This is a genomic window from Paenibacillus sp. SAFN-117 (genome assembly GCF_051966115.1).
In the GTDB taxonomy this organism is placed as follows: Bacteria; Bacillota; Bacilli; order Paenibacillales; family NBRC-103111; genus Paenibacillus_L; species Paenibacillus_L residui.
Genome location: NZ_JBQCLK010000004.1, coordinates 57,672 through 114,982, shown reverse-complemented (window position 1 = coordinate 114,982; position 57,311 = coordinate 57,672). Strand labels below are relative to the sequence as shown.

The 57,311-nt window shown below is 50.2% G+C and carries 61 protein-coding genes (1 of these 61 only partly in view); 52 read left to right on the top strand and 9 right to left on the bottom strand.

Annotated elements, in window-relative coordinates; genetic code table 11:
* The first annotated feature begins 19 nt into the window (after positions 1-19).
* The 31 genes from mtrB (at position 20) to ACTHRH_RS04155 (ending at position 26,822) form a co-directional block, all read left to right on the top strand.
* Complete coding sequence (mtrB, locus tag ACTHRH_RS04305) at positions 20-247, top strand: trp RNA-binding attenuation protein MtrB (RefSeq protein ID WP_186328195.1); 228 nt, start codon at positions 20-22, stop codon at positions 245-247.
* Between the two features lie 118 nt (positions 248-365).
* Positions 366-902, top strand: a complete 537-nt coding sequence (locus ACTHRH_RS04300; protein WP_144933322.1) for a hypothetical protein — start codon at positions 366-368, stop codon at positions 900-902.
* A gap of 227 nt (positions 903-1,129) precedes the next feature.
* The gene (locus tag ACTHRH_RS04295; protein WP_144933321.1) at positions 1,130-1,993 is read left to right on the top strand and encodes a heptaprenyl diphosphate synthase component 1; all 864 of its coding nucleotides are present in this window, start codon (positions 1,130-1,132) and stop codon (positions 1,991-1,993) included.
* A gap of 11 nt (positions 1,994-2,004) precedes the next feature.
* Complete coding sequence (locus tag ACTHRH_RS04290; RefSeq protein ID WP_150959808.1) at positions 2,005-2,718, top strand: demethylmenaquinone methyltransferase; 714 nt, start codon at positions 2,005-2,007, stop codon at positions 2,716-2,718.
* A 7-nt stretch (positions 2,719-2,725) separates the two neighbouring features.
* Positions 2,726-3,592 carry a UbiA-like polyprenyltransferase gene (locus tag ACTHRH_RS04285; RefSeq protein WP_150959809.1) on the top strand — a complete coding sequence of 289 codons (867 nt, stop codon included), beginning with the start codon at positions 2,726-2,728 and terminating at the stop codon, positions 3,590-3,592.
* Between the two features lies 1 nt (position 3,593).
* Entirely contained in the window at positions 3,594-4,232 is a 639-nt protein-coding gene (locus ACTHRH_RS04280) for a UbiX family flavin prenyltransferase (RefSeq protein WP_144933318.1), read from the top strand.
* The gene (locus tag ACTHRH_RS04275) at positions 4,192-5,055 is read left to right on the top strand and encodes a menaquinone biosynthetic enzyme MqnA/MqnD family protein (RefSeq protein ID WP_379285581.1); all 864 of its coding nucleotides are present in this window, start codon (positions 4,192-4,194) and stop codon (positions 5,053-5,055) included. The genes ACTHRH_RS04280 and ACTHRH_RS04275 overlap by 41 nt, the downstream gene beginning before the upstream one ends.
* A complete protein-coding gene (locus ACTHRH_RS04270) occupies positions 5,052-6,026 on the top strand; it encodes a polyprenyl synthetase family protein (protein WP_144933316.1) in 975 nt (324 codons plus the stop codon). Before ACTHRH_RS04275 ends, ACTHRH_RS04270 begins: the two co-directional genes overlap by 4 nt.
* 32 nt (positions 6,027-6,058) lie before the next feature.
* Positions 6,059-6,502, top strand: coding sequence for a nucleoside-diphosphate kinase (gene ndk, locus ACTHRH_RS04265; protein ID WP_144933315.1), 444 nt, complete (start codon positions 6,059-6,061; stop codon positions 6,500-6,502).
* A gap of 46 nt (positions 6,503-6,548) precedes the next feature.
* On the top strand, positions 6,549-7,328 hold the full coding sequence (locus tag ACTHRH_RS04260) for a CheR family methyltransferase (protein ID WP_440414270.1): 780 nt from the start codon (positions 6,549-6,551) through the stop codon (positions 7,326-7,328).
* Between the two features lie 244 nt (positions 7,329-7,572).
* Complete coding sequence (locus ACTHRH_RS04255; protein WP_191964341.1) at positions 7,573-7,737, top strand: hypothetical protein; 165 nt, start codon at positions 7,573-7,575, stop codon at positions 7,735-7,737.
* A 304-nt stretch (positions 7,738-8,041) separates the two neighbouring features.
* Positions 8,042-9,136: a 3-dehydroquinate synthase gene (aroB, locus tag ACTHRH_RS04250; protein WP_150959812.1), complete on the top strand. Its 1,095-nt coding sequence runs from the start codon at positions 8,042-8,044 to the stop codon at positions 9,134-9,136.
* Positions 9,137-9,143: 7 nt separating this feature from the next.
* Complete coding sequence (gene aroH / locus ACTHRH_RS04245; RefSeq protein ID WP_144933394.1) at positions 9,144-9,515, top strand: chorismate mutase; 372 nt, start codon at positions 9,144-9,146, stop codon at positions 9,513-9,515.
* Positions 9,516-9,867: 352 nt separating this feature from the next.
* Positions 9,868-11,433 (top strand): anthranilate synthase component I, encoded by a 1,566-nt coding sequence (gene trpE / locus ACTHRH_RS04240; protein WP_144933312.1) that lies wholly within the window; start codon positions 9,868-9,870, stop codon positions 11,431-11,433.
* 26 nt (positions 11,434-11,459) lie between these two features.
* Positions 11,460-12,500 (top strand): anthranilate phosphoribosyltransferase, encoded by a 1,041-nt coding sequence (trpD, locus tag ACTHRH_RS04235; protein ID WP_144933311.1) that lies wholly within the window; start codon positions 11,460-11,462, stop codon positions 12,498-12,500.
* A complete protein-coding gene (gene trpC / locus ACTHRH_RS04230; protein WP_440414267.1) occupies positions 12,490-13,296 on the top strand; it encodes an indole-3-glycerol phosphate synthase TrpC in 807 nt (268 codons plus the stop codon). The genes trpD and trpC overlap by 11 nt, the downstream gene beginning before the upstream one ends.
* Complete coding sequence (locus ACTHRH_RS04225) at positions 13,293-13,967, top strand: phosphoribosylanthranilate isomerase (protein ID WP_440414265.1); 675 nt, start codon at positions 13,293-13,295, stop codon at positions 13,965-13,967. The genes trpC and ACTHRH_RS04225 overlap by 4 nt, the downstream gene beginning before the upstream one ends.
* On the top strand, positions 13,964-15,160 hold the full coding sequence (gene trpB, locus ACTHRH_RS04220; protein WP_150959816.1) for a tryptophan synthase subunit beta: 1,197 nt from the start codon (positions 13,964-13,966) through the stop codon (positions 15,158-15,160). The genes ACTHRH_RS04225 and trpB overlap by 4 nt, the downstream gene beginning before the upstream one ends.
* Positions 15,157-15,963: a tryptophan synthase subunit alpha gene (gene trpA, locus ACTHRH_RS04215; RefSeq protein WP_150959817.1), complete on the top strand. Its 807-nt coding sequence runs from the start codon at positions 15,157-15,159 to the stop codon at positions 15,961-15,963. Before trpB ends, trpA begins: the two co-directional genes overlap by 4 nt.
* Before the next feature lie 28 nt (positions 15,964-15,991).
* Entirely contained in the window at positions 15,992-17,092 is a 1,101-nt protein-coding gene (gene hisC, locus ACTHRH_RS04210; protein WP_440414262.1) for a histidinol-phosphate transaminase, read from the top strand.
* Positions 17,093-18,202 (top strand): prephenate dehydrogenase, encoded by a 1,110-nt coding sequence (locus ACTHRH_RS04205; protein ID WP_225312662.1) that lies wholly within the window; start codon positions 17,093-17,095, stop codon positions 18,200-18,202.
* Positions 18,203-18,813: 611 nt separating this feature from the next.
* Positions 18,814-19,404 carry an RNA polymerase sigma factor gene (locus tag ACTHRH_RS04200; protein WP_144933392.1) on the top strand — a complete coding sequence of 197 codons (591 nt, stop codon included), beginning with the start codon at positions 18,814-18,816 and terminating at the stop codon, positions 19,402-19,404.
* Complete coding sequence (locus ACTHRH_RS04195) at positions 19,404-20,030, top strand: anti-sigma factor family protein (RefSeq protein ID WP_144933305.1); 627 nt, start codon at positions 19,404-19,406, stop codon at positions 20,028-20,030. Before ACTHRH_RS04200 ends, ACTHRH_RS04195 begins: the two co-directional genes overlap by 1 nt.
* A gap of 285 nt (positions 20,031-20,315) precedes the next feature.
* Positions 20,316-21,443 carry a hypothetical protein gene (locus tag ACTHRH_RS04190; RefSeq protein WP_440414259.1) on the top strand — a complete coding sequence of 376 codons (1,128 nt, stop codon included), beginning with the start codon at positions 20,316-20,318 and terminating at the stop codon, positions 21,441-21,443.
* 64 nt (positions 21,444-21,507) lie between these two features.
* On the top strand, positions 21,508-22,032 hold the full coding sequence (locus tag ACTHRH_RS04185; RefSeq protein WP_144933303.1) for a gamma carbonic anhydrase family protein: 525 nt from the start codon (positions 21,508-21,510) through the stop codon (positions 22,030-22,032).
* Complete coding sequence (locus ACTHRH_RS04180) at positions 22,022-22,450, top strand: DUF2487 family protein (protein ID WP_144933302.1); 429 nt, start codon at positions 22,022-22,024, stop codon at positions 22,448-22,450. Before ACTHRH_RS04185 ends, ACTHRH_RS04180 begins: the two co-directional genes overlap by 11 nt.
* 416 nt (positions 22,451-22,866) lie before the next feature.
* On the top strand, positions 22,867-23,412 hold the full coding sequence (locus ACTHRH_RS04175; RefSeq protein WP_144933301.1) for a ubiquinol-cytochrome c reductase iron-sulfur subunit: 546 nt from the start codon (positions 22,867-22,869) through the stop codon (positions 23,410-23,412).
* Between the two features lie 16 nt (positions 23,413-23,428).
* Positions 23,429-24,100 carry a menaquinol-cytochrome c reductase cytochrome b subunit gene (gene qcrB, locus ACTHRH_RS04170; RefSeq protein ID WP_144933300.1) on the top strand — a complete coding sequence of 224 codons (672 nt, stop codon included), beginning with the start codon at positions 23,429-23,431 and terminating at the stop codon, positions 24,098-24,100.
* A 75-nt stretch (positions 24,101-24,175) separates the two neighbouring features.
* Positions 24,176-25,054, top strand: a complete 879-nt coding sequence (locus tag ACTHRH_RS04165; protein WP_379285597.1) for a menaquinol-cytochrome c reductase cytochrome b/c subunit — start codon at positions 24,176-24,178, stop codon at positions 25,052-25,054.
* Between the two features lie 211 nt (positions 25,055-25,265).
* Positions 25,266-25,919 carry a DUF1405 domain-containing protein gene (locus ACTHRH_RS04160; RefSeq protein ID WP_186328188.1) on the top strand — a complete coding sequence of 218 codons (654 nt, stop codon included), beginning with the start codon at positions 25,266-25,268 and terminating at the stop codon, positions 25,917-25,919.
* 45 nt (positions 25,920-25,964) lie between these two features.
* A complete protein-coding gene (locus ACTHRH_RS04155; protein WP_379285599.1) occupies positions 25,965-26,822 on the top strand; it encodes a sporulation protein YpjB in 858 nt (285 codons plus the stop codon).
* Positions 26,823-26,876: 54 nt separating this feature from the next.
* Here the strand turns inward: ACTHRH_RS04155 and ACTHRH_RS04150 are convergent, their stop codons facing one another.
* Complete coding sequence (locus ACTHRH_RS04150; RefSeq protein ID WP_379285601.1) at positions 26,877-27,740, bottom strand: YitT family protein; 864 nt, start codon at positions 27,738-27,740, stop codon at positions 26,877-26,879.
* A 489-nt stretch (positions 27,741-28,229) separates the two neighbouring features.
* Here ACTHRH_RS04150 and ACTHRH_RS04145 point away from each other — a divergent pair, with 489 nt between their 5' ends.
* The 14 genes from ACTHRH_RS04145 to ACTHRH_RS04080 all read left to right on the top strand — a co-directional run bounded on the left by ACTHRH_RS04145 (position 28,230) and on the right by ACTHRH_RS04080 (position 41,850).
* On the top strand, positions 28,230-28,568 hold the full coding sequence (locus ACTHRH_RS04145; RefSeq protein ID WP_144933296.1) for a nucleotide pyrophosphohydrolase: 339 nt from the start codon (positions 28,230-28,232) through the stop codon (positions 28,566-28,568).
* 57 nt (positions 28,569-28,625) lie between these two features.
* Complete coding sequence (locus ACTHRH_RS04140) at positions 28,626-29,171, top strand: tetratricopeptide repeat protein (protein ID WP_379285603.1); 546 nt, start codon at positions 28,626-28,628, stop codon at positions 29,169-29,171.
* 1 nt (position 29,172) lies between these two features.
* Positions 29,173-29,976, top strand: a complete 804-nt coding sequence (dapB, locus tag ACTHRH_RS04135) for a 4-hydroxy-tetrahydrodipicolinate reductase (RefSeq protein WP_144933294.1) — start codon at positions 29,173-29,175, stop codon at positions 29,974-29,976.
* A 70-nt stretch (positions 29,977-30,046) separates the two neighbouring features.
* Positions 30,047-30,472, top strand: coding sequence for a methylglyoxal synthase (gene mgsA / locus ACTHRH_RS04130; RefSeq protein WP_144933293.1), 426 nt, complete (start codon positions 30,047-30,049; stop codon positions 30,470-30,472).
* Positions 30,469-31,167 (top strand): bacillithiol biosynthesis deacetylase BshB1, encoded by a 699-nt coding sequence (gene bshB1 / locus ACTHRH_RS04125; protein ID WP_440414254.1) that lies wholly within the window; start codon positions 30,469-30,471, stop codon positions 31,165-31,167. The genes mgsA and bshB1 overlap by 4 nt, the downstream gene beginning before the upstream one ends.
* A 56-nt stretch (positions 31,168-31,223) precedes the next feature.
* On the top strand, positions 31,224-32,402 hold the full coding sequence (gene bshA, locus ACTHRH_RS04120; protein WP_144933291.1) for an N-acetyl-alpha-D-glucosaminyl L-malate synthase BshA: 1,179 nt from the start codon (positions 31,224-31,226) through the stop codon (positions 32,400-32,402).
* Positions 32,403-32,407: 5 nt separating this feature from the next.
* Positions 32,408-33,697, top strand: a complete 1,290-nt coding sequence (locus tag ACTHRH_RS04115; protein WP_191964342.1) for a CCA tRNA nucleotidyltransferase — start codon at positions 32,408-32,410, stop codon at positions 33,695-33,697.
* A 6-nt stretch (positions 33,698-33,703) separates the two neighbouring features.
* Positions 33,704-34,669 (top strand): biotin--[acetyl-CoA-carboxylase] ligase, encoded by a 966-nt coding sequence (locus ACTHRH_RS04110; protein WP_144933289.1) that lies wholly within the window; start codon positions 33,704-33,706, stop codon positions 34,667-34,669.
* Positions 34,670-35,167: 498 nt separating this feature from the next.
* A complete protein-coding gene (gene panB, locus ACTHRH_RS04105; protein ID WP_379285611.1) occupies positions 35,168-36,022 on the top strand; it encodes a 3-methyl-2-oxobutanoate hydroxymethyltransferase in 855 nt (284 codons plus the stop codon).
* Positions 36,023-36,061: 39 nt separating this feature from the next.
* A complete protein-coding gene (gene panC, locus ACTHRH_RS04100) occupies positions 36,062-36,985 on the top strand; it encodes a pantoate--beta-alanine ligase (protein ID WP_144933287.1) in 924 nt (307 codons plus the stop codon).
* Positions 36,978-37,361 carry an aspartate 1-decarboxylase gene (gene panD / locus ACTHRH_RS04095; RefSeq protein WP_144933286.1) on the top strand — a complete coding sequence of 128 codons (384 nt, stop codon included), beginning with the start codon at positions 36,978-36,980 and terminating at the stop codon, positions 37,359-37,361. Before panC ends, panD begins: the two co-directional genes overlap by 8 nt.
* A 275-nt stretch (positions 37,362-37,636) precedes the next feature.
* Positions 37,637-38,260: a tetratricopeptide repeat protein gene (locus tag ACTHRH_RS04090; protein ID WP_144933285.1), complete on the top strand. Its 624-nt coding sequence runs from the start codon at positions 37,637-37,639 to the stop codon at positions 38,258-38,260.
* Between the two features lie 102 nt (positions 38,261-38,362).
* Positions 38,363-41,218 carry an ATP-dependent DNA helicase DinG gene (dinG, locus tag ACTHRH_RS04085; RefSeq protein ID WP_144933284.1) on the top strand — a complete coding sequence of 952 codons (2,856 nt, stop codon included), beginning with the start codon at positions 38,363-38,365 and terminating at the stop codon, positions 41,216-41,218.
* Entirely contained in the window at positions 41,215-41,850 is a 636-nt protein-coding gene (locus ACTHRH_RS04080) for a redox-sensing transcriptional repressor Rex (protein WP_144933283.1), read from the top strand. Before dinG ends, ACTHRH_RS04080 begins: the two co-directional genes overlap by 4 nt.
* 131 nt (positions 41,851-41,981) lie before the next feature.
* Here ACTHRH_RS04080 and ACTHRH_RS04075 read toward each other — a convergent pair whose 3' ends face one another.
* On the bottom strand, positions 41,982-42,602 hold the full coding sequence (locus ACTHRH_RS04075) for a DUF47 domain-containing protein (protein WP_144933282.1): 621 nt from the start codon (positions 42,600-42,602) through the stop codon (positions 41,982-41,984).
* Between the two features lie 279 nt (positions 42,603-42,881).
* Here ACTHRH_RS04075 and ACTHRH_RS04070 point away from each other — a divergent pair, with 279 nt between their 5' ends.
* From ACTHRH_RS04070 to ACTHRH_RS04050, 5 genes are all read left to right on the top strand, one after another.
* On the top strand, positions 42,882-44,177 hold the full coding sequence (locus ACTHRH_RS04070; RefSeq protein WP_150959846.1) for an amidohydrolase: 1,296 nt from the start codon (positions 42,882-42,884) through the stop codon (positions 44,175-44,177).
* A gap of 42 nt (positions 44,178-44,219) precedes the next feature.
* On the top strand, positions 44,220-44,711 hold the full coding sequence (locus ACTHRH_RS04065; protein ID WP_150959828.1) for a cell wall elongation regulator TseB-like domain-containing protein: 492 nt from the start codon (positions 44,220-44,222) through the stop codon (positions 44,709-44,711).
* A gap of 186 nt (positions 44,712-44,897) precedes the next feature.
* Complete coding sequence (locus ACTHRH_RS04060; RefSeq protein WP_144933280.1) at positions 44,898-45,440, top strand: hypothetical protein; 543 nt, start codon at positions 44,898-44,900, stop codon at positions 45,438-45,440.
* Positions 45,424-46,923 (top strand): AAA family ATPase, encoded by a 1,500-nt coding sequence (locus ACTHRH_RS04055; RefSeq protein WP_144933279.1) that lies wholly within the window; start codon positions 45,424-45,426, stop codon positions 46,921-46,923. The genes ACTHRH_RS04060 and ACTHRH_RS04055 overlap by 17 nt, the downstream gene beginning before the upstream one ends.
* Before the next feature lie 121 nt (positions 46,924-47,044).
* Positions 47,045-47,713, top strand: coding sequence for a DnaD domain protein (locus ACTHRH_RS04050; RefSeq protein WP_144933278.1), 669 nt, complete (start codon positions 47,045-47,047; stop codon positions 47,711-47,713).
* A 206-nt stretch (positions 47,714-47,919) separates the two neighbouring features.
* Here the strand turns inward: ACTHRH_RS04050 and mtnB are convergent, their stop codons facing one another.
* The 7 genes from mtnB to ACTHRH_RS04015 form a co-directional block, all read right to left on the bottom strand.
* Entirely contained in the window at positions 47,920-48,573 is a 654-nt protein-coding gene (mtnB, locus tag ACTHRH_RS04045) for a methylthioribulose 1-phosphate dehydratase (RefSeq protein WP_144933277.1), read from the bottom strand.
* Position 48,574: 1 nt separating this feature from the next.
* The gene (locus ACTHRH_RS04040; protein ID WP_144933276.1) at positions 48,575-49,252 is read right to left on the bottom strand and encodes a 2-hydroxy-3-keto-5-methylthiopentenyl-1-phosphate phosphatase; all 678 of its coding nucleotides are present in this window, start codon (positions 49,250-49,252) and stop codon (positions 48,575-48,577) included.
* The gene (locus tag ACTHRH_RS04035) at positions 49,249-50,517 is read right to left on the bottom strand and encodes a 2,3-diketo-5-methylthiopentyl-1-phosphate enolase (RefSeq protein ID WP_144933275.1); all 1,269 of its coding nucleotides are present in this window, start codon (positions 50,515-50,517) and stop codon (positions 49,249-49,251) included. The genes ACTHRH_RS04040 and ACTHRH_RS04035 overlap by 4 nt, the downstream gene beginning before the upstream one ends.
* 19 nt (positions 50,518-50,536) lie before the next feature.
* Positions 50,537-51,397, bottom strand: a complete 861-nt coding sequence (proC, locus tag ACTHRH_RS04030) for a pyrroline-5-carboxylate reductase (RefSeq protein WP_144933274.1) — start codon at positions 51,395-51,397, stop codon at positions 50,537-50,539.
* Between the two features lie 45 nt (positions 51,398-51,442).
* A complete protein-coding gene (locus ACTHRH_RS04025) occupies positions 51,443-52,690 on the bottom strand; it encodes a glutamate-5-semialdehyde dehydrogenase (protein ID WP_144933273.1) in 1,248 nt (415 codons plus the stop codon).
* 62 nt (positions 52,691-52,752) lie between these two features.
* Positions 52,753-53,853, bottom strand: a complete 1,101-nt coding sequence (gene proB, locus ACTHRH_RS04020) for a glutamate 5-kinase (protein WP_150959831.1) — start codon at positions 53,851-53,853, stop codon at positions 52,753-52,755.
* A 761-nt stretch (positions 53,854-54,614) separates the two neighbouring features.
* Positions 54,615-55,760: a pyridoxal phosphate-dependent aminotransferase gene (locus tag ACTHRH_RS04015; RefSeq protein ID WP_379285658.1), complete on the bottom strand. Its 1,146-nt coding sequence runs from the start codon at positions 55,758-55,760 to the stop codon at positions 54,615-54,617.
* A gap of 206 nt (positions 55,761-55,966) precedes the next feature.
* Here ACTHRH_RS04015 and ACTHRH_RS04010 point away from each other — a divergent pair, with 206 nt between their 5' ends.
* Entirely contained in the window at positions 55,967-56,758 is a 792-nt protein-coding gene (locus ACTHRH_RS04010; RefSeq protein ID WP_144933271.1) for a carbon-nitrogen family hydrolase, read from the top strand.
* Positions 56,759-57,196: 438 nt separating this feature from the next.
* Positions 57,197-57,311, top strand: partial view of a response regulator transcription factor gene (locus tag ACTHRH_RS04005; protein ID WP_144933270.1) — the start only. Its footprint extends 590 nt past the window's final position; the window shows 115 of its 705 coding nt (coding positions 1-115); the start codon lies at positions 57,197-57,199; its stop codon lies beyond the right edge, outside the window.

Genomic DNA, 57,311 nt, shown 5'->3' with positions numbered 1-57,311 from the left:
ATTCTTCATGTTTGGGAGGATGCCGATCTTGAATAATCAAGGTGACTTTTTTATTATTAAGGCCAAGGATAATGGAGTGCATGTTATCGGGTTGACGAGAGGGAACGACACCCGGTTCCACCACACGGAGAAGCTGGACAAGGGTGAGGTTATGATCGCCCAGTTTACCGAGCATACATCGGCGGTTAAAGTGAGGGGCAAGGCAACGATCATGACGAAGTTCGGAGTCATGGAGACGGACGATTAAATGCAGTTAGCAGGCATAGCCTGCTTTTTTTCATTGTACAATGGTGGTAGGCAATCATTTATGAAGACAAGGTAATTCGCCTGAAAATCCTTATGCGGGTAAAGGGAGGTCTCTTCAAATGAAATGGCCAGCCGCCATTCTGTCGGTTTGTCTGATTACTGCCGCTATAGCATTGTTTCTCAGCACTCTGCCTCAGTGGGAGAGGTTCAATTTGATGAATGATAACGAGCTGGCGGTGTTCAAGGAAAATCATTCAACGCGCTTGAGCGATGAGAATCTGGTAGATAAAATGACCATGCTTCCTCTACAGCTTAACATCCGCCGGGTAGATTGGAATAACTCGATCTTGTCGATCGATCTGGGAGCTCCCGCCGGATCGACAGCCAGCCGTGTGTATCATGATCTTTACGAATTGTCGAAATTCGGGTTGCAAAACCATACCAATGTAGATCAGGTGCTAGTACGGGTGATGGAAGCCTCCAGCGTTAGCCGCGAACGAAACGGCCTGCTGCTTGTCTCGATGGATGCGCGCAAGGAGAGGGTTCAGGGACAAGAAGCGCTGAAGGAGCTGAGCGGCCAGGATGTCCGGCAATATTTGCAATCCCGATACCGTATCACCTATACGCAGAAATGGAAGGATGTATACGCCTACTGACGGGCCATTCTGATAAAAGTAAATTGACAGCCCATAACGTAAGTAAGGATCGCCTGCGGGCGTCGTCAGGCTCGTTAGAACAGCGGCTGCACGCCTGCCCCGTCCGGTTTTCCTTCGTTCACTTTTTCGTAATAATTGGCCGGACGGTTGATTGTACGATCTCTGTCAGGTTATGCTATAATTATATGTTGTATTTATCATGCACTTGGTATGTTCGGAGGCGGCGTATGACGAAATCTCGAATTCAAGAAATGGCGAAGCCGTACATGGAGTATGATATGATCCAGAGTCATACTTCCCTGCCTGACTTTCCGGAAGCCCGGACAAGACTGCTGCTAGCCTTTTTAAATGCCAAAGGAATTCAGGAAGAAAACCGAAATTTATTTGCACTAGTGACATCTCTCGTTCAGGTTGGTCTGGATACGCATGACCAGGTTCCGGAATCGAATGAGCTTAAAGAACAGAACGAAGCGCGTTCACGCCAACTAAAGGTGCTGGCAGGCGCTTATTTCAGTTCGAGATTTTACAATCTTCTGTCTCAGGCCGGACAAATTGATATTATTAAGCAGCTGTCTCTATCCATCTGTGAGGTTAACCGCATGAAGATGAATTTCTATTTGCAGATGAAGCAGCTGAAGCTGACGGCGGAGGAATATTTGCAGCAATCCGTCAATATCAAGACACAGTTGTTCCTGTCCTTCAACAAGATGATCTCGGACGGATATCTGAAGGTTTGGCCCGAAATATTAACCGGCTTTACAAAGTGCGAGGTGCTTGTGAAAGAAATGTTCCGAGCGGATTCGCTGCACCAATTTCGCAACAGTTGGGGCTTTTGGCATTTGCTGCAGTTTGGAACCAAGGAGGAGCGTTCTTATCTTTCCTCGGACAAAACCGACGGAGGACTGATCCGTTCTATGCTGCAGAAGTATAATATCGCCGGCAAGCTCTCCCAGATGCTGGACGAACAATTGGAGCATCTGAAAGAAATCATCCGGAAGCTGGAGCCGTCGAATTTAACCGAAGAGCTCTTCCGGCTGCAGGAAACCTACTACAGGTTTGTCGGCATGCCGCAATTGTTGGAAGAAAGATGAGGTGAGGCAGAGTGAAATCGAAGGAAGAATTTGTTCATTCCGTTTTTGAAAGCATAGCGCCGAAGTACGATATGATGAACAGCATTCTCAGCTTTAACCAACATAAGCTTTGGCGCAAATTTACGATGCGCAAGCTGAACGTGCAAGCCGGAGACAGCGCCATTGATCTCTGCTGCGGAACCTGTGACTGGACGATCAGTCTGGCTCAAGCCAGCGGAACCGGAGAGATTGTCGGGCTGGACTTTAGCCGCAATATGCTGGATTACGGGGCGGCCAAGGTAGAGAAGCTCGGTTTGGACAAGCAGATTTCGCTCGTTCAAGGAAACGCTATGGAGCTGCCATTTGACGATAACACCTTTGACTATGCCACGATCGGCTTCGCTTTGCGGAATGTCCCCGATTTCAAGCAGGTCATCCGGGAAATGCAGCGGGTGGTGAAGCCCGGCGGCAAGGTGGTTTCACTGGAGCTGTCCAAGCCGACTTGGCAGCCGTTCAAGGGCATTTATTATTTTTACTTTCAGAATATCCTACCGCTTCTCGGGAAATTAATCGCCGGAAAGCATGAGCAGTACAAATGGCTTCCAGAATCCCTGGTTCATTTTCCAGACTATAAACAGCTGGCGGCCATCTTTGAGGAAATAGGACTGGAGAACGTCCAAACCTATCCTTTAACCGGAGGCATAGCTGCCTTACATATAGGGGATAAACCCAATAATCGCAGGTGAAACCTTAATGTTGAATAAAGTAAAAGTTTTTCTTGAAATGATTAAGTTCGAACATACGCTGTTCGCCTTGCCCTTCGCTTATATGGGATCGCTGCTGGGAGCCTTTGTTATGTTCGGGGAATTTCCGAGCTGGGCGCAAATCGGATGGGTTACCTTGGCCATGGTTGGGGCGAGAAGCGCCGCCATGGGCCTTAACCGGCTGATCGACAGAGCGATTGACAAGAAGAATCCGCGTACCGCAGGAAGGGCCATACCGGCGGGGTTATTGACGTCGAAGGAAGTTTATATTTTTATTGTGGTGTCCTTTGTCCTGCTATTTATTGCCGCCTCTCAACTCAATGCGCTTGCGATGAAACTGCTGCCCATAGCGGTCTTTTTTCTTGTTTTCTACTCGTATACGAAACGATTTACCTGGAGCTGCCACATTATCCTGGGATTGACGATTGCCCTTGCCCCATTGGGCGGGTGGGTTGCGGTCACCGGTGAGATTACCTGGACAGCGTTTATTTTTTATATTGCGATTGCTTTCTGGACAGCCGGGTTCGATGTCATCTATGCTTGCCAAGATACGGATTTCGACCGGGAGGAAGGATTGCATTCTATTCCCAGCCGTTTTGGAGTAGCTAAGGCCCTGTGGATAGCTAAAGCGTTCCATGTCATCACCGCGATCGGACTAAGCGCATTGTTTTTCATTACCGACTTAAGCTGGTGGTATTTCGCCGGTCTCATTATTTCTTATTTAATTCTTTTCTATGAGCATTGGATTGTCTCCCCGAAAGATTTGTCCCGTTTAAATACTGCTTTCTTCACGATGAACGGCGTATTGAGCGTCGTTGTATTCGTCTTTACTTTAATCGATCTGGTGGTGATGTAAGATGGCCAGGGAGAAATGGATTGTTGGAATGACAGGTGCCAGTGGCGTCATTTATGGAGTCCGTCTATGCGAGGAGCTGCTGGCAAGGGGAGAGACGGTTCATCTGATCATTACGGATGCCGGATGGCGGGTGCTGCATGATGAATTGGATTGGAGCGCTTCTCCGCGCAGGAGGGACACGCTGAAGGAGCACTTTAAAGATTTGCCGGGGGAACTGATCTATCATCCCATACAGGATATTGGAGCAAGTGTAGCCAGCGGAACGTTCCTGACGAAAGGCATGGTTGTCATCCCGTGCTCCATGGGAACCTTGTCGGGGATTGCCCGGGGTTCATCCGATAATTTGCTGGAGAGAGCGGCCGATGTCATGATGAAGGAAGGCAGGAAGCTGATTCTCGTTCCCCGCGAAACTCCGCTGCACGCCATACACTTGGAAAATATGCTGACTCTTGCGAGAATGGGGATCCGGATCATTCCGGCCATGCCGGGATTTTACCAGAAGCCTTCATCTTTGGATGAAGTGGTCGATTTTATGGTGGGCAAAGTTTTGGACTCCATGGAGATAGAACACGATCTGTATATAAGATGGGGAGAAGGCAATGGAAAACAAAACAAAGAAAATTCGGATAGGCAGAATTAATTATACGAATGTTTGGCCGATCTTTTATTATTTTCCGATGGAGCAGTTTCAAGAAGAGGCCGAGCAGCTTCTGCAGGTGCCGACGAGCTTGAATAAAGCACTGGCAGAAGGTAAGATCGATATGGGACCGATTTCTTCCTTCGCTTATGGGCAATACTTTAAAGACTGTGTGTTATTTCCCGATCTGTCCGTGAGCGCTTTCGGCAGAGTCAATTCGATTCTGCTGTTTCATCGTCGGCCATTGGAGGAGATTGTCCATGGAACGATCGCGCTGCCCACGACTTCGGCAAGCTCCGTCAATCTGCTGAAAATCATTATTTCGAAATATTATGGGGGCCGGCCGACCTATTTCTATGCTTCTCCATCGTTAGATGATATGATGAAAGAGTCCGATGCGGCATTGCTGATCGGAGACGATGCCATTCGGGCCAGTTGGAGCCGATCGGGTTACCAGGTCACTGATCTTGGTCAGCTGTGGAATCACTGGACGGGGAAATCAATGACCTTCGCCGTTTGGGCGATTCGGGAACAGGCGCTGCGAGAACGACCGGAAGTGGTCCGGCGCATTTATGAGGCGTTCTGCTGGAGTAAGGAGCAGGGAATGGCCCGCCCGGAAGAGATGATCCGCGATGCCCAGTCGTCGATCGGCGGAAGCGAATTGTACTGGAAGCAGTATTTCCAGCAGCTAACCTACGACTTCGGCCCCGCTCAATGGGAAGGCCTCCGGCTGTACTACCAATACGGTTGGGAGCTTGGACTGCTGGAGGAGCCCGTATCGCTGAAAATCTGGCACGATAATTCCGTCATACAGGTGAACGAATGAAAATAATTGATATTTACGCCAGAATCAAGAAGGATTTAAACTATCTCGAGAAAGAACTGTTAAAAAGCGTTCATTCCGATCATCCCGAGCTGCGGGAGACGTCCAGCCACCTGTTGAAGGCGGGAGGCAAGCGTCTGCGGCCTGTGTTTGTATTGCTGGCCGGGCAGTTCGGGGATTACGATTTGGATAAATTGAAATACATAGCCATTCCAATGGAGCTTATTCATATGGCAAGTCTCGTTCACGACGATGTGATCGACGATGCCGATACCCGCAGAGGTCAGCTGACCGTGAAATCCAAATGGGATAATCGGATAGCGATGTATACGGGGGATTATATATTTGCCAAAGCGATAGGGGTAGCGACTCAATTGTCGAACCCCACTATCCATCAAATCATGTCCAAGGCCATCGTCGAACTTTGTATCGGAGAGATGGAGCAGATTCGTTATTTCTTCCATACTGGTCAAACGCTCCGCAATTATTTGCTGAGGATCAAGAGAAAGACGGCTTTGCTGATTGCGATTAGCTGTCAGCTTGGGGCGATCGCCTCAGGGGTTCCGGAGACGATCTCCAACCGATTGTATCTGTACGGATACAACGTAGGGATGGCGTTCCAGATCCGGGATGATTTGCTGGACATTACCGGGACCGAGAAGGAGCTGGGCAAACCGCCGGGCAGCGATGTCAAGCAGGGCAACATTACCTTGCCCATTCTGTGTGCTCTCAGGGAGGACAAGCTCCGCGCACCTCTTCTCGAAGAATTGAACCGGATCCGCGCCGCGGAAGGCCAGACCGATGTCAGCCGCTTCCTCGATATAGTGCGGGGAAGCGAAGGAGTCCGCCAAGCGGAGGAGCTTGCGTCCCGATATATTGACCGAGCGATACAGGCGCTTGGCCCGCTTCCCGAAATTCAAGCCAAGAAAGATCTGATCAGAGTAGCTCATTTTGTTGGGAATCGTTCTTACTGAATGATTGATAATACAAAACAGGAGTGATGGAAATGGAAAAAACATTTTTGATGGTAAAGCCTGATGGGGTCCAACGCGGATTGATCGGGGAGATCGTTAAGCGCTTTGAGCAGAAAGGATTTCAACTGGTGGCCGGCAAGCTGATGGTCATTTCCCGTGAGCAGGCCGAATATCACTATGCGGAGCACAAGGGCAAGCCGTTTTACGAGGACCTGGTAAGCTTCATTACTTCGGGACCCGTATTTGCTATGGTGTGGCAGGGAGATCAGGTCATCGCCCTTTCCCGTCTCATGATGGGCAAGACCAATACTCTGGATGCGCAGCCGGGAACCATTCGCGGAGATTTCGCCGTCCATACCGGAATGAATCTGATTCACGGATCCGATTCGCCGGAAAGTGCGGAACGGGAAATCAACAATTTCTTTAAGCCTGAGGAAATCGCCGGCTACGATAAAGTATTGAATAAATGGATATAAGCTAGGGTTTATCAGTAATCATCAGGCCATGGGAGAGGAGCCGGACTTGGAGGACAAAGACTTTACGCTCTTTATGGAAAACGTGAAAAGCTTGACTGCGATAGACTTGACGCAGTATAAAGAAGCTCAAATGAAACGCAGGCTGACCACCTTTCGGATGAAGAAGGGCTTTGCGACCTTCCGGGAGCTGTATGCGGCGATGTCTTCGGATAAGGGGCTTCTGAACGAATTCCTCGATCGAATGACGATTAATGTATCGGAATTTTTTCGCAATCCGAACCGGTGGGACGCTTTACAGCACAAATTTTTGCCTGAGATGATTAAGCAGGGAGGACGCTTGAAATGCTGGAGCGCCGCTTGCTCTACCGGCGAAGAGCCTTATACGCTTGCCATGATCCTGAGCGAGCATAATGCTTTGGCGTCGGCTTCGCTTCTGGCTACCGATCTGGATGAGGGAGTGCTGGCCAAGGCCAGGGAGGGCTTCTACTCTGAACGATCGGTACAGGAGGTTCCGGCTCCATTGCTGGATAAATATTTTGTCAAGGAGAATGGGGGCTACCGGTTGATCAGGGACCGGTTTCGGACTGTGGAATTTCGCCGGCATAATCTGCTGGAAGACCGGTTTGAGCCCGATTTCGATTTGATTATTTGCCGAAATGTCATGATTTACTTCACGGAGGAAGCGAAGCAGCTTCTTTACCGGAAGTTTTCGGATGCGCTCAAACCAGGGGGCATCCTGTTCGTAGGCAGCACGGAGCAAATTTTCTCACCGGGCAAATTCGGGTTGGAGCCGGCCGACACTTTCTTCTATCGAAAAAAACTGTAAGATTCTAAGTATAATTTTTTCCAATCTCTCCAATACTGTGAGCAAAGGCTCCTGACAGGCACGGTGCAGAGTTCTTATGACGGCTCCGGGCCTGGTTTCCGGAAGGTATGGGCCCAATCTTCTTAAGTCTATAGGTTTTGTGAAGAATCCAGCCTATGTTTGCATCAGAACAGCTTTCCCGGAAGCGTCCGCTTTGCTTACAAAGCCGTTTCTGCCACGGCAGAACGATAAGGAGGGTATCCGCTTGGATAAAAGGAAAGTTATCGAAGCCTATCAAAGAGGGTTTATAACGATACAAGAATGTGCTCAAATATTGGGGATCGATTCCTTGGAAATTATGGGAATGGTTGGCGCTCCTCACGGAGGAGAACGGCCCCGTCCCGTCCCAAGGCAGTCGATGAACAGTTGAACGTCTTAAACTTGCGATCAGCTAACCAGCACGCCCGGTGACCATATGTCATTCCGGCGTGCTATTTTTTTCGCGGAAGGATGTTGGGTCGGTGGTATGTCCGACAGTCGCACTGCAAATGAAACGGACGGACCGCAAAGAATCAAGGGAATGGTAATCTATCGGAGCAGGCTTTTCCTATGATTTTAGGTTCGTTGGATCTAAACGAACTTTTCTTGTCAAAGCGGGTGCCCTGTACTATAATTAGCACATAAAAGCGCTAAAGCGCAAGAGCGCACAGCATGGGAGACAAGGAGGGGCAGCTATGAAAGAGCTGATCGTCGATTTAGGGGAACGGTCGTATCCGATATATATTGGTGAAGGAATGATATCCGGAATTTCCGGATTTTTTGAGAAGCACGGAATCCGCAAGGCTTCGCCGCTTATGATCGTTACGGATGAGCATGTTGCCGCCAGGCATCTGGATTCGGTAGCGAACGGTTTGCGCGCTGGAGGATTTGATGTAGTAACCAAAATCGTTCCCTCGGGAGAAACATCCAAATCGTTGGCCATTTTGGAGGATATCGTAACCGATGCTTTACAAGCGGGACTGGACCGCAGCTCCTGTATCGTCGCATTAGGGGGCGGAGTTGTCGGCGACCTCGCCGGGTTCGCGGCCGCAAGCTATATGCGCGGAATCCGCTTTGTCCAGATACCGACAACGATTCTGGCTCACGACAGCAGTGTCGGCGGCAAGGTGGCCGTCAATCACAAGCTGGCCAAGAACGTCATCGGAGCTTTCCACCAGCCGGAATTCGTCCTGTACGATACGTCAACGTTGAATACGCTGCCGGATCGGGAGGTTCGTGCAGGCTTCTCGGAAGTGATCAAGCACGGCCTAATCTGGGATGCCGCGTTCGTAGATTGGTGTCGCGATCATGCCGATCGTCTGCTGGCGCTCGAACCGGAAGCTTTGGCGACGGCACTCTATACCGGCTGTAAGGTCAAAGCGGCTGTTGTGTCACAGGATGAGAAGGAGAACGGCTTGCGGGCTATCCTTAACCTGGGGCATACGATCGGGCATGCGCTGGAGGCCGTGGCGGGCTATAATGAGCTTCTTCATGGCGAAGCCATATCGATAGGAATGGTAGGGGCCGCCAGACTGGCTATGAAGCTGGGCCATCCGGAATCGATCTACCGCGAGACCAAGGAGATTTTATCGCGATTCGGACTGCCGGTCAGACTGCCGGAGCATATGGACACGGAACAGATCATGTCTGCCATGATGCATGACAAGAAATTTAAAGAAGGTAAGATGGTCTTTATCATTCCTACCGCGATAGGCAAGGTCGAAATCAATCACCAGATTTCGGTCGAATGGGTAAGGGAAACAGTGGAACAATTGAAACGGGAGGAATAAAACGATGATGTGGGTTAGGGGAATTCGCGGTGCGACAACCGTAAACAATAACGACGAAGAAGAAATTTTGCAGGCTACGGCGGAGCTGATGAACGAGCTCATTGCCGAGAATGATGTGCATCCCGAGGATATAGGCAGCATTCTGGTCACGACGACTCATGATCTGACCGCTACATTTCCGGCCAAAGCGATCCGCCAAATGCCGGGCTGGGAGCTCGTTCCTTTGATGTGCTGCCTTGAAATACCGGTACAGCCCAGCTTACCGATGTGTATCCGTCTAATGGTGCATGTCAACACTACCAAGCGGCAGGATGAAATCAGGCACGTGTTCCTGAACGGAGCCAAAGCGCTTCGTCCGGATATTGTCGGGAAAAAATAAGGGTTGACGAGTCAAGCGGCTCTCCTGTATATTGAGAGATAACCAGTTTTGAGAAAGACCTTAGAAGAGATTGAGTAGAGACTAGTTGAGAACAGTTTGAGCTGAGAAGAGTTGAGTAGAGAGCAAGAATGAGCCGCGCATCTATAATGAGTCGTTGGATTCATTATGTTTGTTTGCTATTCTTTGTTCGCTTCCATTTGCTTAAATTGTACATTGACAGCCTCTACGGTGAGTAGAAGGCTGTTTTTATTTTGTCTAAAGATTACAGCGGTAAGAAGTCCAAGCTTTGTACGAAGTGGCATGACTGGGCGTCAGAGTCGTTCCTAACACATGAACGGAGGAGAGATCGAGAATGTATAGTCCGGAATTGAAAGAAGTTACCCGTCTGGCCGAGCAATTCAACCTGATACCCATCGCGCGCAGCCTGTTGGCCGATGTGGAAACCCCCATCCGGTTATTTCAGCATTTTGTCAACGAACCGAATGCCTTCTTGCTTGAAAGTGTGGAGGGAGGGGTCAAATGGGCCAGATATTCTTTCATTGGAACCGATCCGTTCATGACCGTAAAGGCGAAAAACGGCAAGGTCCGGGTGACCAAGGGCCAAGAGACTGAGATTTTAAGGGAGAAGCCGCTGGAAGTTTTGAAAGAATGCTTATCCTCCTTTTCCAGTCCTTATTTCGAGGATATGCCCCGTTTCACGGGAGGGGCGATCGGATTTTTCGGCTACGATCTGCTTCAGTATTACGAGAAGCTTCCGGCACATCGGCGGGACGATTTACAGATGAACGATATTCAGTTCATGTTCTGCGATCAGGTTATAGCCTTCGACCATTTCAAGCAGCAAATCAAAGTGATTGCGAACGTGCATATTCCTCCTCAAGCATCGGAGTCCGACATTGCGGAGGCCTATCGAAAGACATGCCTCAAGATCGACGAGACCGTCCGCAAACTGCAGAGGCCGTCTCCTTCACTGCCGGCATCCCGGAACGTAAATGTCCGGGAGGTCGAGCTGGGAGAGATTCGATCCAATGTGACTAAAGCGGAGTTCATGGACAATGTGGAGAAGGCCAAAGATTACATTCGTGCGGGAGATATTTTTCAGGTAGTTCTGTCCCAACGGTTTGAAATCGAAACGGACGTTTCCCCCTTGCAGGTATACCGGGTTCTGCGAACTGTCAATCCGTCCCCTTATATGTATTATCTGAAAATGGAGGATGAGATCATCGTCGGTGCCTCTCCGGAATTGCTGGTCCGGGTGGAGGAAGACAAGGTGGAGACGCGCCCGATCGCCGGAACGAGGCCGAGGGGAGCTACTCCAGAGGAGGACCAGGCGCTGGAGAAGGAGCTGCTGGCCGACGAGAAGGAGCGAGCGGAGCACCTGATGCTCGTTGATCTCGGACGCAACGATTTGGGCCGGGTCTCGGAGTTCGGGTCGGTGAAATGCGACTCCTTCATGGAAGTGGAGCGCTACTCCCATGTCATGCATATCGTTTCGAATGTCACCGGTAAGCTGCGCCGGGATAAAGATTTCTTCGATGCCTTCATCTCCTGCCTTCCCGCCGGAACCGTGTCCGGATCTCCCAAGATAAGGGCGATGGAAATTATCGCCGAGCTGGAGAATGAGGCCAGGGGAACGTATGCAGGGGCCATCGGCTACCTCGGCTTTGCCGGCAACATGGATACCTGCATTACGATACGGACGATCGTGTTCAAGAACGGCAAGGCTTATGTGCAGGCCGGAGCGGGCATCGTCGGAGATTCGGTGCCGGAGAACGAATATGTGGAAACGGTGAATAAAGCTACAGCGCTGCTGAAATCTATCCGTATGGCGGAGGAGATGTTCGGCGGCGGAGGCGGGGAAACAGCGGCCAACCAAGACTATTATTATGCCGGGAATGCTTCCGGAAGTAATTTATAATCCGATTAGGCGGGGGGATTGAGTTGATGGATAATCAAGCAAAGATTAAGAAAGCGATAGCCAAAGTCATTTCGGGCCAGCATCTGGAGCGGGCCGAAGCCAGTGAGGTCATGTCGGCTATTATGGATGGGGAAGCCACTTCCGCGCAGATCGGCAGCTTGATGACCGCCATGCGGATGAAAGGCGAAACGATCGATGAAATTACCGGATTTGCGGAATCCATGCGCAGCAAGGCCAACCGGGTACGTACGGAGCAATTCGATCTGCTCGATACTTGCGGAACGGGGGGAGACGGCGCCAATACGTTCAATATTTCCACGGCATCGGCGATCGTCGCTGCCGCAGGCGGAATTCGGGTGGCGAAGCACGGCAACCGGGCTATGTCCAGTCGCAGCGGAAGCGCGGATGTGCTGGAGAAGCTCGGCGTAAACATACAGTTGAACAGCGTACAGGCCGCCGACTGCTTGAATCGGATCGGAATATGCTTCATGTTTGCGCAGGATTTTCATCCTTCTATGAAGCATGCAGCGGGGCCGAGACGAGAGCTCGGGGTCAGAACGGTGTTCAATCTTCTGGGGCCGCTCACGAACCCGGCGGGGGCCGACCGTCAGCTGCTCGGTGTCTTCGACCGCTCCAAGACCGAGCTGCTCGCACATGTATTGAACGCACTGCAGCTTAAGCGCGGACTTGTCGTTGCGAGCTACGACGGATTGGATGAAATCAGCATTTCCGCTCCGACCCAGGTAACGGAGTTATTGGAAGGAGAGGTTCGGACTTATACGATTTCTCCGGAAGAGCTCGGGCTTCGGACCTATCCGCTGCAAGAAGTGTCCGGAGGAGATGCGGAGACGAATGCGCAGATTATCCATTCGATTCTGGATGGTCGTCAAGGAGCGTACCGGGACATTGTGCTGGCCAACGCGGGAGCGTGCTTCTATGTGGCCGGGCGTTGTTCCTCCCTGCGGGATGGTGTACAATTGGCAGCGGAGGTTATCGATTCGCGCCGGGCCAGCCGCAAGCTGGACGAATTAATTCATTGCACAGGAGAATTGAGCCATGTATCTTGATCGAATCGTTGAGACGAAACGAATGGAAGTCGCGGCGCTGAAGGAGCGATTCTCCCTTACCGAAGCGGAGAGACAAATAGCGGAACTGCCCGCTTGTTTAGGCTTTGGGGAGAAGCTTGCCAGAGGCCGTAACCGTCCCATGGGTTTGATTGCGGAAGTGAAGAAGGCATCCCCTTCCAAGGGACTGATCCGGGAAGATTTCCATCCTGTTAATATAGCTCGGACGTATGAAGAGGCCGGGGCGGACTGCTTGTCCGTTCTGACGGATGTAGAGTATTTTCAAGGGAGCAACCGTTATTTGCAGGAGATTAGAGAGGCGGTCCGGCTTCCTATCCTGCGCAAGGATTTCACGATCGATTACCGCCAAATTTACGAGGCCCGTCTGATCGGTGCGGATGCGGTCCTTCTGATAGCTGCCATTCTGACAGCGGAAGAGATGAAGGAGATGCTGCAAATAAGCAGCGACCTGGGATTGGATGCGCTGGTGGAAGTGCATGACCGGGAAGAGCTGGAGCTGGTCTTGGAGCTGGATACTTCCTTGATTGGAATCAATAATCGCAATTTGAAGACCTTCGTTACCGATCTGGCGGCGACCGAGTCGCTGATTCGCCACATTCCGCAGGAAGCGACAATCGTCAGCGAAAGCGGCATATCCCGCCCTGAGGAGATCCGTTATTTGCTGGCATCCGGCGCTCATGCCGTTTTGGTGGGCGAGCATTTTATGAGGCAGCATAATATCGGATGGGCCGTGAAACAGTTGATGGGAGAGCCCGGCACCGAAGAGGTGGCGAGATGATCCGCCCAGCGGTTAAAATTTGCGGATTGCAGACGGTCGAAGCGGTCCGCTCGATTCTTTCCTTGCCGATAGAGTATATCGGTTTTGTTTTTGCCCCGAGCAAGAGAAGAGTGACCGGCCGCCAGGCCGCAGAGATGACCGGGGAATTGGTGAGGGAGCGGGAACAGGGAAGGCCGGCTCCCGCATCCGTTGGAGTCTTCGTCAATCCTGAACCGGAAGAGCTTGAAGAGATACTGAAGATCGTTCCGTTGGATGTTATACAGCTCCATGGACGGGAATCCCCCGAATATTGCCATCAAGTGAAGGAGAGATTCGGGAGAGGATTGTTCAAAGCCGTCTCGATTTCCATGTCGCAGACCGCTTCTCCCGCAGATCTCGTATTGCCCTTCGCCGGCTCGGCGGATGCCATATTATTGGACACATATGATCCTGTACATGGCGGAGGCAGCGGGAAAACCTTCAACTGGAAGGTCATTCCCGACTATTTGGAGCTGACCCGGGCCGCAGGAATGAAATTGATCGTTGCGGGAGGCTTAACCCCCGATAATGTGAGCGGACTGATCACTGCATACCAACCTGACGGAGTGGATGTTTCCAGCGGGGTGGAGACGGAAGGACAGAAGGATATAGCTAAAATCAAACAGTTTGTGGAAAGGGTGAAAAGCCGATGACTCAGGTCCCGGATCAATATGGCCGGTATGGCAAATTCGGAGGACGCTATGTTCCCGAAACATTAATGAACGCACTGCTGGAGCTGGAAGAAGCTTTTACACATTACATGAAGGATCCCGAATTTTTAAGCGAGGTCCGATATTTGCTTAAACAGTACTCGGGCAGACCTACACCGCTGTACTTTGCGGAAAGGTTAACCGGGCATCTGGGCGGAGCCAAAATCTATTTGAAGCGCGAGGATTTGAATCATACCGGCGCACATAAAATCAACAATACGATCGGACAGGCCGTTCTGGCGAAGCGAATGGGGAAGAAGAAAATCATTGCCGAAACGGGAGCCGGTCAGCACGGGGTGGCTACGGCGACCATTGCCGCACTTCTCGGGCTGGAATGCAAGGTGTTCATGGGCGAGGAAGATACCAAGCGCCAGCAGCTGAATGTTTTCCGGATGAAATTGCTCGGCACAGAGGTCGTTCCGGTCACTTCCGGTTCGAGAACGTTGAAGGATGCCTGCAACGAAACACTTCGTTATTGGGCGGCAAATGTAGAGGATACGTATTATGTGCTGGGCAGCGTCACGGGCCCTCATCCGTATCCGAAGATGGTGCGCGATTTTCAGCGAATTATTGGCGATGAATCCAGGGAACAGATATTGGAAACGGAAGGAAGGCTTCCGGATTTGGTCATCGCCTGTGTAGGCGGCGGAAGCAATGCGATGGGGATGTTCTATCCTTTCGTACAGGATTCGGAGGTTCGCTTGATGGGAGTTGAGGCGGCAGGGGCCGGGATCGATACCGATGAGCATGCGGCCACGATGACCAAAGGTACGCCGGGGGTCTTCCAGGGCTCGCTGAGCTTCGTTCTTCAGGATGAATATGGCCAGGTGCAGCCCGCTCATTCGATTTCCGCCGGACTGGATTATCCGGGAATCGGACCGGAGCATGCCTACTTGAAGGACAGCGGCCGGGCGGAATACGTGCCGATCACGGACCGGGAGGCATTGGATGCCCTGCAATTGCTCAGCCGCAAGGAAGGAATTATTCCCGCCCTGGAAAGCGCCCATGCAGTAGCCCAGGCGGTAAAAATAGCTCCGACGATGTCCCCTGATCAAACGATTATTGTCAGCCTCTCCGGCCGGGGCGATAAAGATGTGGAGTCGATCATGAAGTACTTGGGAGGGGATGGACAATGAATCTTATCGACGAACGTTTCGCGTCACTTAAGGAACAGGGACAAACTGCCCTCATGCCGTTCATATCCGTTGGCGATCCGGACTTGGCCACTTCGGTGGACATTATTCTCGAGCTGGAAAAAGCGGGAGCCGATATGGTCGAGCTGGGTGTCCCCTATTCAGACCCGTTGGCGGACGGGCCGGTGATTCAGCGTTCCTCGCTGAGAGCGCTGCAGCACCGGGTCACAATTGTCGACTGCATTCGCATTGCACGGCAATGCCGCGACCGAGGCAGCAAGCTGCCGTTTATTATTTTCACCTACTACAATCCGGTGCTGCAGCTTGGGCTGGAAAGATTTTTCGAATTGCTGCGCGAGAACGACGTGAGCGGCATCATTATCCCGGATCTGCCGCTGGAAGAGAACGGGCAGGTGCTGGAGCTGTCGAGACAGTATAACATTCATCTGATTCCGCTCGTCGCCCCGACCTCCAATGACCGGATCCAGCGAATTACTTCGCAAGCCGCCGGTTTTATCTATTGCGTCTCTTCGCTGGGCGTTACCGGAACCCGTTCGCAATTTTTCGAGGGTATTGATTCATTCCTTGATACGGTTAAGCGATCCACCGAGGTGCCGATAGCGATCGGGTTCGGGATCTCTTCCCGGGAGCAGGTCGACAATTTTTCCAAAAAGTGTGACGGAGTCGTGGTCGGCAGTGCGATTGTCCGCAAAATCGAAGAAACACTCCCGCTTTTAAGCCAGGAAGAGACAAAATCGGCCGGTCTCTTGCAAATTCGTGAATTTGTGCGACAATTAAAAGCGTAACTTATTTTTTCATATTGGGGTGTTGGCCGTGCAGCCGAAGAAGAATATCGTTCATTTACCGGTCTATCAGCCGGGTAAACCTATTGAAGAAGTGAAGAGAGAACTGGGGCTCACGGAAGTCATCAAGCTGGCTTCCAACGAGAATCCGTTCGGATGCTCCGAGAAAGCTAAGGAAGCGATAGCTTCGGAAATAGCAAACACAAGCCTTTATCCGGACGGCGGTGCCGTTGAATTAACCGTGGCTTTGGCCGAGCATCTCAGGGTCGAGCCGAATCAAATCATTTTCGGCGCCGGTTCGGATGAAGTCATTTTGATGATCTCCCGCGCATACTTTGAAGCCGGGGACGAAACGGTCATGGCTTCCCATACCTTCCCGCAGTATAAGCACAATGCGGAAATCGAGGGAGCGGTTTGTATCGAGGTTCCTCTTCAAGACGGGACCCATGATCTGGAAGCCATGCTCGAAGCGATTACGGAGCGGACGAAAGTCGTTTGGATCTGTAATCCGAATAATCCGACCGGAACGATGGTTACGCATGAGCAGATTGAAGCGTTTATGAAGAAGGCGCCCTCCAACGTATTGGTTGTGCTGGATGAAGCTTATGCCGAATACAATACGACATCGGAATACCCGGACGGCTTCCGGCTTCTGAAGACCTATCCGAATCTTATTTTGCTTCGCACTTTTTCCAAAATATACGGTTTGGCTTCACTAAGAATCGGATACGGCGTAGGGCATCCGGATGTCATTCGTTCGATCAATCAAGTGAGAGAGCCTTTCAATACGTCCCGATTCGGTCAAGCGGCCGCTCTGGCTGCCGTTAAGGATCAAGCTTTCATTGACCGCTGCCGCGAGGAGAATGCGGCCGGCATTCGTTATTTGACCGGAGAATTTGCCCGGATGGGCTTGTCCTATTATCCGGCGCATGGAAATTTCATCATGGTGGACGTCAAGCGGTCGGCTGCGGATGTATTCAACGGACTGCTGCGCCAAGGCTTCATTGTCCGTGGGGGCCATCAGCTGGATTTCCCGACTAAAATTAGAGTGACCGTAGGAAGCCAAGAGCAGAATGAGAAATTCATCCGGGCGCTCGAGAACGTATTGGCGGAAATCGGAGTGGAAGCATAAGTGGGCTTTATAAAGGACGAAGCTAAGACCATTTCGATCTTTGGCGTCGGATTAATGGGGGGATCGCTGGCTCTTTGCTTTAAAGGAAAGCCGGGCCTGCGGGTAGTGGGCCATTCCCCCAATCCGGCCTCCGTGAACAAATATTTGGAACGGGGAGTCGTCGATGAAGCAACGACTTCGTTCGAGCAGGCGGCCTGCGATGCCGACTATATTTTTCTATGCGTTCCCGTAGGTCAACTGGAGCCTTATCTGGAGCGTTTAAGCAACCTGCCGCTGAAGCCGGGCTGCATCATTACCGATGTAGGCAGCACCAAAGCATCGGTTATGGATTACGCGCGCAAGCTGCAGTTTAAGGACGCTTATTTCATAGGGGGCCATCCGATGGCCGGCTCGGAGCGGTCCGGGGTGGAGGCCGCTTCCAGCTATTTGTACGAGAATGCTTTCTATGTACTAACTCCGCTGGAATCCACTCCTGAAGAGGTTTACGGCAGGCTGGAGAACCTTCTGAGCTGGACGAAGGCTCATGTTGTCCGGATGGATTCCGGGCTTCACGACGATATCGTCGGCGCCATCAGCCATCTTCCGCATATTATTGCGGTTGCTTTAGTGAATCAAATTGCGGCCTACAATAAGGACAATCCTTATTATGAGCGTCTGGCCGCCGGGGGATTCCGCGATATTACCCGGATTGCCTCCGGAGATCCGGTCATGTGGAGGGACATTCTCGTTCATAACCGGAAGGTTCTGCTGGACTTGCTTAAGGATTGGAATCGGCAGATGGAGCATTTTGTTCAATTGCTGGAGGCGGCGGACGGGCCGGGGATCGAGCAGGAGTTTATCCGTGCCGGACAATTTCGCGGGCAGCTTCCGGAGAGGCGCAAGGGAGTTCTAACCTCTCTCTATGATCTGTATGTGGACGTTCCCGATCACCCGGGCATTGTCGGCAGTATAGCCACACAGCTCGGTAATGAAGGAATCAACCTGCGCAACATTCAAATTATCGAAAGCCGCGCGGATGTCCCCGGGGTACTCAGGCTTTCCTTCGATAATGAGAAGGATTATGAGAAAGCGGCAAATTTGCTCAAAGAGCAATATACGGTTCATCAATAGTTTTCCGGATAGGTAGGAAGCAGGCTTTGGACAAGCCTGCTTTTTCCATGGGAAATAAGTTCTTGGAAGGTTGCGCTATTTTAATTACAAAAAAATATAAAACGCTTTCAAAAAAACCATTGACAAAATGAAAACGGATTCATATAATAAAAGTACAGTATGGTTTCTCTCCACTCCTATCCGAATATTTGCACGATGTGCAGCCGCCGATTCAATCGGCGGTTCTTTTTTTTGTTTAATAAAAGTGTCGAAAATAGGCTTGGTGCATGATCAAAGGGAATCTCGGTCACATCGTGAGGAAAGGCGTTTAATCTACAGCAAGCTTAATCAATATAATTCTACATTTTTTTTGAAAATGTTGGCGAAAAAGAAGGAATTATTAAATTTACCGCGAATAACTATATCAACATGTATTTGTCCGTGGCAATCTTATACATCCTCCGATCCCTGTCAACATACAGTAATGGCAGGGCTTCGGAAGTTTTGTCATTTTTCAGAAGCTATGAACGTAAAATTTTGATCGTGGTGCGCAACTTTTTCCTCCCCAGCAGAGTACAACAGGATAGGAGGCTGGGATTAACGAACGAGGATCGCAAGGAGGATCGTTTGTGATGACCGATTCCCAGTTGATTAGAGAAATTAAAGATGGAAATGTGGAACTTTATTCCGAATTAATGCAGCGTTATGAACGGAAGATTTTTACATTTGTGTTTCACATGCTCAAGAGCGCCGGCTTGGAAGCGATGGCAGACGATTTGTGCCAAGAATCGTTCTACAAAGCTTATCGAAGCTTGTCCACTTTTCGCGAAGTAGAAGCTTCCTTCTCCACCTGGTTATATACCATTGCGCGGAATACCGTATTGAGCGAGCTTCGCAGGCATAAGCATGTCAAGGTTTCGCTGGAACAAAGCGGACATACTCCGCAAGCTGCTTCGGAAACACTTCCCGAGCAGACGGTTCTTCGCAATGAGAAGGTTTCGATGGTCCGCAGAGCCATTAACAATCTCCCGGAGAAACAGAGGTCTGCCCTTATTTTGCGGGAGTACGACCAGTTGGACTATCAGGAAATCGCGAATATTCTTGGACAGACGGTCAGTGCGGTGAAGTCGTTGTTGTTTCGCGCAAGGGCCAGTGTCAGGATGCAGCTCGAGCCGTACGTTCTTGATCCCATCTTGACTGATATTGAAGGGATGAATCGTTAATGAATTGTGCCGAGGTTCAGGATCTCATCGAGATTTATACCGATCTTCCTCCGGACGATGAACGGCGTTTGCGTGTGGATGAGCACGTTAACCATTGTACGGATTGCAAGAATGAACTCCAGATATGGATTGAGAGTGCCGAATGGATCGCCAGGGAGGAGGCCTTGCCTTCGTCTCGTCCGGCAGCGATGGAAGGCCCTGAGTTTTCCAGTCGGGTCATGAACCGGATTTACGAGCAGGAGAGCTGGAGAACGCCGGTTTCCGATCGAATCTACTCCATTTCCTATAAGGTAAGACGCAGGCTGACCGCATTCATTTCGTTTTGCTTGGCGCTGTTTATGTTTAGCTTTCTGTATTCCTTGGTCTATCGCCCGGCACCCGAATCCCAACCGGTGGAAAGCGGGATATTTGGTTTCCATCAGGCGGTCAGCGCGGCTGACAATTATGCGGAGCCCTCGCTCCACACTCAGGTTATGATGCAAAGCGCCTCTTCCAAGACGGCCATAATCGAGCCGCTCAAGCTGGGGCCGATTCAGACTTATCCTGACTACTTGCTAGTCATTTCCTTCCTGGGTTTAATTGCCGCATTGCTGATCATGAATTGGCTTTCCCGAATAAGAGCATAGGACGGCCGCTCCCATTAGGGGGCGGTTTTTTTCTCTTGCGGGATAGGGTGATTTTATACCGAAATTAATGTATTTGCAGGCGTCTCCCCGAGTGCTCTGAATCGCTCTAAATTGATGCATCATCGCAGGAATTTGTCTTCAATAACGGCGGGCGGCTACTAGGGTCATAAGTCATTTTATACGGATTCTTTACCAAGGGTGGTTCCATGCATTATCCAAACAAGGAATATGTTGTCAAAAACCGTTCATACTAACAACAAAAAGAATGAACGGAGGCATCCGGTAATGAATCTCGCAGATATGTTAAGCTATGCCGACATACGTGAGTTAAGCCATATCGCTCGAACTTATGCCTGCGAATGCAGCACGAACTCCAAGAACGAGCTGATTCAATCGATTCTGTCGAGCATTGGCCGCAAGGAAGTGTTTGAGCAGCAGGTAGGAGGGCTATCCATGGAGGATATCCGTTTTCTTAACTCCCTGCTGTTTGAGAGGCGGGATTTATTCAGTTTGGAAGAATTACTGGCGCGCGCGAACCAGACCCGATTCGTTAAAGAAGAAGCTTCCGACTGGAATCCGCGAGATACGATAGTGAAGTTTAAACATAGGGGTTGGTTATTTAATGGACATTCCCAACAGACGAGATATCTTTTTCAAGTCCCGCAAGATTTGAAACGTAAAATCGGTGAAGTCTTAACCAAGCAATTTGCGGCAAAGCTGCAATACATTGGTACCGATCCGACGGTCTACCGGGATGAGCAGGAGCTGCTTGTTCAAGATTTGTCGGCATTGCTGCGTTATTTGCAGCAGCAGGAGGTGCAATTGTCGGCAGACGGGTATATTTATAAACGGAATCTTCAGCAATTGCTGGAGAGCTTTGCCGTTCAGGAAGAGCAGGTCGGGCGGACAGCTTGGCGTTTTGGCTACGGGAGACGTTTTAAGGAATATCCTAACCGCTTTTCCCTTATATATGATTATTGCTATTATCAGGGCTTGATCACGGAAGAGCAGCAGGTCCTGGAGCTTACACTTGAGGGGCGAAAGAGGCTGGAACAAGGCCGGACGGAGGATGTTCAGGATATTTATCATTTTTGGCTGAGACTGTACAAAGGAGCTATCCCCAATCTGCAGTCGCTGGTGCAATGGATTGACAGACTGGCCCATTCGTGGGTAACGGTCGCTTCTCTGGAGCAGGTTCTCGTCCCCCTTATCAAGCCATTCTACTACGATGCTCCAGAGTCTATATTGAATCATCGCATTCTCCAAATGATGATGCATATCGGCTTGATTAAAATCGGGGAAGAGGAAGGGCTCGGCAGGGTCGTGATGATGACCAAGCTTGGCAGCGGCGTCATTAAAGGCACCTATGTAAAGGAAGAGGATAAAATAGAACTGCCGATTGACAAGCCTTAACGGGCTTGCTACAATCACACCCGAACCTGTAAGTCGTACATCCAAACTGATCGGAGTGAAGCGAATGAAGCACGATTACCGGGGGGTATACCCGACATTGCACCCGAGCGTTTTCGTTGCGGAAGGAGTTCAGATTATCGGCGACGTCCATCTCGATGAAGATTGCAGTCTTTGGTACAATGCGGTTCTGCGGGGAGATCTTGCACCGATTCGGATAGGCCGGCGTACGAATATTCAGGACGGATGCATCGGCCATGTGAATACCGGACAGCCTTTGCTTGTGGATGAGGAAGTGTCGGTTGGACACGGGGCCATCATTCATGGCTGCCAAATCGGCAAAGGCTGCTTGATCGGAATGGGAGCGATTCTGTTGAATGGCGCTCAAATAGGGGAATATTCCATGATCGGTGCCGGCTCTGTTGTGACCGAGAATAAGGTCATTCCGCCCTATACTCTGTCATTAGGGACTCCGGCCAGAGTCATACGGGAGTTGACGGAAGCGGATTTGGAGCGAATGAAGAGGACGACCGCAAGCTATGTGGATAAAGGAAGGGAATACAGGGAGAGGAGAGGCTTTCATGAAATTTAGCGAAATCGAAAAGGATCAATGGGAGGAGCTGCGTCCTTATTTGGACACATGCCTGCTCCCGCTTACGGGGCTGACAGGAGATGAAACTCCATGGCAGGCTACCGAGGCTCTGGAGAAGCTGAGAGATGCGATGGATTGGATAGAAATCCCTTACAAAGGCCGTATTGTTACTTATCCTGCCCTTCATTATACTTCGGAAATTTCCCAATTCGCCACTCATGTAAACGAAGTTTGCAAAAAGTTGAAAGAGGTAGGGTTCCGATATGTTATTCCCATCTCTAACGACCCCCGCTTGAACGATCTTGTACTGCCGGAGGCCGATGTATTCGTTTCGGCGAAGAGTATCGGGAACGGGAGAAGCGGAATCGGCCAGATAATCGAATCCATTTGGTCACAAAGTCCTTCCGGGGATGAATGAGAATGTTCATTTGGGAGAACTCTAAAAAAAGCTTCCAAAGGTAGCTTTTTATGGCGAACGTTCAAGATTGTTTAAGATCTTTACCGGATCATATGAAAACAAACTATCCGTCGCGGTAAAAGAAGCTTCCGTCGATGCCTTTTCAAAGATGTTGTCGATTCCTTAAAGGTAGCTTATTAGGCGATTTAGCGAGTGTGACTTCTTCGAAGCCTAATCGCTTGCATCGTATAAAAATTTCAATTGTGACAATTTGGTTAATAATTGCTTTATTCGCTGCAAAACCATTGGGAAGTGGACAAGCCATGTTCTTGACGCCCCCATGGTCGTAGGCTATTATAGTTTATGTCCTAGTATATTATGTAATGACTTGTCGATTGCGACGTGAGATATATGGCTAAAGGGGGTAGAACCAGCACATGAGCGAGAACAAAGACCAAGGAACCCAATATCCAGTTGATGAAACCAGTCCCAAGCGCGAGATGTCTCGTCGCCAATTCCTGAGCTATGCTCTGGGAGGAACAACTGCTTTTATGGCTATGGGGCCCATGATCCCGATGCTTCGTTTTGCAGTGGATCCGATTCTGCAGACGAAAGGCGAGGCCGATTGGGTGAAGGTCGTTGAGGAGAGCAAGATTCAGTCGGAGCCTCAATCTTTCAAGTTTCAAGTTCAGCAAGTCGATGGTTGGTATGAGAGCACGCCGACGCTTGAGGCTTGGATTGCCAAGGATGATTCCGGCAATATTTTTGCTCTGAATCCGACCTGTAAGCATCTGGGTTGCACCGTTAACTGGAACAATCCGAAGTTTCCTAACCAATACTACTGTCCATGTCATGACGCTCACTACACTAAGGAAGGCAAGAACCTTGCGGTAGCGCCTGCACCATTGGATCAGTATGAAGTGAAGATTGAAGGCGGCTTCGTTTATTTGGGCAAGCTGCATCCGAATGAGATAGTCAAATAAGGAGGCGTGCTATTAAATGCTGAAAAGTGTTTATAACTGGATTGACGAACGCCTTGACATAACACCAATGTGGAGAGACGTGGCCGACCACGAGGTTCCGGAACACGTCAACCCTGCGCATCACTTTTCCGCTTTCGTGTATTGCTTTGGCGGATTGACGTTCTTTGTTACGGTTATTCAAATTCTGTCCGGCATGTTCTTGACGATGTACTACGTGCCAGATATTGTAAATGCGTACAATAGCGTTGATTACCTTCAGCATCAAGTGGCGTTCGGTGTTATCGTTCGCGGCATGCATCACTGGGGTGCCAGCTTGGTTATCGTCATGATGTTCCTACATACGCTACGGGTTTTCTTCACAGGATCCTACAAGAATCCTCGCGAGATGAACTGGGTAGTAGGAATGCTTATTTTCTTCGTAATGCTTGGCCTTGGTTTTACAGGTTATCTTCTTCCGTGGGATAACAAAGCTTACTTTGCAACTCAAGTAGGTATTAAAATTGCGGAAAATGCACCTTTCATCGGAGATTATGTGAAGACGTTCCTGCAAGGGGGCGACATTGTAGGGGCACAGACCTTAACGAGATTCTTCGCACTGCATGTGTTCTTTCTCCCTGCTGTACTGTTAGGCTTGTTGGCGGCCCACTTCTTCATGATCCGCAGGCAGGGGATTGCAGGTCCGCTATAAGGTTAAGTTCATAAGGCAGAGCTTTAACAGTATCTGAGAAAGTTGTGGAAGCCGAAGAAGGAGGAGGGGTAAAGCGTGGCCCATGGTCCTAAATCGAATGAAAAGATAGTCTACGTCGGCGATTCGCGTATTCGCAAGAAAGAATTCCGGCCGCATCCACAAGATTATACCTCTTATCCCGGCAAGTCCGAGGCGTTCATCCCGAACTTCTTGTTGAAGGAATGGATGGTTGCGGTCGTTGCTTTGGTCGGTATCCTGGTTCTGGTTATGTCTGAGCCGGCACCGCTCGGATATCCCGCCGATCCGACGAATACGGCGATTATTCCGATGCCGGACTGGTATTTCTTGTTTATGTATCAATTGCTTAAATATCCGTACACTTCGGATCAGTATGTTGTGCTCGGAACGATTGTTCTTCCCGGTATTATGTTCGGCGGCTTGTTACTGGCGCCATTCCTGGATACCGGTAAAGAAAGACGTTTCTACAGAAGACCGATTGCTTCTTCTCTAATGCTGGTTTCGTTGGCTGCCGTCACATACTTGACAGTTTACTCCTGGGACCACTATACGAAGGAGTTGGAGCGTCAAGGCCTCGTTCCGGATCATATTAAAGCGGAAGAGGAGCGGAAGGCGGCTAAGGAAGAAGGCCGCGAGCCCGATATTCGCAAGAAACCGGAATCCGCAGCTATTCCTATCGTGGATCCGGACAGCGAAGGGGCGCAAATTTATGCCAAATCGACTTGTCTCAGCTGTCACCAGGCGGACTTGAGCGGAGGCGCGATGCCTGCTTTGCTCGGAATTGGTGATAAGTATGACAAAGCGGGAATTCTTGATATTATCAAGAACGGTAAGGGCGGAATGCCGGCCCAATATGACACCAATATTGCCAATGGGCTGACCGATGCCGATATCGATACATTGGCTGAATGGCTGTCGAAGCAGAAAGCCCAATAATCCGTACGATAACCTGACCCTTCGCAAGATGTGGTCAGGTTTTTTCTTGAAATATAAGAAAGGATAAGTTTTACTTTATACCTGTTCTTATTTTTCATGGTAAACGCGCCCGTCCAAAGGACGGCGATGGGCCGTTTATCCTTGACATCTTAGTTCCGGGTTGTTACAGGGGCTTGCCTGGCATGTTAAAAGCTCGAAAGGAGGTAGCCGTATGCCGAATGAAATTGTGTGGAAGACAGTAATGAGCCGCTCTTTTCTGACGTCACCGTTTATGCTGTGGTCTTTGTTCTGGATAAATAGCTTAGGAACGGTATATGGTTACTATTGGTACTGGGATCAACTCGTCTATACCGTTTCTAACAGACCATTGTGGATGGTTTTGCTTGTTCCGGATAGTCCGACGGCAAGCTTGTTTTTTACACTGGCGCTCATCTTTCTTCTGCGTGACCGGTTCAAAGGGCCGGTAAGCACGCCTGTTCGCCGCATCATTGAGACGGTGGCAGTAGTCGCTTCCTTCAAATACGGGATTTGGGCCGTAGCTATGATTGTCGGCGGAGCCTATCAGGGTGAGCCCATGGCATGGCAGGATTGGATGCTTATCGGATCGCATTTGGGCATGGCTGCGGAAGCGCTGCTGTTCGTCCGCTTCTTTCAGATTCGTCCCATCTCCTGGCTGATTGCTGCATTATGGGTACTAGGCAACGATTTTATCGACTACTCCTACGAAATTTACCCTTGGCTGCCTGATGCCCTTACGGAAAATATAGATCAGGTAAAGGCCTTTACGTGGGGGCTCAGCTTGTTCTCCGTCTTGTTGTTCGGCTGGATAGGACTTGCTAAAAAATCACGTTCAGACAGGGTCTAAATAAGGACATCCCCCCATATCATGATGTTGAGGAGGGGATGTCCTATGTTGTTAAATAGAAGATTTCGTGCGTTAAGTGCAGGCTTTGTACTTGTTGCCTTGATCCTTGGAGGCTGCGGAGAGGTAAATACGCCAACCGATCCGCAGGCACAAGAGGGAAATTCGCGGGAAATGGTTAAACTGGAGCGAATCAACCAATGGGCGAATGAAATGTATCAGCAGACAGCTTCCGGCAATGTTGTTGGAGGTAAGGAAAAGCTGGACGATATTTCAGAGCAGTTAACGAAAATCCAATTTTCCGGAATTACCTCGCTGGAAGGGATGAATGCTTTATTCGACACTATTGAGCAGGCAAAAAGGAAATTCAATTCTGTTCAAACTTCTCCAGAGGAAGCTCTGCAGGAGGCTGTTAAAATCCGCTTGATAGCTGATGCAATGACTCATCAATATTCACCCATGTGGTTGGAATTCGATAAAGCGATTCGGTCCGAACTGAGAAGAATGGAGCTGGCCGCGAGCCGCCAGCAAGATCAGGAATTGTCCGGTACATTCCAGAGACTGGAGGATCGATACGAAACCATTCGTGCGTCCATAATGGTTAGCCGAAATCCGGAGATTGTGGAAAAATTGGACTCGTTGTTCGTTTTTATCAAACACCAAATGCAGTCCACCCCGATTCCGTATACAGAAATCCGCTCAGCGGCCAAAGAGTTGGACAATGCCCTTCGCGAGGTGTTTTATTCGGCTGACGAACGGACGGCCTATCTGCCTATAGTAGAAGGCAAAGATCCGATAATATGGTCTGCAGCAATGGGCGCCATTATATTAACGGTTCTCGGCTTCGTCGCATGGAAAATGTTTCATTCCGATAAAAGGTTCGCGCGCGTTCCAAGAGATCGTTAAAAGTAACCCTGCCTACGCCGCCATGGGCATTATGGACAAAGTGCGGATATAGCTTTATTCTTCTTTGAAGCCTTCGCCCAGTACATCCTGTACATCCGCTATAATGATAAAAGCAGAGGGATCAACCGATCGGATAATCATTTTTAACCTCCGGGCCTCTTGACGGGCGACTACACAATACAATACCTCCTTATCCTTTCGGGAATAGGCGCCCTTCGCCGGAAAAATGGTGACACCGCGTTCCAATTCCGAAGTTACCCGGTGGGCCAACAGCTCTCCATTTTCGGTTACGATGGTGAAGGCTTTGGCGGCATAAGCCCCTTCCGTAACGAAATCAATCATTTTAGAGGCGATGAATACGACCACGATCGTGTATAAAACTTTTTCCTTGGGGATATACAGCAGAGAGGAGCCGATGACCAGAACGTCAATCGCCAGAATGATCTGTCCCATGCTCCATCCTTTTCTTTTGTTGATGATCCGGGCCAGAATATCGGAGCCTCCTGTTGTACCGCCGAATCGGAAGACTACGCCTAATCCGGCCCCCAAGGTGACACCGGCATAGAGGGTCACGAGGAAGTAGTCCTCACCGGCTAGAGGAATGATCCAGCCGTAGCCGATCAGCATTTCCATAGTCCAGAGGAAGAAGGAGAGGAACAAGGTTCCGAGCACGGTCAAAGCCATAGCTTGATTACCAAATACTCTCCAGCCTATCAAAAATAGGGGAACATTGAGTACAAGGGTTGTTAAGGAAGGAGGTATTCCCAACGCATAGTTAATCAAGAGGGAAACGCCGGTCATGCCCCCTTCCATAAGCTCGTTAGGAATGACAAAATAATGAAGGCCAAAGGCATAGACGGCTGTACCGAGCATAATGGGAATAATGTTGCGGTATAGCGTGAGATACTTATTCGTCATTTTCTATGTACGCCTCCTCCATTAATCATGAGAAACGCTGACATCCGGGATTTCGGAAAAGTACCGGAATAGGATTCATAGCTTTTTTAGTATGCCCTTTCTTATCGCCGGGATTTATCCATCCTGCGTGTGAAGCGATTGCAGATGTTATGGATATTAATTTTCCATCTAGACGGGTTAAACCTTCTTAGAGTTTGGAATTATTATACAAATTTATCTGACTAGAAAGCATTCTAGCCACTAATTAGAAATGCTGCACGATCACGAACGATCAGTTCGTCGATTTGTTCGGGTTAAAGCTTCTTAATTAAGAGGCTTTTTTCGTGTATGTACTTATTTCCACCGTTTGTAATGAGCGATTCTTCGAAAAATAATTTGTCTTCAAGACGTCTTTGCGTTAACATGTATTTTAGCTGCACTGCTTTATTGCAGTGAATAACAGTGAAGGGAATAACCCCTGCAAGACAGAAAGTAAAGGAAGGGATCCCATTGGCGGATAAAAGCTTAAAGGAAATGCAGAATGAGGTCGACCGTTATATTTCTCAATTTAAAGAAGGATATTTCAGTCCTCTTTCCTTGTTGGCCCGGCTTTCGGAAGAAGTGGGCGAACTGGCGAGGGAGGTTAATCATCGATACGGTGAAAAGCCGAAGAAGCCGACGGAAGAAGAAAATTCTATCGAAAATGAGCTTGGCGATCTGTTGTTTATCCTGATCTGCTTTGCCAATTCCTTGGGCATTGATTTAACTAAAGCCCATGATGACGTACTTGAAAAATTTCAAACCCGGGATGCCAATCGGTGGACTCCGGTTAACAATGAAAATCAATAATACATATGCTATACCATCACCTTTCATCCATAAGGCATTAGGAAGGGATGGCGACGCATGGACGGATATGAAGCTATGCAGAAGGCTTATCAATCGATTCTTGCTCACGATTTCGACCAGGCGATTGCGTGGTTTAAGCAGGCTGTTAAAGCTTGCCCGGACAATGCGGAATATCATTACCGGTTGTCGATATCCTGCATGCGCAGCAGCCGTTTGACGGAGGCTTCTATTCATGCCCGGAGGGCCGCTGAGCTGGAGCCGGACGACGACACATACCGGTCCCATTACGAAAGGGTGCGGGCCAGGGAGCATGTGGCGCAAGCGCAAAATTATTTGGAGGAAGGACGGGACAGGGCTTACTTCTCGATTCTGCTGTTGAAGCAGGCAGTAGAGCTGGACCCGTTATCGACTGACGCTTATTTGCTGTTAGGAATGGCTTACGCGGATGTCGACGATTATCGCTCCGCACTGAGGGCTATATCCGAAGTGCTCCGGTTGGAACCGGATCATTCATTAGCAATTAGGCTCAAACAGGAATACGAGCAGCAGCTTCATCAATATACGACATCATCAACGAAGTTTGAGAAAAGCGAGGGTAAATAGAATGAATAATCCAATTAAAGTAGCAGTGACAGGTGCAGGAGGCCGAATGGGCCGGGAAGTGGTCAAGATGGTACTGGAGGATCCCGAGCTGCGGCTGGTAGCGGCGATTGATCACTCCGGAGACGGCCGGGACGCAGGGGAGATGGTCGGGTTGGGAGCCTGCGGAATCAAGCTTACATCCGATTTGGAGCTGGCATTAGTTGAAGGGCAGCCCGATGTCATGGTTGATTTTACAATTCCCCAAGCAGTTATGGGGAATGCACGTACAGCCATTAAGCATAAAGTACGTCCTGTTATAGGAACAACCGGCTTCCGACCGGAAGATATTGAGGAGTTGGACAGGCTTTGCAAGGCCCAGGGCATTGGCGGTATCATTGCACCCAATTTCTCGATCGGAGCTATTCTGATGATGAAATTTGCCGCCCAGGCGGCCAAATATATGCCTCATGTGGAAATTATCGAATATCACGGCGACCAGAAGCTGGACGCTCCTTCAGGCACAGCCGTCAAGACGGCGGAATTAATATCGCAGAACCGTCAAGAGCTGCGTCAGGGAAATCCCAATGAGGAAGAGACGATCGAGGGAAGCCGGGGAGGTTACTACGACGGCTTCAGAATTCACAGTGTCCGGCTTCCCGGGGTATTCGCCCAGCAGGAAGTCATCTTCGGCGGCTATGGTCAAACATTAAAGATCCGCCACGACTCCTACGAAAGAGCGGGCTATATGCCGGGTGTGAATCTCGCTGTCAAGAAAGCAATGGGATTGGACGGCATCGTATACGGCTTTGATCATTTTATCGATTAAAGCTATTCAGGGTAATTTATATTCATAAAGATTGAATTCAACAACGGCAGCAACGGAGGGAGTGTAAACCATGAGCTTGCAAATCGCATTAATTGCACATGACCGGAAGAAAGAAGAAATGGTCAATTTTGTCATCGCCTATGAATCCGTTTTTGCAAACCATCAGCTATATGCTACCGGAACCACCGGCCAAAAAATTATGGACAGCACCCAGCTTAAGGTTCACCGATATATGTCGGGACCGCTGGGCGGGGATCAACAAATCGGAGCGCTTGTCGCGCAAAATATATTGGATTTGCTCATTTTCTTGCGTGATCCTCTTATGGCCCAGCCGCATGAGCCCGATATTATCGCTCTGCTCCGACTGTGCGATGTACAGGGCATCCCGGTGGCCACGAACGTAGCGACCGCAGAGCTTCTGGTCAGAGCCCTGGATCGCGGTGATTTCGCCTGGCGGGAGCTGGTTCATAAATATAAGCCGGAGGGAGAGCAATGACCAAGTCGTTGGATATGCTGGTGTTCGGGGCCCATCCTGACGATGCCGAGATAGGCATGGGCGGAACGATAGCCAAGCATGTGGAAGCAGGCCGCAGCGTCGGAATATGCGATTTGACCTTTGCCGAGATGTCCTCCAACGGAACGGTGGAAACGCGCAAGCGGGAGGCTGCGCATGCAGCGAAGGCGCTGGGGGTGACCCTCAGAGCCAACTTGGGCCTGCCCGATCGGGGGCTGCAGCTTATTAAGGAGCAGTTGGACGAGATTACTCTGGAGATCCGCAGGTATAAACCGCGAATGGTTTTCTGCCCCTATTGGGAGGACAGGCATCCGGATCATGTGCTCTGCAGCCGCATGGTTCAAGAGGCGGTTTTCAGTGCCAAGCTGCGCAATTATTTGCCCGATACCGAGGCACATTCGGTCGAGCAGGTTTATTTTTACTTTATCAACGATGCGATAGACCCGGATGTTATGATAGATATAAGCAGCCAGTATTCCAAGAAGAGAGAGGCGCTGATGGCCTACCGCTCCCAATTTGAGCCTGCGGAAGCATCCCGGGGGCAGGTGAAGACCCCTCTGAATCAAGGGTATCTGGACAATGTTGAGGCAAGGGACAGGCTTCTCGGGCAGAAGCGTCTTGTCCCATATGCTGAAGGATTTGTGAGCAAGCTTCCTCTAATTGTTAATCTATTTTGACGCCGTTAGGAATAAACTTATTTGGGAATGGATGATACTGGAAGAGGGGCTGAGCCATGAGTGACAGATTAAAAATCGGAATTACCTGTTATCCGACGCTGGGCGGGTCCGGCGTTGTCGCTACCGAGCTCGGCAAGCTGTTGGCGGAGAAGGGGCATGAGGTTCATTTTATTACCCACAGCATTCCTTTTCGCTTGGGCGGCAAATTTGATAAAAATATTTTCTATCATGAGGTGGAAGTGAGCGATTATTATGTCTTCCGCTACCCGCCTTATGACCTGTCGCTGGCCAGCAAGCTGGCCCAGGTTGCCAAGAGGGAGAAGCTGGACCTGCTGCATGTTCATTACGCTATTCCTCATGCCGTATGTGCTTTGTTGGCTAAACAGATGGTCGGAGAGCATCTTAAAGTCGTCACTACTTTGCACGGGACCGATATTACCGTTCTTGGCCATGACGAGTCGTTAAGCGACCTGATTTGTCATGCGATCAACGAGAGCGATGCGGTGACCGCGGTATCCGAGGATCTGATCGCCGAGACGAGAGAGACGCTGCTCATCGACCGGCCGATCGATTTGACTTACAATTTCGTCGATAAACGGGTGTATTATCCGAGAGACGCTTCCGGTCTCAGAAGCGAGATCGCGAAGCCGGAGGAAAAGATTCTGATTCATATCTCCAATTTTCGCCCGGTTAAAAGAGTGCTTGACGTCGTGGACATCTTCGCCCGTGTGCAAAGCCGCATCCCGGCTAAGCTGTTATTCGTAGGGGAAGGACCGGACCTGAACAAAGCCATATGCAAGGTGAGAGAGCTGGATTTGTCCGATAAAGTTCTTTTTTGGGGAAAGCAGGATGACGTTGCGCAGGTAATCTCATTAGCTGACGTTATGCTTCTTCCTTCGGAAAAAGAAAGCTTCGGTCTGGTGGCTCTCGAAGCGATGGCCTGTGGGGTGCCTACCGTCGGCTCGCATGCGGGGGGAATTCCCGAGCTGGTAGCGGACGGCGTGACCGGTTACTTGGCGCCCATCGGGGATACGGAGCAAATGGCTTCTGCGGTCGTGAGGCTGCTCCAGGATGAAGCCTTGTTCCGTGAATTCAAGGAGGCCTGCCTCCATCGCGCCAGAACCGTCTTCTGCAATGATCTAATCACTTATCAGTATGAGCAAATTTATTACCGGGTATTGGGGCGTCCGGCGCCGGAATGGAATGCGGATGTCAACAGCCTGTGCATGGGGTAATAAGAATGATTCCGTTGGAACCGGAAGCGGTTTATGTATTGAACCGTCTTAAAGAGAACGGGTACGAAGCATATGTTGTCGGAGGCTACGTGCGGGATCAGCTAAGAGGCCAGCCGACGAATGACATTGATATAGCGACATCCGCCCTGCCGGAACAAACTATGGCTCTATTCGAGCGTACTGTTCCGACAGGGCTTCAGCATGGGACCGTCATGGTATTGTATGGCGGTAAATCCTATGAAGTCACGACGTTCAGGACGGAGTCGGATTATGAGAACTACCGGCGTCCCCAGGAAGTCACCTTCGTGCAAAACCTCGAACAGGATTTGCAGCGCCGGGATTTTACCATTAACGCAATGGCGATGGATGGGACAGGCTCGGTCATCGATCCTTTCGGCGGATTGGAAGATTTGCAGAACGGGCTCATTCGCTGTGTAGGAGATGCCCGGGAGCGGTTTCGCGAGGACGCGTTAAGGATGGTCCGCTGCGTTCGTTTTGCCGCCAATTATCGCTTTCGGATAGAGAGCTCTACCTGGGAGTCGTTAATAGCGAACCGGGATCTGCTGCAGCATATCGCTATGGAGAGAATCAGGGCGGAATGGGACAAGATGATGGAGGGTTCGGACCCTTACCGGGGGCTTGTTCTGTTGGTGAACAGCGGGCTGCTGCATTTTTTGAAAAGAAAGCCGGACTGGCCCGTTATCCGCTGGACTGCGGAAGAGGAACTGCCCGCAGAGCTTTCCCTTCTCAATCTATTGGATCGCCCGTTATTGCGCTGGGCCTGGCTGTTGAGAAGTATGGAGCTGTCCGCAGAGGCGGCCCGCCAGGGGTTGTCTATGCTGACCTTCTCCAGGCTGGCCATCGACAAGGTGATCAAGCTTATCGAAATGGACGGGCATTTAATAGCCAAGTCTGCAGACCCAGGCCAGGAAGAGTTGGAACAGGTATGGAAAGAAGCGGTTCTGCGATATGGTGCGGATGCTGCGGCGGAGTGGCTTGCTCTGGCGGATGCGGCAGCAGCGGGACGTTTGCGGAATCCTCCATTGGCAATCGGTCCTGCATGGAGCTCGGTCCCGGCGGATGAAGGGCGCCGTTGGCTGAAGGAGATGCCGGTGACCGGGATTAGAGAGCTGGCGGTTTCCGGGTCAGATCTGTTGACTCTAACCAGTCGGCAAGGGGGACCTTGGCTCGGCCGGGTTATGGACCGGCTAATGCTTGAGGTAGCTCTCGGCCGTTGTGCTAACCGTAAAGAAGACCTGTTGGACAAGGCTAAATATTATTTGGCAAATGAGTGATGGAGTATGAACCAAAGCTTGCTAGAGCTATTCCAAAATGATCCGGAGGCTTTTCTCTCCGGTGAAGAAATTAGCCGGAAATTAAACTGCTCCCGTACGGCTGTATGGAAGCAGATTCAGAATCTGCGGAAGTTAGGATACGAATTCGAGGCCGTGCCTAGAAAAGGCTATCGGTTGGTCTATCAGCCGGCCAAGCTTGACCCGTTGAAGCTGGCGGATTCGCTGCAAACGGAAATGATCGGCAGCTCCTTCCGTATTTACGATCAGGTAGATTCCACCCAGAACGTAGCCCATGAGCTGGTGCGCCAAGGCTGCCCCGAAGGAACGGTCGTGCTCGCTGAGGAACAGACTTCCGGAAGGGGCCGTATGGGCAAGAAATGGCTGTCTCCCAAAGGTAAAGGAATCTGGATGAGCATCGTGTTGAAGCCTCATATACCGCTGAAGCAAACCTCCCAGTTGACGCTGTTGACCGCGGTGGCCCTTTGCCGTACGTTGCGGCAGGAATTGGGTGTTGCCGTCGGAATCAAATGGCCTAACGATCTGCTTGTTGACGGGCTTAAGGTGAGCGGCATTTTGCTGGAATCGAGCGGGGAAGACGACCGCTTGAATTATGTGGTGGCCGGAATCGGCATAAGCGTGAATATGGAGGCGGATGATTTCCCGGAAGAGCTTGACGGCAAGGCGACTTCATTACGAATCGTATGCGGCAGGCCTCTTGACCGGATTCAGATTATTCGCCGGTTTCTGGAGAAATTCGAGGAGCTTTATCTGCTGTACTTGCAGCAGGGGTTTTCGCCCATTCGTACATTATGGGAGGCGCTGACGATTTCTCTTAACCGTCCGTTGAGAGTAAAAACTTATAACGGTTGGGTGGAAGGCACGGCGGAAAGTATTGATGATAACGGGGCTTTGACGGTAAAAACGCGTGATGGCGAAACTATGAAGCTGTACTCGGGGGATATACAGTTATAGCGTTCAAAGACGTCTGAGGATAACGGTGATTGGAAGTCCAAACGTTGTCCCGTAGAGTCCGCGCGTATTAAACTCTAAAAAACAGCAAAAAAATGATGTTGAAATTGTGAACATTTTGTTATAATGATTTCGAGGAGGCGGTATCGTCTTGACGAATCGCACTCTGCGGATCAGATTTTATTTTTTTTGAAACAATGGAATAGACCCGCTTTCCCATATCGGATTCTGCTCTGAGCCATACGGACCGAGACAGAAGGATCATGGAGCACAGCTTCTTTGTGTATTTATGAACCCTTTTAGTTCGGCTAAGAAGGGTTTTTTGCATTTTTTGTTAAAAGGATGTTGGACGGAACAGGGATTAAAGAAGATGTAAGCAGCTGAAGTCGGCTATACTATCCGGGAGAAGTGCTGAATAACGGATTCTGGCGGCTGCACAGGAACTGAATGGGTCAGTAGCGGAATTAGTATCCCAAATTTAGGGCAAGGAGTTGAGGATAGTTGGAAACGAGAAAACCGGTCACCACCTCGAGAATGAAAAAGATGAAGAAAGATGGAACGCCGATCACGATGATTACGGCCTACGATTATCCGTCTGCCAAATTGGCGGAAGAAGCGGGGATTGACGCCATTCTTGTGGGGGATTCACTTGGCAACGTAGTTCTCGGTTACGAATCGACGCTGCCGGTCACTCTCGATGATATGATTTACCATACAAGAGCCGTTACCCGTGCGGTCCAGGTCCCTTTTGTCGTGACCGACATGCCCTTTATGACTTACCATGGCAGCCTGGATGAGACGATGAAGAACGTGGCCCGCATTATGCAGGAAGGAATGGGTAAGGCGGTCAAGATGGAAGGCGGAGAGGAAATAGCCGCCACTGTGGAAGCTTGTGTCAAAGCCGGAGTGCCCGTTATGGGCCATCTGGGCTTAACCCCGCAATCGTTGTACCAGATTGGCGGGTATAAAGTGCAGGGCAAAACTTCCCGCCAAGCGGCCAAGCTGCTGCAGGATGCCAAAGCTTTGGAGCAAGCCGGGGCATTCGCCATCGTCCTGGAGCTGGTCACGGAAGAGCTCACGGAGCTTATCACGAAGGAATTATCCATTCCAACGATTGGAATAGGTTCGGGCGCCTCGTGTGACGGTCAAGTGCTCGTATTCCATGACGTGCTGCAATACGGTTCACCGATTATCCCGAAGAAATTCGTTAAAGCGTATGCCAATATTGGCGATCAGATCCGCAGCGGTATTTCCCAATACGTGCAGGAAGTCAAGGAACGGAAGTATCCTGACTCAAGCCACGCTTTTCAAGGCGCTGACGATGTGTTGACTTTCTTGTACGGTGGTAAAGAATAATAAGAACTCTGGACAGCACCGATAGGAGAGTGTCACACAATGATGATAATCAAAACGATTGAAGAGATGCGGAGCAAGGTGGCCGAGCGCCGGAGGCAGGCAGGGAAGGATGAGAAGGAAAGCCGTATAGGCTTTGTACCTACCCTCGGATATTTGCATAAAGGCCATGCGAGTCTGTTGAAACGGGCCAGAGAAGAATGCGGGACGGTCGTTCTGAGCATTTTTGTCAATCCTCTGCAGTTCGGTCCGAATGAAGACTTCGAACGGTATCCGCGGGATCCGGAGCGGGATTCGGCTATTGCCGAACAGGAAGGGGTCGATTTCATCTTCATGCCGGACGTTACGGAGATGTATCCGCAGAAGATCTTGACGACCGTCTCGGTTTCCGGAATTACGGAAGGATTGTGTGGAGCTTCCAGGCCCGGCCATTTCGACGGGGTAGCCACGGTAGTAACCAAATTGTTTAATATCGTTCAGCCGGACCGTGCATATTTCGGTATGAAAGACGTCCAGCAGGTTGCCGTCATTCAGCAGATGGTCCGCGATTTGAACATGAATGTGGAAATCATTCCTTGTCCGACCCTTAGAGAAGAGGACGGTCTGGCTTTGAGCTCGCGCAATGTTTATTTATCTGCCGAGGAGAGGACCCAGGCGCTGGTCCTGCAGCTATCTCTTAACGAAGCGGAAGAATGGGTCCGGCAGCCGGGCATCCGATCGCGGGAGCTTCGCCAGAATATAATATCGAGAATAGCCACCGCTCCTTTGGCGGAAATCGATTATGTGGAAATCGTTTCGTATCCATCATTCCTGCCGCTGGAGGACGAAGAACCGGTAACCGCTGCGGTGAATGACGGTCAGTTACTAATCGCGTTGGCGGTAAGGTTTGGGCAAACCCGGCTGATCGATAATCGGCTGTATTCGTTAGGCGATCAGGACACAAAGGAGGAAGCAAACCGTGTTTAGGACGATGATGAAATCGAAGCTGCACCGGGCGACAGTGACGGAAGCCAATTTGAATTACGTCGGCAGCATTACGATAGACGAAGATCTGATGGAGCTGGTCGATATGCTGCCTAACGAGAAGGTGCAGATTGTCAATAACAATAATGGAGCCAGGCTGGAGACCTATATTATTCCTGGCCCCAGAGGCTCCGGAGTGATTTGTCTGAATGGCGCGGCCGCCCGTCTTGTGCAGCCGGGAGACAATGTCATTATTATTTCTTATGCTATGATGACGGAGGAAGAAGCCAGAACGTTCGTGCCTACCGTTGCTATACTGGGTGAAAATAATAAAGTTATTTCCATGATGAAGCATGAACCCCATTCAACGGTAGTTTGAATACGGCAATCATTGATATAAATATGCTGAAGGGCCAACGGAAAGGTTGCGCCCTTCTTTTCATTATATGCGGCTCGGTTGGAGTCATATTTGTTACCTGAAGCGATGGAAAGTAAAGTTATTGGCTTATAAAACCTTTTAACAAAAATGTGTTCTAATATCCAGAGATGTAACTAATGGAACGGTTGAATGAAACCCTCCCCCTTGACACACAATGAATTTACACGGATAACTTACTGAAGGTTCGTGGACTCCGCTTGCAGGGTGGGATCGATATGTTTAAGCCTTTGTTTGCAACCATGCATGAAGTTCTTACGGAAATTATGTCCGAATATTCTACAGCGTCGGGCGCGCGCAAGCAATTACTGGATGAGCAGCTCCTTGCGTTAAAGGCGATGAGTGATTCCTGTATAGAGGAATGGCTCCGCTTCGAGGAGAAGCTGGGAAGACTGCTTCCGCTGGCGAATCAAGGGAAAATACCGGTTAAAGCAAAAATTAAGGGCAAAGCGGCTAAAGAAGAGGGATTCCCGGTAGATCCATCCAACCAATCCGGTTTCGAAGAAGCCCAAGGGTATTATAAATTATCTATGTTTGAAGTAGCTGCGCCCAAGCTGGACGAAATGGTGCGCAAGCAGCCGGATTTTGTGTTGGGGCGATTTTATCTGGCACTTTGCCATTTTCACCTAGGGGATTTGGCGGAAGCCTACCGCGAGTTCAAAATATTGCTTGCATTGACGGAAAATCGGAAATTAAAGGCCATTTCGTATACAGGAATGGGCTGCGTTCATTATGAACATAACAATTTGGAAAAAGCGATGGAATATTTCCGCATGGCCTTCGAGGAAGACCCGGAATGCATAGAGCTTTCCCTTGCTTACGGTTCGGAATTACGCTGGTGAAGAAAGCTGCATCGTTCATCCGTTCGTTGCATCGATAGACGTTTTTTTTGTAGTCTGGTATGCTTAAAGAGCAGTTGTTTAACGAAGGGATGAACGGTTTACATGAAATATGCCGTATTGGATTTTGAAACGACCGGGGGCCAGACAACGGACGAAATTATTCAGGTTGGCCTCGTACTGATAGATGAAGATAATATCGTTAAGCGTTATTCAAGTCTGGTCAAACCGAATCAGTCGATACCTCCGTTCATTACTTCTTTGACCGGAATTGACGACGCCGCGGTTCAGGGTGCCCCGTCTCTGGAAGAGGTAATGATGGAGATGCAGCCTTTGCTTTATGACACCGCATTGGTAGCCCATAACGCGGGATTTGACTTTGCCTTTTTGCAGCGGGCACTGGATGCTTGCGGGTACATGCCCTTCTCAGGGCCTGTTCTGGATACGATGGATATGCTGACGATTCTGTTCCCGTCGCTGTCCAGTCTTCAGCTTGGCAACGTCTGTCACGAGTTGGAGGTTGAGCATGCCCGTCCTCATCAAGCGGATTCGGACGCGGAGGCGACCGCTCTGATTTGGTTAAAATGCCTGCAGAAGCTCAACCGTCTGCCGCTGCTTGTCCTTCAGAGAATCACCGCGCTGTTCGAGAATGATTATTCCAATAACGATCTGGCCTGGTTTTTGCAGGAAATGCTGGAGCGCAAGGAAGCTTCTGTGAGCCTGGACGAAGATTCCTACAAATATTACAGACAATTTGCCATGAATGTGGATGATTGGGGAGACGATGAGCCTGTCCGTTCAGAAGAGGATCGGGCAGCCCTGCAGGTATCCTTCGACGAGTTCTACGACGGGCTGAAGCAAAGAATGAAGGAGAAGTTCGACTTTTACGAGGAGAGGGAGGCCCAGAGCCGGATGCTTAAGGAGGTGGCCTCCTCCTTCGATACGGACCGGCATCTGATGATCGAGGCGGGTACAGGCACAGGCAAATCGTTAGGCTATCTGATCCCTTCCTTATATCATGGAATCCGTGAGGACAAGAAGGTACTTATTAGCACTCATACAATCAATTTACAGGAACAGTTGCGAACAAGGGACATTCCGGTACTGCAGGAAATTTTTCCGGTTCCTTTTCAAGCGGCAGTGCTTAAAGGGCGGAGTCATTACCTTTGTTTGCGAAAGTTTGAGAATAAGATCCAACTACAGGACTTTAATTTTGCTAAAGAGGAACGTCTCACCGCGGCACAAATGATCGTCTGGCTCAGTGAAAGCGAAAGAGGGGATGAAGAGGAGCTTCATCTTACGGGCAGAGGCGCCGAATTTTGGCGGACGGTTGAGAGCGATGCGGACTCCTGTTTAAACCGGGCTTGCCCATGGTTTAAAAAATGCTTCTATCACCGGGCCAGGAATGACGCCAATAAAGCGGATGTGGTCATTACTAACCATTCCTTGCTGTTCACCGATATCAAGGCGGATCATCGCCTGCTTCCTTCCTACAAACATCTGGTTATCGATGAAGCGCATCATCTGGAAGAGGTCGCCAGCAAGCATATGGGAATCGAACTGAAATACATGTCCTTCGTGAATACTCTTACCCGATTGTTTAGAGACAGTAAGAACGGACAGCTTCCGTCCTTGCGCATACGGTTACAAGGATTGGGCGGGGAGCTTCCGGAGCATTCTGCGGAATGGGACGCTCTCATTGAGGGAATCTACCCTAAACTGGTCGAGGTTAAAGAGCATTGGGATCATTTGGCCGAGCTGCTTTACGAGCTAGTGAACGGTAAGATGGGCGAGTCGGGAGAAACCGGCCAGCTTGTATTTAGGATTAAGGACGATCAAATGCCGAAGCAGTGGGATAAACTGCTGACCATCGAGGATAACATCTATATCGGCCTGGGCGAGATCAGCCGCAAGCTGGACCGTCTCGCGCAAGAGTTGAAGGATTGGCAGGAGGAACATGATCTTAAAGGCAGCTTGACCGACCTTGCCGGTTCCGTGAAAGAACTAAACCGCCAGAGAGATGCTCTGCGCTTCTTCATGAAGAGAAGCGATCCGGATTATGTATATTGGCTCGAAGCAAGCCCTCAATTCAAGATGAGGTCGCTTCATCTGTTCAGCGTGCCCACTGACGTAAGCAAAATTTTGCAGCAATCCCTGTTCGATGAAAAAGACAGCGTTATTCTGACATCCGCCACTCTTTCCGTCGACAAGACCTTTGATTACAGCCGCGATCAGTTGGGGCTGGGAAGGTCGGATAAGCTGAACACCGTTTTGCTTCCTTCTCCGTTCAATTACCGCAAGCAGGCGCTGGTTTGCATCCCTCGGGATTTTCCCGGGATTAAAGGAAGAGACGGAGAAGATTATTTCGTACACAAGCTGGTAGAATCGCTTCATGAGGTAGCTGTAGAAACAAGGGGCCGCATGCTGGTTCTCTTCACTTCGTACCGTATGCTCAAGAATGCTTATCCGGAATTGAAGGAAAGGCTTGCCTCGGCAGGTATTCAGGTGCTGGGGCAGGGGATAGACAGCTTTAACCGCAGCAAGCTGACACGCTTGTTCCAGGAGAGCGAATCCGCCGTATTGCTGGGGACGAGCAGCTTCTGGGAAGGGGTCGATATTCCGGGAGAAGCTTTGACCTGCCTGGCGATCGTTCGTCTTCCTTTCCAGCCTCCCAACCATCCTGTAACGGAAGCCAAGAGCGAACAGCTGAAGAAAAGTAATCTCAATCCTTTCATGAAGCTGTCTGTGCCTCAGGCGGTCATCCGCTTCAAGCAGGGCTTCGGCCGTCTTGTTCGCAGGGCCAGCGATAAAGGAATTGTTATCTTATATGATACCAGGGTCATCGATACCCAGTACGGCAAATACTTTCTTTACTCCTTGCCCGGGCCCAAAATCGAGCACATGCCGACCGGGCAGATGGTTCCGCGGATTAAACAATGGATGGAGGAGGAACACGCTTGAAATCGATGAAAATATCCGAAGCCGTCGTTAGGCGGCTCCCCATTTATTTGCGCTTCCTGAACGAATTAAACCGGATGAACGTAACTACCGTTTCCTCTCAGGATTTAGGAAGCAAGCTGGATCTCAATCCGGCCCAAATCCGCAAAGATTTGGCTTATTTCGGCGAGTTCGGCAAGAAGGGAATCGGCTACGACGTTAAGTATCTCATAGAGAAGATTCGACAAATTTTGAAGCTGGACCAAAGAATTCAAGTGGCGCTGGTCGGAGCGGGTAACTTAGGCAGAGCTTTGTGTAATTATAATGCTTATTTGCAGGATAACATGAAGATTGTCGCTGTGTTTGATGCGGAGAAGTCCAAGATCGGGCAGAACATGAACAATTTAACCGTGCTTCCGATGTCGGAGCTGACCGATACGATCCGGGAGCTGCAAATAAGGATCGGGATTATTACGGTTCCCGCTTCGGAGGCTCAGAATGTAGCCGATCGGTTTGTCGAGGCCGGGATCGAGGCTATATTAAATTTTGCCCCGGTCATTATTAAAGTTCCGCCCCATATAAGGGTTCATCATGCAGATTTTACAACGGATCTGCAGAGCCTGGCTTACTATCTGAACAAAGAGGAAGAGGCGTGATCAAGGCGCCGCACATTGAAAATTGCCGGTTCACCGGAGCCGGTTCACTGTAACATAATAAAGGCTTGTCCGGTCTCGAGCCGTACAAGCCTTATTATTATGAAAGACTGCCTCAAGCGGGGTTTAGCCGATTAAGCGTAGCGCAGTACAACGCTGTCCAGAATGTTTGCCACATCTTCACAGGAGTCCGTCGTCTGCTCCAGACGCTCATACAGCTCTTTGATTTTAAAGTCGTGGTAAGGGTCCTTGGGAGAAACGAAGATCGCGCGAATGCCTTCTCTCATTAAGCGGTCGGCTTCATTCTCCAGACTGTTGATATGTACGGCATGCTCGGTAATTTCAGAATATTTCTTCTTGGAAAGCAGCTTGAAGGCCTCCAGAATATGCTCACAGCTCGATACAATGACTTCAGCGAATTCTTTCATGAAATCATCGGTTTTATCAATATTTAAATAATCGAAACGGGCGATGGTCGCTTCGATACCGTCCACTACATCATCCACAGACATGGCCAGCTCCATAATATCCTCGCGGTCAATCGGAGTAAGGAATACTTTGCTTAATCCTTTAAATATGGAATGTGTCAGTTGATCCCCTTTGTTCTCCAATTCTTTGAGCTTATCGAAATAAGGGGCTAACGCGCTTGAGCCGGACATGGCCTCCCGAAAGACTTTGGCCGCTTCCAGAGTATTCTCGGCCGCTTCAATCAATAGTGCTAAAAAATCGGTATCTTTCTTCTTGCCGCTAAACATTGTGATAAGACCCCTTTCCTCTGTTGAATCTAACATGGACCTATCGGCCTTAGATTCTTAAACCGTTTAATGTCGTTTCATAAAATTAAAAATAGCACATTCTCCAGCCTAAAAGCAATGGACCGGTTATATAGGCTATTTGCCGGGCATTTTTTGTCATTGAAATTGGTGCTAAAGCAATAAGTCCTGCTATTTTAAAATGTACCCGTCTTTCTTGATTTTAACCTTACTAAGCGGTACATTGGAAAAGAATGATATTTCGTGAAAGGGTTGAATACATTGACGGATACAGTGATTATTAATGGAAGCTTTATAACGATGGACCCCGCTCAGCCTTACGTGGAAGGGGTTATGGTTATTAAAGGTGACCGGATAGATTATGTCGGACCTGAGAAGCAGGATTCCATAAGCAAGGATGCGCGTATCATTAACGGTCGCCATAAGCTGTACATGCCGGGATTGGTGAATACCCACGGACATGCGGCTATGACCCTGCTTAGAGGAGTGGGTGATGATTTGGCTCTTCAGGTGTGGCTGGAAGAAAAAATGTGGCCGAATGAAGCCAAGTTTACGTCCGAAGACGTCAAATGGGGCACTCTGCTAGCCATACTGGAGATGATGAAGGGCGGGACCACCTGCTTCGTCGACATGTACGACCATATGAATGAGGTCGCGCTGGCGGTAGAGCAGTCCGGCATGCGCGGCTGCTTGACCCGCGGCGTCATCGGATTATGTCCGCCGGATGTCCAGGATGCCAAGCTGGCTGAAGCGAAGCAATTTGCCCGCGATTGGCATGGCAAGGCCGATGGCCGGATTACGACGATGATGGCCCCTCATGCCGCCTACACCTGCCCTCCGGATTACATCGAGAGAATAGTGGAAGCCGCTCATGAGCTCAATCTTCCTCTTCATACCCATATGTCCGAAACGGCCGCCGAAGTCGAGCAGAACGTGAAGCAGTATGGCAGCAGACCGCCGGAGCATCTGGCCAAGCTCGGAGTATTCTCGCGGCCTTGTCTGGTGGCCCATGGAGTGCACCTCACCGACGAGGAAATCGCATTGCTTCAGAAGCATGATGTCCGGATTTCCCATAATCCCGGAAGCAACCTGAAGCTGGCCAGCGGTATAGCCCGTGTGCCTGATCTCCTTAAGGCCGGAATCAAGGTGTCGCTCGGGACGGACGGAGCGGCAAGCAATAACAATTTGGATATGTTCGAGGAGATGAGACTGGCCGCGTTAATCCACAAGGGAGTATCCGGAGATCCGGTTTCCATTCCTGCAGAGCAGGCGTTGAGAATGGGAACGTTAGAAGGCGCACAATCGATATGGCTTGAGGACGTAGGAAGCTTGAAGCAGGGGATGAAGGCCGATTTCATCGCTTTGGATGCAGATCAGCCTCATTTGCTGCCTAAATCAAATTATTTATCTCATGTCGTTTACTCCGCATCTGCGAATGATGTAACCGATGTTTATGTAAATGGTAAACAAATTGTGCGGGACAGACAATGTCTGACTCTGGATGAGGAAAAGATAAAAGCTGAGTTCCGCCAACGATTCAGCGCGTTGCTTGGATAATGAGCAATCCTCGAATAAAAAATACCGGGAGGCCGATCGAAGTTGCACTATAAGAAACGAATCGTTTGGGGCAGTATCGCTGCGGTGGCCCTGCTGGTTTTCATTGCTTTTCGGTTTTATGATGCGGTCAGAGCTGACTTGCGCCTGGAGAAGGAACAGGCCGTTAAGACGGTATTGCAGGAGACGAGGATAGAGCAGGTCGATGCCGTGCGGCCATTTGTCGGAGATAAGCCCTATATGGTCGTCTATGGGAAATCGGATCGTGACGAGGAAATGATTGCTTGGGTCCATGAGGACGGGGTGGATGTAAAACTGGCGCGGGAAGGTGTCAGCTCGGAGACGATAAGGGAGAAAATGCTGGCCAAAAACCCGGAAATGGATATTGTGCATATTAACGCCGGAAAAATGCAGGATGTATTCGTTTGGGAAGTCTTCTATAAACAAAAGGAAGAGGCCGGCGAGCGGTATTATTATGATTATTACCGATTTTCGGATGGAAGCCATCTGGATACCTATCGAATGGCGGCGCGTTAAGTGCATCGTTAAAAAAATGGAGCCTGGCAAAGGGACAACAAGCAAAAGTGGGTTCAAAGGCAATTACCTGATAAAGGAATGATTGGGATGGTTATCCTTACCTTCACACTTTTTTCTAACATTCGTTATAGATAATATGATATACTCGTATATATCACGATTTAATGATTAGAAAGGTGGGCGTAGATGAAACTGAGAATATTGCCAATCTTACTTGCGGTTGCTTGCTCCAGCTTGATATTGTTTGGCGGATGGTTTATGTATCGCAGTTATGCGATGGAGACGCCGCTTAATGAACTCGTTTCTCAAGCCCAGGGCGTGGAAGAAGTTCAGATGGAATTATCCAACCAATCGGTTAATATAAAGGTAAAGCTCAATAACGAGGCCAATATGCGCGAAATCTACCAGAAGGTAGCGACCGAAGGCGCGGACATTATCGGCAAGCGTCAATTAAACATTCAAGTAGTGAATGATTCATCTCCGGAATTGGACAAGTGGTGGTCTATCGTTTTGTTTGACATCGCTCAAGCGATGGATACCCGCCAGTATTCCCGGATTCCCGTGACACTGGAAGAGAAGGCGGCCGCCCTTCCGGGCTTGCAAGCCGTAACCGAAATGGACGATAATAATGTATATGTTCGACTTACCTATGGGGAGAAGAGCAAATACATTATTTTGCCGAGAGTTCCGGCTAAGTTAGGAGTGTGGCCGAATGAGCAAATACAGTAAGGAAATCCTAATTGGCGTCATTCCCGTCGTGCTGCTGTTTCTCGCTTTTATCGGACTGAATATTATTCCTCTTGTCATGATGGCCGTTCTCGTTATTGCCTTGCTGTATATCGTCAAACCGAAGATGAATCTCGAAGCCAAGGGAGAGAGGCCGGGGAAGATTCGAAAACCGTCCGCTCTAACCTTCGAAGAAATTGGCGGTCAGGAGAACGCGAAGAATGAATTGAAGGAAGCCCTCGAGTTTATAATAAAGTACGATGATATCAAGAAGTTCGGAATTCGCCCTCTCAAAGGAATTCTGCTGACCGGTCCTCCCGGAACGGGAAAAACTTTGATGGCTAAGGCGGCCGCCCATTACACAAATTCCGTATTCGTCGGTGCTTCCGGCAGCGAATTTGTTGAAATGTATGTAGGTGTCGGAGCCAGCCGGATTCGCGAGATGTTCAAGAAGGCCAAAACGCTCGCGCAGAAGGAAAATAAGGAGAGCGCCGTAATCTTTATCGATGAGATCGATGTGATCGGCGGCAAGCGGGATGGCGGGCAGCATCGGGAGTATGATCAGACGCTTAACCAGCTTCTGACGGAGATGGATGGAATCCATACGGAAGAATCTCCACGTATTCTTATTATCGCTGCGACCAACCGCAAAGAAATGCTCGATTCGGCCTTGCTGCGTCCGGGAAGATTCGACCGGCATATAGAGGTTGACCTTCCGGATAAGAAGGGGCGGCTTCATATTCTGAACATTCATGCGGCGAACAAGCCGCTTGCAGATACCGTCGATTTGGAGAAAATTGCTGAGGAATCCTTTAATTTCTCGGGAGCCCAGCTGGAAAGCGTCATGAATGAAGCGGCCATCTACGCGATGAGGGATGGTTCGGAGAAGATTGAGCAGAAGCATTTGACCCTGGCAATTGATAAGGTAATGATGGGAGAGAAGACCGACCGGGAGACGAGCAACGAAGAGCGAGAGCGCGTAGCCTATCATGAATTGGGGCATGCCATCGTGGCGGAGGTCGTCAAGCCGGGTACGGTATCCCAGGTATCCTTGAGCCCCAGGGGTCAAGCTCTCGGGTTTGTCCGGCATAATCCGCAAGAGGATCAATACTTATATACCAAAGAGTATTTGGAAGAACGGATTATGATCGCGCTCGGCGGCGCGGTAGCGGAAGAGATGTTCTACGGGAACCGGAGCACAGGCTCTCGCAACGATTTCGAACAGGCTCTTAATCTCGTCAAAATGATGATGGACTCCGGGTTGACGAGTCTGGGTATCGTGGATAGGGAAATGGTGACGAAAGAAGAATTAATGAAGGCGAACGCCTCCATATTGGATTCGTTAACGTCCAGAACACGTGAAATATTGGAATCCTACCGTTCCGTATTCGTCCAAGCCTTAGAAATTCTTATCAAGGAAGAAGTTCTCTCCGGAGAACAATTCCGCAATCTGCTTGCCGTACTCAAGCAGAAGAGCACAGCCTAAATTATTATGGAAGACGGCGTCCTTTCAGCAAACTTTGCTTAAAGGACGCCGTCTTCTTTTTATTAGGGCGCAAACATAGTACAATAGAGACAAGCGTTTGTATCCTTAATGAGGTGATGGTGTGAACAACAAGGAGTTTAAGCGACTGGAAGAGGGGGTACTTGCCGCTTTACAGGAAGGAACCCTGCAGGTTCCTCACTTGTTTTTTAAACTGTATCCCGGCTTAAACCTGAATGAAACGGAGGCCATGCTGCTCCTTCACCTGATGTCTTTTATCGATAGAGAGAAGAAGGATTTTCCGACGATTGAAGAAATACAATCCCGAATGGCAGCCCCTCCGGAACAAGTCATCAAGGCACTGCAGAAGCTTCTGAAAGAAGGCTGGATTACGATCGATGAAGAGGTCGATTCTTTATCAGGCATTCAATATGAGCGTTATAACTTATCCGGAATGTACCACAAGCTGGCTGCGGCCTGGGCGGATTTCCACAAGGAGGAAGAACGCCAGAAGAGGCTTGCGGTTTCCAAGGAAGGCAATGACATCTTCACTATTTTCGAGAATGAATTTGCCAGGCCATTGACTCCGATGGAGCTGGAGACGATCTCCGGCTGGCTGGATCAGGATAAATACAACAAAGACCTTATCCTGGCCGCATTGAAGGAGGCAGTTTTTGCGGGCAAGGTTCATTTTCGTTACATTGACCGGATTCTGCTGGAATGGAGCCGCAATCGGATTTTTACCCCGGAGCAGGCGAAGGAGCATGCACAGCGCTTTCGTGGCGCCCGTTAAACCAAGAAAAAACCTTCGAAGGCCGACTTCGAAGGTTTTTTAGATACAGTACAAAGTAAAACATCCTTTAAATCCAGTTGCTTATTAATGAAATAATTCCCGATAGGTGTTTTTCTCAGAACATAAGAAAGAATAAGTTTCACCGTAATCCTGTTCCTATATTTCATCGCGGTATACACGCCTGTCCAAAGGACGGCCATTGCCGTTTATCCTTGCTTGTTCAACAGCTTCCACCGATAAACATATTCGAAGAGAAACTCGAAGGCTTCCAAATGACGCTTCGCTTCGAAAACGTTGGCTCCCCAGGCATAGATGCCGTGCTTGCGCAGGACAATGCCGGGAACCCGGGGGACAATCGCCTCGCTGACCAGCTCGGCAATGCGGGGGATATCCGCATAATTAGGAAGGATAGGAATGCGGATCGCGGCGTCCTCCTCCCATATATTGAACGCTTTAATCAGCTCCACTCCTTCTACGGGAATGGCTTGTTCCTCCCGGTACAGTTCCGAAACCAGGTTGTTAAAGACCGTATGAACATGGAAAATCGCCCCGCATCCGGTAGCCCGATAAATCTCGCAATGGATAAGAGTTTCAGCCGAAGGCTTAAGCCCGGTCGTCTCCAGCGGACGCCCATGCTGATCCACGATCAGGAAATCTTCCGGGGAAGAGACCGACTTGTCCTTGCCGCTTGCCGTGACAGCAAATGCGAAGGTCTGGCGATCCTCGCTCATGTCGCCTATCCGTACCGACAAATTGCCGCTGGTGGCGGGGAACCAGCCTCGTGCGGCGAACGTTTCCTTGACCTCCCTCAGCTCAGAGAACGCTCGCTGCTTCTGTTCCAACGTCATGCTATGTTCCATTTCAGTTCCCCTCTCTTAAAGCATTCAATCCATTGATGACGTCATGGAAGGTTTCAAATTTTCTATAGGCAATTCCAAGCTTCTCACATTCCTCTGCAAGATGGGATCGGGCAAAGACGAAATCAGCTTGCTTGGAACCTTCAAAATCCGACAGGCTGTCGCCAATCAGTATGCGGTTATACTTCTCCGGTGAATAGGAGCGGATAATAGTAGTCTTGCACATCCCGCAGCCCTTATCGCATTGCTCATCGCACGGATGAGGCCAGGTAATCCGAATTTGTTCTCCGGAGAAATCACTGCCGTTACAGTAAATCTGTTCCGGTCTTAGTTCGAAGGGGGCCAGTGTCGGGAGCAGGAAAAAATCAATTCCCCCGCTGGTCACCAGAAAATCGAAGTCATTCTCCCTGACATACTCCAGAAGCTCCGGGAAGCCCTCCCGGATACGGATCGATTGGCGGGTAAATTGAATAATCTCATCTTTCCGCGAGGAGGGGAGGAGGGCGAACATCGCTCCGACTCCCTCCTGCAGGGGGATCTCTTTATCAACGATCCGGCGAAGAATGTCTTCCCAGCCGGAAGGCTGAAAATGCTTCATGATGTCCATGATGTTATCTGTAACGGTAATGGTCCCGTCGAAATCGCAGAATATGATATTTTGCTTGTTTGCATCAAGCTTCATTCTCTAACCCCCCATGCCTCGATGGCCGCGTGCAGCTCCTCATGTTCAGACGCATAGTCTCTCAGGGGTACGCCGCTTAACGCCGCCTGAATCGCTTGCCTGAATGCGCGGCCTCCCGCTTCGGTTCCCATCGGATGGCCGTGAACGCCTCCGCCCGCATTAACAACGACCTCTTGTCCGAAATCGCGGAGGATCAACGGAACCAGCCCGGGGTGAATACCTGCTGAAGGCACCGGGAAGCTCTTGGCTAGAGTCAGTCTTCCGGCGTGCGGTTCCCCGTCATTTCCGGACGAATGCAGATAGTCCCGGGGCTGGTCCGTTAATAAAGCGTGACGAATAGCCATGTTTTCTTCCTTGGGCATCACGACCGAACCATAAGGCGAAGGGAACAGCACCAGATCCGCACCAGCCAGCCGCATCAGCTTGCCGAGCAGTACGGAAGCGGAAATGCCGTGATAGGGTGATGGATAATAGGCGCCCGCCAACGCAGGGTGTGCCGCGATCGGGACGGTAATGTCTGGATGCGCGCTCAGTTCGCGAAGCGTATCGAACCCATAGGAGAGCACGTTGAATAAGAGAGCATTAGCTCCAAGAGAAACCGCCTTAACGGCTTGCTCTGCGAGCTTGGATGTCGGCCCCGTCAGGTTAACGGCATAGAGCAGCTTCTGCCCGGTCGTTTCCTCTGCCTGCTTGGCCGCCTCCATACATACCTTGACCCGTTTCTCCAGTGGGGTGAGCGGATTCTCGAATAAAATTTCATCATCCTTAATCAAATCCACACCGCCGAGAGCTTGTTTGTAGAATTGCTCGCGCAAGGCAGGCAAATCGTGGCCGATGACGGACTTGAAGATGCTCATCAGCAGAGGACGATCATGGACGCCCAGCAGGGAGCGCACACCTTCCATGCCGAATTTGGGACCGGAAAAGGCACTCAGGAAGGGGTCGGAAAAATGCAAATCCATCAGTTTGATGCGGCCGTCCATAGAGAGCTTTCCGAATACAGTCACAAGGAGAGCCGGAATGTCCCGGCTGAAATTGACGTCCGGATAAGCTATCCGGATGTCCGCGTAACGTTCACCAAGCTCATTACGGCTTTCGGCGACATCGACCACTTGGCCGAGATAGGGCTGCATGCTTGCTTTTTTCGCCTCGGGCAGATCCGTCCAGCTTCCGACAGTCAGGCCGACGGCAATGCCGGCAGCCTTCTTGCCGAAATCGGCATTTTCATCATAGCAGCGATAGGTTGCCGTACAATAGGAGTTCATCGTTCCACCTGCTTTTCGTTCAATATTTCATCATTTCTTCGGATATCGTGCGGCCGATCTCGCCGGCTCTATCCGAAGCCCGCCGGACAGCGCTTCGGATAGCCTCTTGAAAATGATATTGATCCAATACTTCCAGTGCGGCTTGAGTGGTGCCGTTAGGAGAGGTAACCTTCTGCCGTAAGGAGGCCGGTTCTTCTCCCGTTGCTTTAACCATTGAGGCGGCACCCAGGACGGTCTGAACCGTCAGCTTCCGGGCTTGTTCCTGATTCAACCCTCCCTGGATCCCTGCTTCCATAAGAGCTTCCATGAAGGTATAGATATAAGCCGGCCCGCTGCCTGAGACGCCGGTAACAATGTCGATCAGCGGCTCCTCGACTACGATGGTTTCCCCGGTAGCTGAGAAAAGATTTATGGCCATTTCCTGATAGACTCCGGAGGCGTTAGCGGAGAAGCAGAGTCCCGTCGCCCCCATACCGATCGTACATGATGTATTCGGCATGCAGCGGGCAATGGGAATTAGCCGGCCCAGCCGATTTTCCATCGTATCGATGGAAAGTCCGGCTATCACGGAGATGACGAGCTGCCCGGGATGCACTAATGGTGCCAGATCCTCCAGTGCCGCCCCGGCGTCCTTGGGCTTCATGGCAAGCACGATGATATCCGCTTCCGCTGTATATCTGCGAACCGCCTCTGGTCCGCTGCCGGTACGGATGCCGTACTTCTGGCAGAGGATGGTCAGTCGGTCCCGGTTGCTCGAGTTTGTCGCAATAATTCGTTCTGGATTAGAGCCGGGAAGGGAAACAAGACCGCGGATGATAGCTTCGGCCATGGCTCCCGCTCCGATGAATAGTATAGTTTTGCCCGCAAGGGTTTGATTCATGGTTTAAAACCTCCGTGCACACGAACTGGAGTGACGGGCTTGCGCTTATTCTCTAATTTGCCCGTTTCCATAGATGTAGTATTTAGTAGAAGTCAGAGCAGGGAGGCCCATAGGTCCACGGGCATGCAGCTTCTGTGTGCTGATGCCGATCTCTGCGCCGAAGCCGAATTCAAAGCCATCGGTAAACCGCGTCGACGCATTCACATAAACGGCGGCGGCATCCACTTCCTGCAAGAAGCGGTCTGCGTGCTCCTTCGTTTCCGTAACAATACATTCGGAATGCATCGTTCCATATTGGCGAATATGGTCAATAGCTTCCTCCAACGACCCGACAATTTTTATATTAAGAATATAGTCGTTATATTCCGTAGCCCAATCCTGCTCTGCAGCCGGATGGATCACGGGGGCGAGCTCGACCGCGGCCGCGCAGCCGCGCAGCTCCACTCCCGCCGTAATAAATTTATCGGCCAGATCGGCCAGATGCTTCTCGGCATAAGAGCGGTGTACAATCATCGTCTCCATAGCATTGCAGACGGAAGGACGCTGGATTTTCGCATTCATGGTAATACGCAGTGCTTTCTCGGGATCGGCCGTTTCATCCAGATAAGTGTGGCAGACTCCGGCACCCGTTTCGATGACGGGAACAGAAGCATTCTGAACGACGTTCTGAATCAGCGACCGGCCTCCCCGCGGAATGATCACGTCGAGCCAGCCGTTCAGCTTAAGCATTTCGTCGACCGATGAACGGTCGGGGCTAGCGACCAGCTGTATAGCGTCTGCAGGAACCGAAGTCGCAGCCAACGCCTCGTGCAGCACCTCGACAATTTTGCTGTTGGAGGACAGGGCACTGGAGCCTCCGCGCAGCAAGACGGCATTGCCGGACTTCAGGCATAAGCCGGCGGCATCGACCGTTACATTCGGCCGGGCTTCATAGATGATGCCTACCAGTCCGATAGGAACCCGCTTCTTGCGGATCAGCAGTCCGTTAGGCCGTTCGAATTCTTCCATAACGTCTCCAATCGGATCGGGTAATTCAACAATCTGTCTAAGTCCTTCGGCCATTGCCTGAATTCTTTGCTCATTGAGCGCGAGCCTGTCGAGCAAGGAACTGCTAAGTCCGCTAGCGGCTCCGCGCTCCAGATCTTCCTTGTTCGCGGAAATAATGTCTTCCGATCTCTTGACCAGTGCATCTGCCATCGCCAGCAGCGCCTCGTTCTTCTGTTCCGTTGTCAGGCTTCCCAGCACAGGCTCTGTCCGTTTCGCCAGCTCTGCTTGTCGTTTAATCTCGCTCATAGCATTTGCCTCCCATGCATCGTTTATTATCTATTGAAAATAAAGTCACTAGTATCCTACATTCAGTCAACAGCCATCCATTCATCGCGGTGAATCACTTCAATTCTCGGCACTTCCACCCGTTTTTTCACTTCATCCGTGGACAGTCCGGCTACCGCCTGAAGCTGCCAGGCCGCATAGTTTACGACCCCTCTGCCGATCAGCTGCTGATCCGGATTAATAACTTCAACGACATCCCCGGGGTGAAAATCACCGGATATTTTGCGAATGCCGGCAGGCAGCAGACTCTTGCCACCCTCCAGCAGCGCAGCTTCGGCGCCCCGGTCGACATATACCTTGCCCTGCGGGAAGGAGTGAAAGCCGACCCACTGCTTCTTGGCAGGCAGTGTATGCAGATGGGTGTCAAAGTAGGTGCCCTTGCCTTTGTTCTGAGCAGCGGCTAGCAAATCGCCGGGTTCGGCCACCTTGCCGACAAAGACGGGTACGCCTCCCCGCATCGCGATCCGGGCGGCTTCCACTTTGGAGCGCATTCCTCCGGTACCGACGGAGGAGCCGCTGCCGCCGGCGATCCGGTACAGCTCATCACTGATTTGCTCTACCCGGTCAATTCTGACGGCATCTGCATTCTTGCGTGGATCATCGGTATACAGACCGTCCGTATCGGTGATGATTAAAAGGCTGCTTGCTTTCACCAGATTGGCGACCAGGGCGGACAGGTTGTCGTTATCGCCAAATTTAAGTTCCTCGACAGCGACGGTATCATTCTCGTTAATGACCGGAATTACCCCTCTGGCCAGCAGCTCCTCGACCGTCATCAACGCGTTTAATATTCTTTGCCGGTTGGAGAAGTCGGCTCGGGTGAGCAGAATCTGCGCGACGGGGATATCATTGTGGGCGAAGGCCTCTTGATAGCACTGCATGAGCAGAGCCTGTCCTACCGCTGCGGCGGCTTGCTTTTCCTTGAGCACACGAGGGCGTTTCCGGTAACCGATCGTAGTGAAGCCGGCGGCAACCGCTCCGGATGTAACCAGAAGCACCTGATAGCCATTCTGACGCAGGGCTGACAATTCATTTGCATAGAAATGGACTTTATCGCGGTTAAGGCCGCCTTCGTCGGAAGTAAGGGAGCTGCTCCCGATTTTGACGACAATGCGTGATTGCATATAATCACTTCTTTCTATATAGCTAATGATTTACCCGGCACCAGATACAGATTGGATAGCCGAATGACAGCTCGGGATTGACGAGGTACAGGTAAATCTGTCTCGGATTTCCCGAGGGGAATGATTTTTGAATCTATGAGGGACGGTGAGAAGACACCGCAAAAGTCCTGTCGAGCACTCAGGATATAACAAGAGGATGATTCCTTACATTCCCATACAATAAGAAACGGCTGTCGCCGTTCTTGTCCAAGGACGTACAATTTCTCGATAAATATAAGAACTGAATAAGCATGTTAAACTTATATTTTTCTTATATTTTAAAAAAAGCTCCTAACGGAGCCCGATAAATACCCCACAAAATGACGTAAACCTTCGCTCTTATTCCAAGTATATTGCGGGGAGTCCCGGAAATAAATTGAATAACCCGGTATAAGAGGTAGCTTATTATGCCAATAGGAATCTTTGAATTGCGTCATATTAACGCTGTAAAGATATTAATGATTCCTAAAATTCCTACGTGGTAAGGAAAAAACTTTCGTCCGCACTGGACGAAAGTATGGCAGTTAGTAGGTTGTGTCAGCATTGTATAACGGTCCATTCCAGTCATAGTACATAAGCGTTTCCGAATGGTTCTGCAGATGCCGATTCTTGCATAATGGATGCTGCTTCCTTATTTCCTAAGGATATCATTCACCCTGTCGTTTGTAAAGAAATAGCCCTTTGCCTGTTACCTGATCCGAACGTTTGTGACTAGATCCATCCTAGAAAATGTTCAGCCTCCCGATTCGCTCTACAGCTTCCTGGAGACGTTCCTCGGAAGTCAGCAGCCCTAGGCGAACGTAACCTTCTCCGCTCTGCCCGAAGCCGATGCCGGGGGCGACTACGACATTGGCCTCCAACAGCAGTTTATCGGCGAATTCGCTTGAACGGTACCCCTTGGGAACCGGCAGCCACGCGAAGAAGGAGCCTTGCGAAGGCTGGGCCTGCCAGCCGATTTGCTCTAGAGCCGAGAATAAAGCGTTCCTGCGGCTCTCATAGACTGCCGACAGCTCGGCGACGCACTGCTGGGGACCGGTCAGCGCTTCGGCCGCAGCCGCCTGAACGGCTCCGAAGAGGCTGACGTAATAATGGTCCTGGATCAGGTTAATAAGGCGGATGACCTCCGGATTGCCGACGGCGAAGGCCACTCTCCAGCCGGCCATGTTATAAGTTTTCGATAAAGTATAAAATTCGACACCGACTTCCTTGGCCCCTGGTGTCTGCAGGAAGCTGACCGGCTTCTCTCCGTCAAAGCCGATGGCTCCGTAAGCGAAATCGCTGGCGACTACAATCCCGTGGCGTTCGGCGAAGCGAACCGTTTCTTCATAGAAAGCCGGTGGCGCGCAAACGGCGGTCGGATTGTTGGGATAATTAATAAACATCAGCTTGGCGCGCTTCAAGTCGGCTTCCGCTAGAGCCGAATAATCCGGAAGGAAACGATTTTGCTCCAGCAGCGGCATAAATACCATTTCCCCTCCGGCCAGTGCAACCCCCGACCAATAATCGGGGTATCCCGGATCAGGGACTAGGCAGACATCCCCCGGATTAAGCAGGCATTGACTGATTTCGACCAGGCCGGTTTTCCCTCCGAAGAGAACCGCGACCTCCGTTTGCGGATCCAGCTCGACCCCGTAATCCTCGCGGAATCTCTGGGCGGCGGCTTCCTTCAGAAACAAATAACCGTCAAACGGCGGGTAACGGTGAAAAGCCGGATTGGCGGCCGCTTCCTGCATCCTGCGCACGATATGATCCGGGGTAGGGCGATCGGGATTTCCTTGGCCAAGATTGATGACATCATATCCTTCAGCAATCCGCCGATTTGCTTTCTGTACAAGACTTGCGAAAAATTGCCTAGGGAGGCTCTGCATTCGCGCGGCGGGAACTATGGGGAATTGGGCTTGTTTATTCAAAATCCATTCACACTCCAGTAATTAACGTAAAATTGAACCGATTTTAACACGATTTTTCCTATCTGTATAGTATTCTTATAGGAGATTTTGCTGTTGGCCGGATTGATGAACCGCCCGGTATCCCTTATGATAGAGAAAAAGCAGAAAGAAGTGAATAGAAAACGATGTCTTCATTACATATCGCTCTTCTTCAAATGGATGTCAAAGCCGGAGAGCCCGAAGCTAATTTTGCCAAGCTCGAGCAAATGCTGCTCCAAGCGGTGCAGGCCGATCCGAAGCCGGACGTCCTGATTTGTCCGGAAATGTGGAATACCGGGTTTGACCTGGAAGAGATTCAACAGCAGGCGGACCCGGAAGGGAAACGGACCCGTGAGCTGATCTCCGGATTCTGCGCCGAGCATTCGGTCAATGTGGTGGCCGGCTCGATAGCGAATAACGTAAACGGAGAAGTAAGGAATACATTGTACGTATTTGATCGGAACGGCAAGCTTGCGGCGGAGTATGACAAAATCCATCTATTCCGGTTAATGGACGAGGAGAAGTATCTGACCGGAGGAGAGAAGATCGGACGCTTCGAGATCGATGGGCTGCCGGCTGGAGCGGTAATTTGTTATGATATCCGATTTCCGGAATTGTCCCGGAGGTTGGCTCTGGATGGGGCCAAGATGATGTTCGTGCCGGCTCAGTGGCCGCATCCGCGATTGAATCATTGGCGTACGCTGTTGACCGCGAGAGCTATAGAGAACCAGATGGTGGTGATTTCATGCAACCGGGTCGGTCAAAGCGGAGATACCTCCTTCTTCGGGCACTCAATGGTTATCGACCCCTGGGGAGAGATCATCGTGGAGGGCGGAGAGGAAGAAACGATTCTCACTGCACAGATAGACCTTGGTGAAGTGGATCGTGTAAGAAGTAAAATTCCGGTTTTCCAGGATCGCAGACCCCACTTATATTAGTCTGAACGTTCCCTTAATTATGGGGGGAGTATTTTTCAGAAAAAAAAGGAAAGAAAAGGAACCTTGCAGAATCTTTATATATGTTCCGTATATAATAGAAAACACTGGTTATAAAAGTGCTGTTTACCGGGACGTGCCGCAGGTTTCTATGTTTAAATGGAGAGATTCCCGGCAGCTGCTGCGGAATTTCTCTGCGTTCTGAGACAATATTTCTAGGGAGGGAGGTTCGGCGTTGAAATGGCATCGGCAGATGAAATCAAGATAAATCAATCAGAGAGTCCCGGCAGGCGGTTATTAGGTCGCACGAATCTGGTTCAGAGCCTTGCCTTCATTATACGGGAGACAGGATAGCCATTTGGCGGCGACACCTTCCCAAGGCTGCCCGTCCTAGTTATGCCCGCACAATTTCTCATTTTCTTCACAAGGGGGATATATAAGATGGATATCATGATTGTTGAAGATGAGGTAACGATTCGCGACGTGCTTAAATCTTATTTTATCAAAGAAGGTTGGAATGTGCATACTTCCGGTGATGGAAGGGAAGCCCTTCAGA

Excerpts from the sequence above, each read along its gene's own strand:
- mtrB (WP_186328195.1), top strand. The coding sequence starts at position 20 with ATGCCGATCTTGAATAATCAAGGTGACTTTTTTATTATTAAGGCCAAG.
- ACTHRH_RS04300 (WP_144933322.1), top strand. The coding sequence starts at position 366 with ATGAAATGGCCAGCCGCCATTCTGTCGGTTTGTCTGATTACTGCCGCT.
- ACTHRH_RS04295 (WP_144933321.1), top strand. The coding sequence starts at position 1,130 with ATGACGAAATCTCGAATTCAAGAAATGGCGAAGCCGTACATGGAGTAT.
- ACTHRH_RS04285 (WP_150959809.1), top strand. The coding sequence starts at position 2,726 with ATGTTGAATAAAGTAAAAGTTTTTCTTGAAATGATTAAGTTCGAACAT.
- ACTHRH_RS04280 (WP_144933318.1), top strand. The coding sequence starts at position 3,594 with ATGGCCAGGGAGAAATGGATTGTTGGAATGACAGGTGCCAGTGGCGTC.
- ACTHRH_RS04275 (WP_379285581.1), top strand. The coding sequence starts at position 4,192 with ATGGAAAACAAAACAAAGAAAATTCGGATAGGCAGAATTAATTATACG.
- ACTHRH_RS04270 (WP_144933316.1), top strand. The coding sequence starts at position 5,052 with ATGAAAATAATTGATATTTACGCCAGAATCAAGAAGGATTTAAACTAT.
- ndk (WP_144933315.1), top strand. The coding sequence starts at position 6,059 with ATGGAAAAAACATTTTTGATGGTAAAGCCTGATGGGGTCCAACGCGGA.
- aroB (WP_150959812.1), top strand. The coding sequence starts at position 8,042 with ATGAAAGAGCTGATCGTCGATTTAGGGGAACGGTCGTATCCGATATAT.
- aroH (WP_144933394.1), top strand. The coding sequence starts at position 9,144 with ATGTGGGTTAGGGGAATTCGCGGTGCGACAACCGTAAACAATAACGAC.
- trpE (WP_144933312.1), top strand. The coding sequence starts at position 9,868 with ATGTATAGTCCGGAATTGAAAGAAGTTACCCGTCTGGCCGAGCAATTC.
- trpD (WP_144933311.1), top strand. The coding sequence starts at position 11,460 with ATGGATAATCAAGCAAAGATTAAGAAAGCGATAGCCAAAGTCATTTCG.
- trpC (WP_440414267.1), top strand. The coding sequence starts at position 12,490 with ATGTATCTTGATCGAATCGTTGAGACGAAACGAATGGAAGTCGCGGCG.
- ACTHRH_RS04225 (WP_440414265.1), top strand. The coding sequence starts at position 13,293 with ATGATCCGCCCAGCGGTTAAAATTTGCGGATTGCAGACGGTCGAAGCG.
- trpB (WP_150959816.1), top strand. The coding sequence starts at position 13,964 with ATGACTCAGGTCCCGGATCAATATGGCCGGTATGGCAAATTCGGAGGA.
- trpA (WP_150959817.1), top strand. The coding sequence starts at position 15,157 with ATGAATCTTATCGACGAACGTTTCGCGTCACTTAAGGAACAGGGACAA.
- ACTHRH_RS04200 (WP_144933392.1), top strand. The coding sequence starts at position 18,814 with ATGACCGATTCCCAGTTGATTAGAGAAATTAAAGATGGAAATGTGGAA.
- ACTHRH_RS04195 (WP_144933305.1), top strand. The coding sequence starts at position 19,404 with ATGAATTGTGCCGAGGTTCAGGATCTCATCGAGATTTATACCGATCTT.
- ACTHRH_RS04190 (WP_440414259.1), top strand. The coding sequence starts at position 20,316 with ATGAATCTCGCAGATATGTTAAGCTATGCCGACATACGTGAGTTAAGC.
- ACTHRH_RS04185 (WP_144933303.1), top strand. The coding sequence starts at position 21,508 with ATGAAGCACGATTACCGGGGGGTATACCCGACATTGCACCCGAGCGTT.
- ACTHRH_RS04180 (WP_144933302.1), top strand. The coding sequence starts at position 22,022 with ATGAAATTTAGCGAAATCGAAAAGGATCAATGGGAGGAGCTGCGTCCT.
- ACTHRH_RS04175 (WP_144933301.1), top strand. The coding sequence starts at position 22,867 with ATGAGCGAGAACAAAGACCAAGGAACCCAATATCCAGTTGATGAAACC.
- qcrB (WP_144933300.1), top strand. The coding sequence starts at position 23,429 with ATGCTGAAAAGTGTTTATAACTGGATTGACGAACGCCTTGACATAACA.
- ACTHRH_RS04160 (WP_186328188.1), top strand. The coding sequence starts at position 25,266 with ATGCCGAATGAAATTGTGTGGAAGACAGTAATGAGCCGCTCTTTTCTG.
- ACTHRH_RS04155 (WP_379285599.1), top strand. The coding sequence starts at position 25,965 with ATGTTGTTAAATAGAAGATTTCGTGCGTTAAGTGCAGGCTTTGTACTT.
- ACTHRH_RS04150 (WP_379285601.1), bottom strand. The coding sequence starts at position 27,740 with ATGACGAATAAGTATCTCACGCTATACCGCAACATTATTCCCATTATG.
- ACTHRH_RS04140 (WP_379285603.1), top strand. The coding sequence starts at position 28,626 with ATGGACGGATATGAAGCTATGCAGAAGGCTTATCAATCGATTCTTGCT.
- dapB (WP_144933294.1), top strand. The coding sequence starts at position 29,173 with ATGAATAATCCAATTAAAGTAGCAGTGACAGGTGCAGGAGGCCGAATG.
- mgsA (WP_144933293.1), top strand. The coding sequence starts at position 30,047 with ATGAGCTTGCAAATCGCATTAATTGCACATGACCGGAAGAAAGAAGAA.
- bshB1 (WP_440414254.1), top strand. The coding sequence starts at position 30,469 with ATGACCAAGTCGTTGGATATGCTGGTGTTCGGGGCCCATCCTGACGAT.
- bshA (WP_144933291.1), top strand. The coding sequence starts at position 31,224 with ATGAGTGACAGATTAAAAATCGGAATTACCTGTTATCCGACGCTGGGC.
- ACTHRH_RS04115 (WP_191964342.1), top strand. The coding sequence starts at position 32,408 with ATGATTCCGTTGGAACCGGAAGCGGTTTATGTATTGAACCGTCTTAAA.
- ACTHRH_RS04110 (WP_144933289.1), top strand. The coding sequence starts at position 33,704 with ATGAACCAAAGCTTGCTAGAGCTATTCCAAAATGATCCGGAGGCTTTT.
- panC (WP_144933287.1), top strand. The coding sequence starts at position 36,062 with ATGATGATAATCAAAACGATTGAAGAGATGCGGAGCAAGGTGGCCGAG.
- ACTHRH_RS04090 (WP_144933285.1), top strand. The coding sequence starts at position 37,637 with ATGTTTAAGCCTTTGTTTGCAACCATGCATGAAGTTCTTACGGAAATT.
- dinG (WP_144933284.1), top strand. The coding sequence starts at position 38,363 with ATGAAATATGCCGTATTGGATTTTGAAACGACCGGGGGCCAGACAACG.
- ACTHRH_RS04075 (WP_144933282.1), bottom strand. The coding sequence starts at position 42,602 with ATGTTTAGCGGCAAGAAGAAAGATACCGATTTTTTAGCACTATTGATT.
- ACTHRH_RS04060 (WP_144933280.1), top strand. The coding sequence starts at position 44,898 with ATGAAACTGAGAATATTGCCAATCTTACTTGCGGTTGCTTGCTCCAGC.
- ACTHRH_RS04055 (WP_144933279.1), top strand. The coding sequence starts at position 45,424 with ATGAGCAAATACAGTAAGGAAATCCTAATTGGCGTCATTCCCGTCGTG.
- mtnB (WP_144933277.1), bottom strand. The coding sequence starts at position 48,573 with ATGGAACATAGCATGACGTTGGAACAGAAGCAGCGAGCGTTCTCTGAG.
- ACTHRH_RS04040 (WP_144933276.1), bottom strand. The coding sequence starts at position 49,252 with ATGAAGCTTGATGCAAACAAGCAAAATATCATATTCTGCGATTTCGAC.
- ACTHRH_RS04035 (WP_144933275.1), bottom strand. The coding sequence starts at position 50,517 with ATGAACTCCTATTGTACGGCAACCTATCGCTGCTATGATGAAAATGCC.
- proC (WP_144933274.1), bottom strand. The coding sequence starts at position 51,397 with ATGAATCAAACCCTTGCGGGCAAAACTATACTATTCATCGGAGCGGGA.
- ACTHRH_RS04025 (WP_144933273.1), bottom strand. The coding sequence starts at position 52,690 with ATGAGCGAGATTAAACGACAAGCAGAGCTGGCGAAACGGACAGAGCCT.
- proB (WP_150959831.1), bottom strand. The coding sequence starts at position 53,853 with ATGCAATCACGCATTGTCGTCAAAATCGGGAGCAGCTCCCTTACTTCC.
- ACTHRH_RS04015 (WP_379285658.1), bottom strand. The coding sequence starts at position 55,760 with ATGCAGAGCCTCCCTAGGCAATTTTTCGCAAGTCTTGTACAGAAAGCA.
- ACTHRH_RS04010 (WP_144933271.1), top strand. The coding sequence starts at position 55,967 with ATGTCTTCATTACATATCGCTCTTCTTCAAATGGATGTCAAAGCCGGA.